Raw genomic sequence first — 57,671 nt, forward strand, 5'->3', positions numbered from 1 at the left:
AGGCTGAGGTCTGGTGTGGGGTTGGCGACCGGCCAGTCGGTGCCGGGAAGGTTCGCCCAGCCGCCGGTGAGTGTGCGGTACTGCACCGTGACGGTGCCGATGTTCTGTTTTCCGGCGATGTCGAACACCGCGGCTCCGGTGACCTGCTGGGGCTCGTCGAGGAAGAAGGTGATCGTGTTCGGGTTGACGCGGTTGGCTGCGCCGCCCGATCGCCAGTCGGAGAAGCCCGACACGTTACGCACGCCGTCGGTGAGCTGGAAGTTCGAGCCGTCCATGTGGGTGACGGTGTGGTGCACGCCGGGGCCGCGCAGGATGTCGGTGGCGGCGGCGGGGGTCACGGTGATGACGAGGTTCGCCGCGAACCCGCTCTTCGCGGAGGCGGGGACGGTCACCGTTCCGGGGGCGGCGAAGTCGGCGTCGGTGACGCGCGACCAGTCCCAGGTGACGGGTGCGTCGACGGTGGCCTCGGAGCCGGAGACGCCGCGGAGGACGGTACGGGGTGCGCGCATCTGGAGTTCTTTGACGAGCACGCCGGCGAAGGTCGTGTACGGGGCGTCGGCGCCGTCGGAGAGCGAGCCGATGAGGTAGCGGGCCTCGACGGGCACTTGCTCGCCGAAGTAGCCGATGCCGGTGCCGGTCACGGTGACGGTGCCGTCGGTGTTCCAGACGGCGGGGTCGGGCAGGTTCCAGGTGAGCGTCGTCATCTCGAACCGGGTGCCCCACCCGTAGACAGCGCGCAGCAGGGTCGGCAGCTGGGGTGCGGCGCCGGGCTGGATGATGACCGTGTCGGATGCGACGGTGGCGGTGAGGGGGTGGATCTTCCACTTCTGCACGGCGGCGCCGCTTGCGGTGTAGGTCTGCACCTCGGAGGCGTCGGCGGTCTTCCAGTTGTAGAGGTCGAGGGCCGCGGTGGCGCCGCCCGCATCCCGCTGCACGTTCTGCAGCGAGATCTCGCCGTTCCCGGCGTCGACGGCGGTCCACTGCGCGTAGGGGTCGGTGGCGGCGTCGTCGATGGTGCGCTCGGTGAGCTGCAGGTAGCGGAAGTCGCTTGCGGCGTTGTCGCGGCGCGAGAGCACGCGTCCGTCCTGGGTGGAGATGACGTAGGTGTCGGCCCGCGCGGTGACGGGGGAGAACACGACGGCCTGCTTCTGCGTGAGGGCGGCGACGCCGGAGATCGTGAACACGGCAGCGGGGGCGGGGTAGGTCGCTCCCGTCGGGCCGGTGGGCTGGGCGGCGGGGTTGCCGAGCTCGATGACCTTGCCGGGCGCGTACGACGACTCGATGAGGCGCAGCCGGCCTTCGCCGACGAGGGCGGATGCGGGTGCGACCCGCGCGGTGGACGCTGCCGGGGTGGCGGTGATGACCAACCCGGTGGTGACGGCGGTGACGATGGAGTGCGCGGGGGCGGTGACGGTGATCAGGCCGGTGGTAGGAACGGGCGTTGCCGGTGCGGCGACGAGCTCGCCCGCTGCGCTGGTGGTGTGCACGGTGGTGGCCGCGCCGGTGCGATCGGCGAAGGAGCGCACGTCGATCTCGAGGGCCGTCTCGGCGGCGGAGGTGTTGGCGAAGACGACTGTCGCGGTGTCGCCGGCGAGCGCGATGAGCGTGGTGTCGTCCGAGGACGCGAGCAGCGGGGTTCCGGCGGGGATGAAATCGGAGAAGTGCGCACGGACGGTGTTGGCTGCGGCGGGAAGCGAGTCGCCCGCGAGCGCCTGTGCGCCGGTGCGGGCGGTGGCGATGACGGATGCGGCGAGCTCGCTGGCCCGTCCGGAGTCGCTCGCCGTCGGGTCGATCGCTGCGGGATCGATCGAGGGCCACGCGGGGGCAGCGCCAGATGCGGCGGCGGGGTCGATGGCCACCGTGCGCGAGGGCGTCTCGGCGACGGAAGGCGCGGCCGCGGCGGCGGAGATGAGCGCGAGTGCGGCGGCCACGGCGGCCACGCTCCACGCGCGTCGGGTCGGGTGCTTCATGAGCTGTGAAGATCCTTTCGGCGGCCTCGGGACGGGCCGAGAAAAGATCTATCCGGGCGAGGGTCGCCGATGGTGTGCACTCGGTGAACCGGCTATGAACGCGGGTGCGCCGGGTCGGGAACGCGCGCGTGGAGCGCAGGGGACCTTGTTCGGTGCGCGTGCACGCGACTGACCGTCAGGCGGAGCTCTCCCACGGAGGCGCATCGTCGTTGTCGGGCGCGGACCGGTCGGCGTCGCGGACGGGGGCGGGTGACGCCTCTGGTGGCTCGGGTTCATCGGCGAACAACACGACGGGCGGCGAGGCGTGGTCGGTGTAGGTGTGTCCGAGTGGGGAGGTCCACGAGATCACGCCGTCATCGAGCAGCGAGACTCGCCAGGCCGTGAACTGTTTCATCGAGTGGTGACGCTGGCACAGTGCCTGCAGGTTGTCGACGGCCGTGGGGCCGCCCTTCGCCCAGTCGACGACGTGGTCGATCTCGCAGCGGATCGCCGGGGTGGTGCAGCCGGGGAAACGGCAGTGCTGGTCTCGCGCCTGCACCCATTGGCGGAGATCAGGCGGGGCGAGGCGCCGATCGCTGGCGAGCACCCGACCGTCGATCGGGTCGGTGAGGATGCGGCGCCACTCGGTGTTGCCGCCGGCCAGGCGTCTGGCGGTGTCGGCGTCGATCGGGGAACGCCCAGCGAGGTCGGCGGCGTCGTCGTCGGCGCCGATGAGCGACAGGGCGGGCACGACGACCTGGATCTGGGCGCGGATCGCGCCCAGTGTTCCCGCGTCGTCTCCGGGGAGGGCCGCATCCGCTCCGGGGTTGCCGGTGAGAAGGAGGTCGGCCATGAGATCGGCGCGCAGCTGGTCGGTGGTGCGTGTGTCGGAGGCGAGGGTGAGGTCGGCGGGGTCTGGTTCGCGCCCGGAGGCGCGCGCGTCGCGCACGCGTGCTGCTGCGTGCGCGCGGAGGTCGAGCAGGGCGCGGGCCATGCGGGTGGCGCGGTCGTAGGCGCCGTTGACGAGCACGCTGGGGGCATCGATGCCGAGGTGGCTCATGCCCTCGCCGAGCGGGGTGATCGACACCCCGCGTCGCTCCCGCGCCTCGAGGTGTCGCTCGGTGAAGGAGCGGGGATGCAGGCGCTGGGCGAGCATCTCGATGGCGCGCTTCGCCCGCCCGGGAGTCTGCGCTTCGCAGTGGGCGAGCGCGTGGGTCTCGAAGATCGCGCGCGTCTCGGCGGGGAGGATGGCGCCCGCATCCGTGATGGTGCGGACGTGGCCCATGTGGATGCGGCCCGACTCGAGTGCGGCGAGGGTGCGGGGGTAGTCGCAGGTGAGTTCGGCCGCCGCATCCATGCGCCGTTGGACGGCGCGGTCGGAGAGGCGCAGCGCGGCGCTGATCTCGGACGAAACGGCGCGCTCGGCCATGTCGCGGGCGCGCACCTGTGCGGGTGAGGATGCCGCGACCTCGCGTGCCAGTTCTCGCGCGTCGGCGAGTGCCCGCATCATGCGGGCTTGGGCCGCGGTGAGGGCCGCATCCGCTGCTTCGACGGCGTGCACGACCTCGGCGAACCGCGCGTTCTGCGCGTCGCTGAAGCCGATCACCTCGTCGCGTGCCATGAGTGCCACCCCTGGTTCGGACGCGCTCGCACGCGACCTGTGTTGCCGGGGCACTCGGCGGGAACAACAGCCGACGACCAGGTGATCTTCCACCTGTAAAGAGTCTGCCACCGACCTCAGACATCGAGCCGGGCGGCGTCTTCTCCGGCCGGAAGCAGCTGCTTCCGACGGGGAATGAGCATCGCACGGGCCTCGGCCATCGACCGTGCTCGGGTGGGGCTATCGGCGCACGACCATCGGTGTCTGCGTGACCGGGTCCGGGATCACGACAGCGTCGATGCCGAACACCGCACTCACGCGGTCCGCGGTGATGATCTCGGAGGGAGAGCCGGTGGCGATCACACGACCGTCCCTCATGAGGATGAGCGTGTCTGCGTAGCGCGCGGCCTGGTTGAGGTCATGCAGGACGGCCACCACCGTCTTGCCCTGCCGGTTGAGCTCTTTGAGGATGTCGAGAAGCTCGTACTGGTGGGCGATGTCGAGGAAGGTCGTCGGCTCGTCGAGCAGGAGAACGGGCGTCTGCTGCGCGAGCAGCAACGCGACCCACACCCGCTGGCGTTGCCCGCCGGACAGTTGATCGACGTAGCGCTCGGCGAGATCGGCCGTGTTCGTCGCGGCGAGGGCGTGACGAGTGGCTTCGTCGTCGGCCGAGGTCCAGCGCTGCAGCGCCGAGTGGTGGGGATACCGGCCGCGCGACACCAGATCGGCGACGCGCATGCCCTCCGGAGCGATCGCGTCCTGGGGTAGCAGCCCCATTCTCCGAGCGAGCTCTTTCGAGCCGTATTCGCGGAGTAGCCGTCCGTCGAACAGCACCTTTCCGGATTCGGGCGTCAGGACGCGTGCGAGCGTGCGCAGCACGGTGGACTTGCCTGAGGCGTTGGGTCCGAGAATGACGGTGAAGGATCCCGGATCGAGGGCCAGGTCCACGCCGTCCACCGCGATCTTGCCGTCGTAGGCGACAACGAGATCGCGTGCTTTGAGCGCCGGGGGCGGCGTGGACATGGCGTACCTCTCCGTCTCAGCCGAGCAGCTTCTCGACCTGGTCGATCACCAGGTTCGCGCCGATCACGCCGATGCCCACCATCCAGGTGTCGTCGTCGACCGAGAACGCCTTGTCGGCGGCGGGTGCGGGCAGCGCGCCCCAGAGGCCGGTGATCCGCGCCTCGGTGGTCGCGGACGGGTCGCCGCCGGGGCTCGTGTAGAACACCACGTCGCCGTCGATCTGCTCGTAGAGCTCGGGGCTGAGCTCCATCATCGAGTACTCGTTCCAGTCGCGGTCCGCGCCGAGGTCGAAGCCCATGTCGGTCAGCAGTGAGCCCGAGAACGTGCCGGGTCCGTAGAGACGGAAGTTGTCGGTGCGAAAGCGCGCGATCGATGCGGTCGTGCCGGACGCTCCGACCTTCTCGCCCACCTCGGCGGCGCGGTCTTCGACGCCCTGGATGAGTTCGTCCATCTCTGTGGACTGGTTCACTGCGGCGGCCGTCAGTTCAGCCTGCTCGGTCCAATTCGTGCCGGTGTCCTCGGAGAAGACGGTGGGTGCGATCGCGGACAGCTCTTGGTAGAGGGCCTCGTGGCGCACCTTCGATCCGATGATGAGGTCGGGGGCGAGGTTGGCGATCGCGTCGATGTCGGGCTCGGCGATGAAGCCGATCGGCTCGGTTCCGTCGAGCTCGTCGGCAAGATAGGCCGGGAACCCGCGGCCGGCGCCGATCTCGGGTGCACCGACGGGCGTGATCCCCAGCGCGACCAGGGCGTCGATCTGCGGCGAGTCGAGCACCACGATGCGCTCGGGGACCGACTCGAACTCCGTTTCACCCATCGCGTGCTCGACGGTGTAGCCACTCTGCCCGGCGGCAGATGTGGACTCGTCGGTCGACGGGGTGCTGGCGCACCCCGCGGCGATCATGGCGACGGCAGTGAGCGCGCCGAGAGCGGCGAGCGGGCGAAGGTGGGGGCGAGAGATGCTGTTCACGACACCACACCCTATTCAGGTTTGGTTAGGCTAACCAAATATGAGATTGAGATCCGTGGGCGGCGGGCGGCGGCAGGAAACGGGTGTGGTCTCTCGTCTACCGGGCGTGTTCGCGATGAGTCTGGCGCCCGTCGCACTCCTGTTCGCGTTGGCGCTGAGTCTCGCGGTCGGCGCGCGTTTCGTGCCGCTCGATGAGGTCGTGCTCTCGCTCTTCGGGCAGGGTGACCAGAACGTGCTCAACATCGTCGGGGAGCTGCGGGTCACCCGCACCGTGAACGCGGTGATCTGCGGTGTCGCGCTGGGAGCCGCCGGCGTACTGATGCAGGCTCTCACGCGGAACCCCATCGCCGATCCGGGCATGCTCGGAGTCAGCGCGGGTGCGTCCTTCGGCGTGGTCGGTGGGATGGCTGTGTTCGGAGCGCTGGGCGTCGGTGCGACGGTGTGGCTCGCGCTGGTCGGAGCGGCGCTCGCCGCATCCGTGATCTTCTGGTTCTCGGGCACCCGTTTCGCCGCCGGCTCGCCGGTGCGGCTCGTGCTCGCCGGTGTCGCCTTCTCGGCGATCCTCGCGGGCGGCTCGCAGGCCATCGTGCTGACAGACGAGACCGTGCTCGATGCGTTCCGCTTCTGGAGGGTGGGGTCGCTGACGGCCCGACCGGTCGAAGAGGCGTTGCCGCTGGTGGCGTTCATCGTGGTCGGGGTGCTTCTCGCCCTCGTGCTCGGACCGGCGTTGAACCTGTTGGCGCTCGGTGACGACAGCGCGACCGCGCTCGGGGTGCGTCCGGGCGTCGTGCGGGCGCTCGTGCTCGTCGCCGTCACGCTCCTCTGCGGCACCGCGACCGCGATCGCCGGTCCGATCTCGTTCGTGGGACTCGTGACCCCGCACCTGGTGCGTCGCATGGTCGGACCTGATCTGCGACTCGTGCTGCCGCTTTCGCTGTTCGCCGCACCCGTGATGCTGCTGCTGGCCGACACGCTGGGGCGGGTCGTCGGAGGAGGGGGCGAGGTGCAGGTGGGTATCGTCACCGCACTGATCGGCGGGCCGCTGCTGGTCGCCTTCGTCGTCGGCCGCCGTGGTGGGAAGCTCTCGTGAGCACGCGCGCCACCGCCCTCACTTCCGACGACCGCGTCGTGCGCGGCGCGCGATGGTCGCTGCGGTTCCGTCGCCGCACGCTTGCGGTGAGCAGCATCCTGACGGCCGTGCTGCTGGTGCTGCTGGTGGCGGCGCTGATGATCGGCGAGTATCCGGTCACGCCGGCGGCGTTGATCGACACGCTGCGTGGGCATCCGCCCGCGCGTCTCGATGAGTTCTTCGTGCTCGGACGGCGGCTGCCTCGCAGTCTTGTGGCGATCGTCGTGGGCGCCAGTCTGGCGGTCGCGGGGGCCGTGTTCCAGAGTCTCACCCGCAACCCGCTCGCGAGTCCCGACGTGATCGGCATCAGCAGCGGTGCATCGGTGGGCGCGGTGGTGGTGATGGTCGTGGCGCATGGCTCGCTCGCGCAGGCGGCGCTGGGAGCGGTTGTGGGCTCCCTGCTCGTTGCGGGAGTGATCGCGCTGCTCACCGCGCGGTCGGGTCTGCACGGCGTGCAGTTGATCCTCACGGGGATCGCTCTCTCTGCGACCGCGATGGCCGTGGTCGACTACGTTCTCACGCAGGTGTTCGTCGCCAGCGCGACGACCGCCCAGACGTGGCTGGTCGGTTCGCTCCAGGGTCGCGGGTGGGCAGACCTCGTGCCGGCTCTCGTCGCCCTCATCCTGATCGTTCCGCTGCTCGTGTGGGCCGCGCCCGGCGCGCGGATGATGGCTCTCGGCGACAGTGTCTCGACATCGCTCGGGGTGCGGACGGTGCGGGTGCGATGGATCCTGCTCGCCGCCGCGACACTGCTGGTGGCCGTCGCCGTTGCGACGGCCGGACCGATCTCGTTCATCGCCCTCATCGCTCCGCACATCGCGCGGCGGCTGGCGGGAGCTACCAGTTTCGTCGCCGCGGGTCTCATGGGTGCACTGTTGCTTCTCGCGAGTGATCTGCTGGCGCAGAACCTCTTCTCGGCACCCATCCCGGTGGGCGTCATTACGATCACCGTGGGTGGCGCGTTCTTCCTCTGGCTGTTGTGGCGAGAGGCGGCGCGGCGTGCCTGAACGGGCGGCGCGCGCTGGCACGCGTCCGCGGCGTGAGAGAGCCCGCGTGTTCGCGGCAGAGGTGGTCGGGGTGCAGGAGCTGACTCCACGGATGCGGCGGTTGACGATCGCCGCGTCGGAGTTCGCCGACTACGCGCCCACCGGCCCCGACGAGTATCTCGGGCTTCTCCTGCCTCGTGACGAGGGCGCCCCGCTCGTGCTGCCAGCGGACGACGAGGCGCAGAACATCCGTGCAGCGGTCGCCGCCATCCCATCGGACGAGCGGCCCGATCTGCGCTGGTACACGCTGCGCGCGCACCGTGCGGAGGCGGGCGAGATCGATGTGGATGTCGTCGTGCATGGAGACGAGGGGCCCGGCACGCGTTTCGCGAGACGCGCGCGGCCGGGGTCGGTGCTCGGAATCCGCGAGGGCTCTGCTCTATACGGGCCGCTGCCGCGGGTGCGCGCTCGGGTGCTCATCGGCGACGAGACGGCCATTCCGGCGATCGCCCGCATCCTCGAGCAGACCGATGCGCCCGAGACGCAAGTGTTCGTCGAGGTCGCCGACGCCGCAGAGAAGCAGGAGCTCGCGAGACCGGTCACCTGGATCGAGCGTGCGGGCGAGCGGCCGGGGGCCCGGCTGCAGCATGCCGTGCGCCGTGCCGAGCTGCCCCCGACGATCGACGATGCATGGGTCTGCGGGGAGAGATCGGCCGTGCAGGAGCTGCGCCGTCACTTCATCGATCGCGGTGTGTCGAAGGAACGCATCACGTTCTCGGGATACTGGCGCCTGGGTGAGGCGAGAGGCTGACCGCGTCATGCGCTGGGAGGAAACCGATGTTCGCCGTCGCGGCGGCCTTCGCGCTCACGGCGATGCTGGCGTCGGGTTGCACGGGAGACGGCGAGGCGGGAGCGTTCGCGGCGGAGTTCGGCGACGATGCCGCGGTCGCCTCGGTGGAGCTCACGAGCCACGACAATCAGCCGTTCACCGGTGGCGTGAGCGGGCAGGTCGTGGCGCGTGCGGGGCTCGCCGATCATGAGTTGTCGGCGCTCGCCGATCGGCTGAGCTCGTACACGCGGGAGAACGGCGAGCGGATGCGGGGGCTGGTGTCGCTGCTCGCGGACGATGTCGAGCTGATCGTCACCGGGCACTTCGAGACGGATGCGGCCGCCGTGGAAACGGCGCTCGCTCTCCGCGCCGATGAGCGCGTGGTGTCGGCGGAGATCGCGGAGTCGTTCATCGCCCTCGTCGGTGCCGACGTGGGCGCAGCGGTCGAGCTGATCCGTGGCCTGCCGGAGCTGGCGGCGACGGCTCCGCCCGAGTCTCGCTCGGAACTGTTCGTCCGCACCGAGGATCGCGCCGTGGATGTCGCAGACGCGCCGCAGCGGGTCGCGGGCGCGCTCGCCGCCTGGGACGCCCTCGTCGCCGAGGTGCCGCTGACGGGGATGAGACTGCGCGACGCTGCGCTCGTCGTGACGCTGGCGCAGGAAGCCGACTACGCGCGCGCTGCGGAGCGCGCCGCCAGCCTGTTCCCGGAGGCCGAGCCGCGGCTGGCGTTCGCGAGCGACATCATCCGGCTCGGCGAGGCGGATGGCGCACGTGCCCGCGACCTCGTCGGACGGCTCGATGACTCAGAGCTGGAGCGCATCGCGTACGTGGGGGAGTCAGGTTCGCGGCTACAGATCGCGGTGACGTCGAAGCATCACCTGGATGCGGTCGCCCGTTCGGTCACCGCCGCGCTGCCCGTGGGAACGACCGAAGCGTGGGTCGTGGTCGACGGTGACTCCGAGTCGAGGGTAGACCTCTTCGTGCCGTAGGCGGCTTACCGTGATCGGTCGCGCAGGGCGTGGTGATCGCCTTGGCGAACGCCGTCGTCTGGTAGGTGAACTGGTATGCCCAGTCGCCAAGTGACAAATGCTCATCGACGCCGATGACTTGGACATCGAGGTCGGGCGCACACCGCGCGAAGATGTACCGCGTCCGCGCCACGTGCGGGGTGAACGTGATTACGGCCACCTTATGCACTTCGTGCGTGCGCGCGTAGTCGACGAGCATGAGCGCCTCGCCCTTCGGGGCTAGAGCTTGTGCGTGGCACCGCGAGCTCTCCCGGAGCTCAAGCGAGAGTTGTGTCGTTGGAGGACCATAGCCTGGGGTCCGCTGGAGTCGATCGTCATGGGCGCTGCGCCGGATGAGGCGTAGGCGAAGTAGCCCCCGACGTGCGACAGTGAGGATGCCGCGAAGTAGGTGACGTCGAGATGGTCTGTGTCGGCCATCGAATAGAACTCATCGAAGGTCCCTGTCGTTTCGGAAGAGGCGTGTGTCTTCCAGCCCACTTCACCGACGCTGCACCGGACCTCCCATCGGTTGCACCAAGCTTCGAACGTGGCGAGTGCGGTGAGGACGTAGCTCGGCGTCGCGCCGTGCTGGTAGAAGTGTTGCGAGTACTCGACATTGTTCTCGGGGTCGCGGATCCACGGGCCTCCGGGTGCGATGGAAGCCAGAGTTGCAGAACGCCCGCCAAGAAAACCCTCCACCCACAACCGATGACGGTCCCCGGTTCTTCGTATGGCGTCAGTCGCGGCTTGTGTGCCGAGTTCGTACTCGGCAATGCCGATTGACGCGTGTGGCTCGTTGAAGAGGTCATACGCCTCGACCCACTGATCTCGACGGAATGCTTTGGCAAGGATCGTCCAGACGTGCTCGATCGCCGCTCGTGATATGCCCGCGCCGCAGGCGACCGCCCCTGCCGACGGTGTCGGCCCATCCCAGGGATACGTACACCCGTTGTGGAGGTCTATGACCGTGTGCATCCCAGCGTGGGCCGCCCTTGAGACCTCGGTGCGAATGAGAGCAATGTAAGCATCACTCTGAGGCCCTTCGATAGCATCGATGGGGGCCACGCCAGTTGGGATCGGGATCACTCGTTGCCAGGAGACCGCCAGTCTTACAATCTGGAATCCGCGGGCGGCAAGATAGTCGAAGGAAGCCTGTGAGTCCGGTCGTGTGTCCGCATCGCTTAGGTCCCGTTCCTGCTCGAGTGTGTAAATGTTGACGCCGTGAAGCCCTGATTGATCGTCATTCCAGCCCTCTCCCTGATGCCGAAGCGTCGTCTCATGGCTGGACAGGGTTGGGCAGATCAATGTGGTGATCGCAAGCGAGGCGATCAGGATCGCACAGATAGTTCGGAGCGATCGTCGCGTCATCCTTTAATCAGAGATCGAGTGGCTATGTGGCCGCTCGGAAGAGATGATGACTCAGGTGACTCGCCCTCCGCACCTAGCGGCTGGCGTTCAGTGCGCGGCGGTAGAGCACGGCGTAGCCATGGCCTTGACGAATCCGCCAGTCTGGTAGGCGAACTGATATGCCCAGTCGCCGAGGCTCAGATCCTCGTCTACTCCAACTACTTCGATGTCAAGATCCGGTGCACACCGTTCCATGATGTATCGCGCTCGCGAGACGTGCGGCGTGAACGTGACTACGATGACTGACTCAATGTCGTGGCTGGACGCGTACCGATTGAGTAACCGAGCTTCCCCCTTAGTCGTGAGCGGCGTCGGCTTCGAGCACTCGACATTCGGGGCCTCGCAGATTGGCATTCTGGAGGCCTTATAGTTGCTTTGCCCGCGTTCGCTCGCTACCGAGATCAGTACGGAACGAGCCCTCCCGTTCGAAAGGAGGGCAAGTGCCTCGTCTATGCGAGCATCGCTCGCCGGGCCCAGAACGAATACTAGATCCGCGGGGCGCGGTTCGTCCGTCGTGGGGAAAACGTACGCTGCCAGGCCGCCACCAAGGCAGAGCACTGCGAAGAGCAGCCCTGAGATGAGAAGTGTTGTTCGCATGCGCCGACGTCGTACGGACTCTGCGAGGTCGCGCGGCTTCACGTCTCCAAGCTATCTCTCTCTTATGAACAGCGCGTTTCTTGTGAATGGAAGCCGCCGACCGCCTCGCCAGGGTCATGGGCGCTCGCCCGACCCACTTGAGAGATACCGGGCTTGTGGAGGGGTTACGTCACGCCGCGGAAACGTTTGCGGGCTAGGCTAGGCCTGGTACGTCGCCTGGTGCGCGTCTGCGACGACAGAATTCCCTGTAGTGGTGGGACGTGGGTCGATGATTCCGCGGCGCTGGGTCGAGCGAGAGATTGCAGGTGTGGCTGGATGACGCTCTTGGCCAATCGCAGGCATGGAGAACCCGATCTGGCGCGGTCGATCCAGTCGTGGCGGGTTGCTGCGCGCATCATCATCGTCCTAGCGTTGATCCTTGAGATGCAGAGTCCGCGGCTCGTAGGCAACACGCGCATGAGCCTCGCGGTTTTTGTCTTGGGAGCCTGTGCCCTACTTGTATTTCGCGCGCGGAGGGTAATATTCAATCTCCGTTTACTCTTCTGTTGGCCGCTATTGGCGCTATTCGCATACTGCGTGTGGTGTCTGTTCAGTCTTATATGGTCGGCGACTCCCAGCGAGACGTTACTGCAAGCTGGGCTTTTGATCGTCGGCCTGTTGGTTGCGATATCGTATGCCGAGATCCCCCCTGTAGTATTCGTGCAAGAAGTTGTGCGGGTAGCCATAATTCTCGCCATCGTTTCGTGGCTGATGGTGCCCGTTCTTCCACACGTTGCCGTTCTCCCGGATATCACTTGGCGGCTCAATGGACCGATGCAGCACTCGCAGCGTCTCGCACTTGTTGCTGGCTTCGCCCTTCTGCTCGGCCTCGCAATGATGCTTAGGTCCGTCCCATTTCTCGCCTCTCGGCGTAGGGAGCTGGGCGCGCTGGTGCTGCTGGGGCTCACTCTGGCCGCTACACAGACGCGGGCGAACACGGCGTTTGTGCTCATCATCTGCGTGATACTTGTCTTCTTCCGTATTCCAGGGTGGACAAAGATCTTCGCTGTCCTGGCGGCCGGACTCATTATCTGGTACATCGTCGCGAATTTTGATGAATTGCTTGCGTCTGTTGGTCGCGACGGATCGAACACGATGACCCTCACAGGCCGAACCGTTATCTGGACCAATGCGATCTCAATGATCGAGGTTCATCCGGTGTTCGGTTACGGTTTTGCCAGCTTCTTCAGTCCGTTGACGGCGCATTTCTTCTCTTCGGGGTACGTTGCACCCCACGCGCACAATACGTGGATTAATGCGACTTTCGAGACTGGTTTGGTCGGATCTGCAATTCTTTCAGTGTTCTTGCTGGGTGCATTGCTCAGCGATCGTGGCTCGAAACTCAATTCGGGTTACGTGTGGCCGACCGTTCTTTTCGCGATGCTTTGTGGATTGATGGGTATCGTCTATGGCGGCAAGATTGGGACATTCTGGGTGCTTATCACTATCATGGTGGCACAAGCGACGCATCAGCGGCTCGCCCTTAAAAGAGGTGCCGCCTTTGACGCTTCAGAACTACTCCTGACGCCACGTCGACGGAAAGCTATGAGTAATAGCAGGATTCGTCGATAACGTAATGTTCTTAGCTCGAGCGACGACTACGCGTCACAGAGACTATGACAGCACTAGCGTTTAAGATAAAATCAACCGGATGATGGTGAGTTGACTGATCCGATTCGTACACGGTCGCGTATCTGCGGATGGCTGCCTCAATCGAGTACTCATCGGCGATCGTCCGAGCGATCGTGGCGTCGGCTCTGAGGAAGGCGGTGGCCAACTCCCGCGGGCTCTGAGCGATGGCTAGCTTGTTTCGCTCGGAGAAGTTCGTCGCGGCGAGGTCGCGCCAGTTATGACCTGTGACTGCTGCGGGGAGTTGAGATTCCGCTAGTGGCGTGAAGAGCGTAACTCCGGCCATGGCGGCCTCGACGAGATTCCTCCCGGTGCCCACAACTGCGTCCGCGACAGGCAGAAGTTCCGCCGCGTTCGTCGTCATGGCGGGGTCTGTGATTACGAAGTCCTCGCGCCCTCGCAGAGACATGATCTCTTCCAGCACTAGTTCGTCCTGAACGACACCAAGGATCACAGCGGAGACCGTAATGCCCTGCTCGCGCAGCAGCTTCGCGAGCTCGAACGTTTGCAGGATGGAACTGCGATAGTACGCGCCGATGCGGCAGATCCTGAGAATGATGGGTGCGTCGCCGACTTGGTTTCGCAATCGTAGTACGCGGTCTTCGCGAAACTCCGGAGTCGCTGTTCGCTGAGGAATCAAATGGAAACGGGACCGTCTCAGTGATCTCCTTTGCTCAAGATTCTGAAAGTTCTCCGCGCTGAAGCAGATCACGTCAGGAGCTTGTGGGAAGTACCTTCCCGGATTCGGTCCGCCAGGCTTGGTCAGGTATAGCTTGGCACCCGTCCAGAGTGCGCCCCAACGAGAGAAGAAGTAGGACTTATTATCGAATGCATGAATATGTGTGGGCTTGAAGGCCCTAATGTGGCTGATTACCTCTCGAAAGAATCTGTGCAATGATAGCGCGCTGAAGTCTATTCGTGACACGGGTACGCTCGCGGCTCGGAGCGGGGCTGAGTCCACGTCGCCGATCAGTAAGATCTCAACAACAGTGCTGGGGTGCGCCGCCGCGAACGCAGTTGCAATCTCCCTGACGCTATAGTAATGGCCCCCATTTCCTGTATTTGATGACGAGTACGCGGATACAACGTAAAGGATGCGGTTGTGTTCGCGCTCTGATGTGGAAGTGTGCTGCACTTTGATCGTCCTTCTTAGTTGTCGTCGGAGCGGCGTTTCATCAGCGTCCGCGCGACGGCTTTCCAGGAGGCTTGAATGTCGGTGCGGCGGAATAAGAAGAAGTCTGTCCACGGAACGCCGTACTTCCATGCCGCCGTCGTTGCGTAACCGACGTATAGGAGCAGTTGCCCAATAACCACGGCGAGCGCGCCGCCGGTGACGCCGAGGGGTTGTACGAGAAAATAGGCAAGTGCTGTCGTGATTGTCACGCTCATCGCGATCACTGGCGTGCCGAACAGAGGGCTTCCGGTCCCAGCGATAGTCGGGTAGATGATCTTGCTCGCCGCAGCGGGGGCAAGGCCGAAGGCGAGAAGCTGGAGGGCGGGGGCTGCTCCTCGGTAATCGGAACCGAGCAGTACTTGCACGACTATGGGCGCGGCGAAGTACAGAACAATGGCGAGCGCGAAAAAGAACCAGAATAGCCACGCGGATAGGCGAGCGCTGGCGGCGATGGTCTTCTTCTTATTGTCGGTTCGTGCGGCGTTGGAGAAGAGAACCATTCCTAGCGCTGTCGCCGCCTCGAGGAAGATTTCATTCACTCTGGACGCTGCATAGAACTGTCCCGCGGCGGCGTCGCCGACGCTTGCCTGAATGAAGAACATTGAGATTCGGGTACAGAGCGTGATGAGGAAGAGATTCATCGCAAACACGATTCCGTACCGAAGCATTGATGGCAGAAGTCTGAATCGCGTGCGAATCTGCCCCCCTTCCCGCAGTGCGAACCAGAGGGCGGAGGGAACTGCTATTAAGTAGCCGAGCGCCTGCGCCCAGAGTGCTGACATCAGGGTCATCAGTCCAGTCACCGCGAGAATTGCCGCAATCACCATAAGGGCAGTCTTTGGCGTGGTGTCTGTAGTTGTAAAAGCTCGAATACGACCCTGTCCAAGCGGGACGCCCTGGAGCAACATGATCAATATGGCCGCCGCGACGCTGATGCAAACAACGAATGCGAGACCGTTGACGTCGGCATCGGGTGCGTCGGGCGCAAGCAAAAGCCAGACGATGAGTGCGGAAACGCCCCCCAATAGCGGCCACAGGAGGAGGGTCGTCAGGGTCGCTTCCCGTGCCGTAATGATTCCTCGGCCGATGTTGTATGCGATGGACTGGCGTAGGCCGAGGCTTCCCAAGGTCGCCGCAAGGGTCACGCTTGTCGCTACGATGCCGAACCAGCCGAATTCAGACGGTGTCAGGAAGCGCGCGATGAGAATGAACGCGACGAACTGGGAGACTCGAATCAGACCCTTTCCGAACAGCACGGTGAATGCCTGTGCCGCCAGTTCCTTCACCTAGCGCCCTCCACATTCAAAGAATCCAATTGGGTTGAGGGAGTGGGTACGCCACTCGAGTCGACTCAACTCTGCCATCGCTCTGCCGCGCTGATGTGGGCGGGACGCACTCGTCCGTCGACCCTGACGTGCCGAACCTCGCATGGCATGTCGAAGCCGGTCTCGCGTTCAACCGTCGCGCGAACAGTCTCGATAAGCCAGAGGACGTCGTCTGAGGTCGCCCCGCCAATGTTATTGATGAAGTTGGCGTGCTGCGTCGACACGACGGCGCCGCCGCGACGCAGGCCCTTCAAGCCAGCCTCTTCGATCGCGCGGCCGGGCGGGCCGACAACGGCGTACATCTTCGGGTCAGACAGGAAGGTCGATCCGCAGTTGGGCTCATCTGACGGGAACTTGCGTGCGCGCTCGGCGCGGATCGAAGCCATTTCCTGTTCGATGAGCTCTCGGTCGCCACGTTCGAGTCGAAGCGTGGCGCCGACAATGACGCTGTCGTCGTCCTGAAAGATCGAGCGGCGATAAGCGAACCCCGCGTCATGTCCTTCGATGGTGCGCTCGCGCCCGTCGGAGTCGACGATCGACACCGTGGTGACGTTCTCTCCGATTCCACGGCGCTGTGTGCCGCCATTCATCGCGATGAGCCCACCGAGCGTTCCGGGGATCCCGACGACATGTTCAATGCCGCTGAGGCCGGCGGCTCCTGCCGCTGAAGCGAGGTCCGGGACGCTTACTGCTGCGCCGGCGGTGATAGTCGTGCCGCTGATTGTGAAGTTGCGCATCTCACCGCCCAGGCGGAGGACGACACCCGAGAATCCGGCGCTGTCGAAGAGAAGGTTGGAGGTCTCGCCGACGATGATGAGCGGTTCGGTGCGGTCCCTCATCAGTGCCAGCACTGCGGCAACTTCTTCGCTCGTGCGCGCGACGACGTACGCAGCAGCGGGGCCGCCGATCCTCCAACGTGTGAGGGCGTCGAGCGGCTCGTCAAATCGAACGCTCCCGGCGGTGATCTCCGCCAGGGCGAGTCTCAGCTCTGGCTGCAAGGCGCTCTGTCGAAGCTTAGGCATCGTCATCCCTCATGGATTGAGATGTCCGCACCGAGGGTCCTCAGCTTGTTCTCGAGGTTGTTGTAGCCGCGCAGCGCCATCTGGACGTTGTTGATGCGCGTCGGGCCCTCTGCGCACAGGCCGGCCAGGACGACGGCCATCGATCCGCGAAGATCAGTGGAGTTCGCTGTTCCGGCGCGGAAGGAGACCGGGCCTCGGGTCGTGATCTTTCCCCGCTCGGCATCTATGTGCTCTGCCGGAATCAGCTTGGCGAGCTCTGCTGCGAAAGCGATTCGCTCGGGATACCGGTAGTCGAAGATTCGAGATGTGCCTTCGGCGCGTAGCCCGAGCATGACGTAGAACGCCTGCATGTCCGAGATCACTCCCGGGTGCGATCCGCAGGCGAGCTCGAACGGCTGGATCGCCCCGGATCGCAAGCACTCGGTCGTAACGTGCACCGACCGTGAGTTGCGGAAGAGATCGATGCCGGACTGTTCGAGATGGATCAGCGGAACCTCCATCGCATCGAACGGTACGTCGTCGATCGTGAGCGCACCGCCGGAGATCGCCGCATAGACGATCCAGGTGAGCGCCTCGATGCGGTCGCTCATGACTGCCATGTGGGCGCCCGACAGTGGCCCCCCAGCACCGTCGATGACGACGTGGCTGGTTCCCGTGACGGTGATCCGAGCCCCCATGCGGCGAAGAAGCTCGATCAGGTCATGGACCTCGGGGGTGATGTAGGCGTTCTGGATGATCGTCTGACCGGTGGCGACACTCGCGCTGATCAGAGCGTTCTCGGTTCCGCCGACCGTCGTGATGGGGAAGTCGATGGATCCGCCCTGCAGGCCGGTCGGACCCTCGATCAGGATGTGATCCGCCAGTTCGGTGACCTTGCAGCCGAGCGCCTCCCACACCAAGATGTGCAGGTCGTAACCTCTGCTGCCGGCGTCACCGGGGCCGATCGGGCATCCGCCGGGGTAGGGGATGCGCGCGACCCCAGCACGCAGGATCTGACCCGCGGCGAGGAGGTACGTCGTCCGAATCGGCAGGTCATACTGGTCGCGTGTGAGCAAGGGGGCGGAAAGTCCGGACGCATCGATGCGGAGCGTCTCTGCGACGGGGTCGACATCGATTCGCGCGCCCAGATACTCGCAGAATCTGATCTTGTGGCCGACATCGACCAGCTTGGTCGGGAAGTTCGCGAGTTCTACGGGATCGTCCGAAAGCAGGCTGGCGGCCAGCAGGCGCGTGGCGGAGTTCTTTGCCCCGCTCACTCGCACGCGGCCGACCGGGGGGATCCCGCCGTTGATCAGTGCATACATGAAATGTCTCCTAGAGCTCGTCGTGTCGGGCTCGACGCGGGCGTCGCCAGTCGGTGTGCCGCGCGATCCGGTAGAACGCGTACGGATTGGTCGTGGCATAGCGCCAGATCAGACGCTTCGGGTCATCGAGGGTGCGGTAGAGCCACTCGAGGCCGACAGCCTGCATCCATCGGGGGGCGCGGGGGGCGTCGCCGGCCAGGAAGGCATACAGGCCACCGCATGTCTTGAGCCAGCCCACGCCGGGGAGCTGATCGCGCACCTCGACACACCAATGTTCCTGCCGAGGCTTCCCTAGAGCGACCCAAACCACATCAGCCTTCGACGCGAGAATCTCCTCGAGCACATCGGCTGTATCTTCAGGTCCGAAGTACCCGTGGTGGCGTCCGACGACGTCCAAGTCGGGGTACATCTCTCGCACGCGGGCAACGGCAGCAGCGTTCTGTTCTTCGGAAGCGCCGAGGAAGAAAAACCTCAAGCCCTCACGCGAGGCCGCCAGCGCCGCATCGTGGAAGAAATCAGTCGTCGCGATTCGGTCCGGGAGCCTGCGCCGGGTCAGGCGAGAAGCCAGCACGACGGGCATGCCGTCTGCATGGATGACGTCCGCGTTCTCCATCGTCTCCATGAACGCAGCGTCCTGGCCCGCCAGCGCGATCCCCTGGCCATTGGACGAGAAGACGAGCTTGGGCGCCCAGCTCGACCCGGCCGTCCGGGCGGCGCGGCAGTCTTCGACCATGCGTTCTGCCAGCGCTGCTCGGCTCACGCTGACGGTGTCGAACCCACCGATGCGAATGGTGGGGAGCTCGGAGACGGGGGATGTCTCAGGCATGTGCGAAGTACTCCTTGTACCAGTCGACGAACTCGTGCACGCCGCGCTCGACCGGGGTTGTCGGGACGTAGCCGGTCAATTCGTTCAGGAGTGTCGGATCCGCGTGAGTAGACCTCACGTCGCCCTGTTGCATCGGGAGCATCTCGCGCACAGCTTTCGTGCCCATTGCCGCTTCCACCGTTTCGATGAACGTTTCGAGAGCAATCGGATTGCCTCCGGCCAGGTTCACCGTGCGCCAAGGGGCGATCGGTGAAAGGGAGTCGTGCTGAGAAACGGGCTCGCCGACACGAGGGGGGACATCGCGAAGTCGAACGATCGACTCGACGAGGTCATCGATGTACGTGAAGTCACGTTCCATCTCACCGAAGCCATAGACCTGAATGGGCTCGTCGCGCTGGATCCGTTCGACGAATCTGAACAGTGCCATGTCGGGTCTTCCCCAGGGCCCGTACACAGTGAAGAAGCGGAAGCACGTTGTCGGGATCCCGTGCAGGTGTGCATAGGAGTGCGTCATCGACTCACAGCCACGCTTCGTCGCGGCGTAGAGCGACACCGGGTAGTCGGTCCGGTCCGTTTCGGTGAAGGGCTGCTTCTCGTTCCCGCCGTAGATCGAAGAAGTGGACGCGAACATGAAGTGCTGCGGGCGATGAACCCGAACCGCTTCGAGGACGTTGAAAGTTCCCGAGAGGTTGGACTGGATGTAAGCGCCGGGATTCTCGAGGCTATATCGCACCCCGGCCTGTGCCGCGAGATGGATGACCGTCGTCGGACGGTGTTCCTCCATGGCCTGGAGCAATGCTCCTTCGTCTTCAAGCATCGCCTCCACGGAGACGAAGCGGTCGTAGGAAGCGAGCAGTGCGGCTCGGTCGCGTTTCAACCGGACATCGTAATAGGGAGTGAACCCGTCGAATCCGACGACGGTCTCTCCGCGCTCCAGCAAGCGAGATGCGACATGGAAGCCGATGAACCCGGCGGAGCCTGTGACGAGGACCGTCAAGCCGTGACCTCCGGTGCCGTGAGGATGTCGCGGTTCTCGTCGCCGCGGCCGATGCTGCTGTAGGTGAAGCCAGCAGCTTCGAGTTCCTCGCGCCGATAGACGTTGCGCAGGTCGACGAACCCGTGTCCCGTCATCGCCGACTTCAGGCGGTCCAGGTCCAGCGTGCGGAACTCGTTCCACTCCGTCACGAGAACGACGCAGTCCGCGCCCTCCGCGACGTCATAGGGATCGGAGGCGAACTCAATCCCCTCGATCACCTTGCTCGCCTGGGCCATTCCCTCAGGATCGTAGGCGCGAACGCGTGCTCCACCATCCAGGAGACCCTGAGCGATCGAGATCGCCGGCGCATCGCGCATGTCGTCAGTGTTCGGCTTGAAGGTCAGGCCCAAAAGTCCGATGGTCCGCCCGCGGACATTGCCTCCGCACGCGGCGATGACTCGTCGCGCCATCGCCCGCTTGCGCTGATCGTTCACCGCGACGGTCGTTTCGATCAGGCGAAGCGGAGCGTCGTTGTCTTGGCCTGTCTTGACGAGGGCAAGGGTGTCTTTCGGGAAACAAGAGCCGCCGTAGCCAGGCCCGGCGTTCAGGAACTGCTTGCCGATCCGGTTGTCGAGGCCGATCCCCCGGGCAACGGCCTGAACGTCGGCGCCGACCTTCTCGCAGAGGTCTGCCACCTCGTTGATGAAGGTGATCTTCATGGCGAGGAACGCGTTGCCCGCGTACTTGATGAGCTCGGCCGTGCGCCGGCCGGTGAACATCAGCGGTGCGGTGTTGAGCGAGAGCGGACGATAAACCTCTTCCATGACAGCGATGGCGCGGTCGTCCTCCGTGCCGATCACCACGCGGTCGGGGCGCCGGAAGTCGTCGATGGCGGCACCCTCGCGAAGGAACTCAGGGTTGGAGACCACGGAGAAGTCAGCACCCGGGTTTGTTTCCCGCACGATGCGCTCGACCTCGTCACCCGTTCCGACCGGCACCGTCGACTTGGTGACGATGACCGTGTAGCCGCTCAGTGCCGCTGCGATCGACTTCGTGGCCGCGTACACATAGGAGAGGTCGGCGTGACCATCGCCGCGACGGGACGGGGTTCCGACCGCGATGAATACGACATCTGCCTGCGCGACGGCGGCGGTGAGATCGGTGGTGAACTCGATGCGACCCGCCATGTGGTTCGTTCGAACGAGATCTTCGAGTCCGGGCTCGAAGATCGGGATTTCGCCGTCGTTCAACCGCGCGACTTTACTCTCGTCCACATCGACACAGATGACCGAGTGGCCGAAATCGGCAAAACAGGCGCCGCTGACCAGGCCGACGTATCCCGAGCCGATCATCACAATTTTGAGGGACATGGTGGATTCGCTCTCTCGCAGGTATCAGTGCGCCGTCTCGCCGGGGGCGAGCGCGGCTTTGGCGGTCTTGGTGAGGATGACGAAGTCGCCGAGCAGTGACCAGTTCTCGACGTAGGAGAGGTCGAGACGCACGGTCTCTTCCCACGAGAGGCTGGAGCGGCCGCTCACCTGCCAGAGGCCGGTGATGCCCGGCTTCACGAGGAAGCGGCGGTGCACGTGCGTGGCGTACTGCTCGACCTCGTTCGGCAGCGGCGGGCGGGGGCCGACAAGCGACATCGAGCCGCCGATCACGTTGAACAGCTGCGGCAGCTCGTCGAGGCTGAACTTGCGCATGATGCGCCCGATGGGCGTGACGCGCGGGTCGTTCTTCATCTTGAACAGCACTTCGTTGCCCGAGTCGATGCCCTCTTCGCGCCGCTGGCGCTGCAGGTTCTCGAGCAACTCCTCGGCGTTGGTGACCATCGAACGGAACTTGAGCATCGTGAACTCGCGACCGCCGCGTCCGATGCGCGTCTGACGGAAGAGCACGGGGCCCTCCGACGACAGACGGATGCTCATGGCGAGGAAGGCGAGAACGGGACTGAGCAGGACCACGCCGATCGTGCTCGCGAGGATGTCGACCGTGCGCTTCAGGAAGAGCTGGCCCTTGCTGAAGCGCGGCGTCTCGACGTGGATCAGGGGGAGTCCGGCGACGGGGCGGGTGTGCAGGCGCGGGCCTGCGATATCGACGATGCTCGGCGCGAGCACCAGGTGCTGGCGGCCGGCTTGCAGCCCCCAGGAGATCTCTTTGACTTTCGTGGGCGGGAGCTCGTCGGTGCTGGTGACGGCGACCGTGTCGGCGCCGGCGCGCTCCATGGCGCGGTCCACCGCGTTCACGCTTCCCATCATCGGGATGTCGGTTCCCGGAACGAGAGCGCCGACCTTGCCCGTGGGCGTGCACGCGCCGACCACCTTGTAGCCGGCGCTCGGCGTGCGGGCGAGCTCACGAGCGATGTTCGCCACCGACTCGACCGAGCCGACCAGCAGCACGCGGGCCGCGTACTCGCCGACCGACCGCTGCGCGATCAGCCACTGCCGCCAGAGCCAGCGCACGACGAGGAGCACGAGGATGCCGAGCGGCAGGCTGATGAGCAGGAATCCTCGCGCAAGGTCGATCTGGAAGAGGAAGGCCACGATCGCGACTGCGCCGAACAGGCGCAGACTCGAATCCGCGACGCGCACGTATTCGGACGAGCCGGTGCCGAACACTCTGGGGCTACGGGAGTCGCTCCACGACAGAGCCCCCATCCACGCTATGACGAGAACCGCCGAGAAGACCCAATAAGACAGATCGCTCCAGCGGTGGTCCAGAGCGATGGTGACCTGAGCATTGCCGAGGCCGAACCATGCGATCTGGGTTCCAAAGACCACCCACACGACCGCGAGCAGGTCGCTGATCCACAGGCGCCGCTGATAACCGCGGCGCCAGTTCTTCGGCATCCGCTCGGAGGTCTGGATCGGGCCGGTTGTGAGGGCTTGGCGGGCCGCATCCGAGATGACGGGCTGCGGAGACGTTGCCGGAGTCTTGGGGAGCAGGAAATGGTCGGGAAGAGACGGTGACGCGTTCTTCGCTATCCGCGACTCCGTCGTCGCGTCGACCTCGAAATCGGTCGACACATCCTCCCCCTTCATCAGTCGTGCCTTGCTGACGGGCCGCACGTTATCAGGTGAATGTGACGGTGATGTGTCGGGTGATTCATCTGGATTCATGGGGCGCGTCTCTGCGTGCGATGTTACGGTGATCGGTTCGTTGGACACAGTCCACCGAATGGGGGACAAGCACATACTGTCCTGATCCCGCGCGGAATGGGGACGTGTTGCAATCTGCGGCGGGTGAGTAGTTCTGCGTTGCGCGGCGCTTCGGCGCGTTCCGTCTCGCTGCGCTCGCTCAACGACCGGTGGGCGGGAGGGCTTCGGCGAGGTGGGTGAGCTGAGTGGTGACCCACGCCGCGTACTGCTCGTCGGACCATCCGCGTGCGTGCGTGAAGTGGAGGTAGGTCGCCGGCCCCGTCAGGTGCCCCAGCACATCCGCCGCCACGTCGACGGACGCCTCCGGGATGCGGCCGCGAGAGGCGAACCACCCCGCGCTCAGTCGCATGTCGCGCTGGCGTCGCTCCTCGAGCTCGAGGTAGGCCGCGCGAGCTGCTGCATCCGCATCCGCCGCCGCCATCATCGCCTGCGCGATCGCCGCCGATCGCCGATTCGCCTCGGTGAGGAACGCGACATAGCGCTCGAGCGCGGTCTCGAACTCCGGCTCGGCCATGATCTCGGCGATGAGGGGACGCTCGGTGAGCGAGTGCGTCCCCTCGTCGCCGGCGAACGACGTCTCGAACGCGGCGATGAGCAGGGCGTGCTTGGGGCCGTGCAGCTGCACCGTCTGCGCCGAGACACCCGCCTCCGCGGCGATCGTCTTCATCGACGTGGCCGCGTAGCCGTCTCGGATGAACAGCCTGGCCGCGGCCGCCACGATGCCCGCCCTCGTCGCCGCCGCCTCGGCCTCGCGGCGGGGGGAGTGGTACGCGCGGGGCATCCTCAGACCGTACCGCCGCTCGCGGCCGGACGCGCAGCGAGGAACACCGCGCCAACGACGATCTGCGCCGCGCACGACGACAGCAGCGCGATCGTGACGGTCGCCACGTCGTCACTCGCCGACGCGAGTCCGCCCGCCACCGCGACGACCGCGGCCAGTGCCAGCAGCGCCCACCGCGCCGCACCCGTCGCGATCCCGGCGCGCACGGCCCCCACGGCGCCGACGATCAGCAGCACGAGCTGCACGATCCCGAGGGTGAGCGGCAGCCATCCCAGCGTCGCGTCCGCGCCGCTCGGCGCGCCATAGGTCATCACGTAGTAGACGAGCTGGTTCGCGAAGAACACGGCCCCGAAGCCGAGCAGCGCGAAGGTGCCCCGCACCCGGCTCCCCGTGATCCCGTTCGCCGCCATCGTGCCCAGGGCGAGGGGCAGCATCGCCGCGGCGAGGATCGCCGCGCTCGCCAGGAACAGCGTGGCGAACAACGGCAGGGTCGGGCCGGTCGGATCGGTGCGGAGTCCGACCTCGACCACTGTGGCCGCAGCCAGGATCGCGCCGCCCGCGGCGATCAGGCCGCCGCCCCATCGTGCCCACGCCCTCGCATCCGTCTCGGCGAAGGCGGGATGCTTCGTGGTCGCCCGCGTGGTTACTGTGCTCATGATCGGTCCTCCCCGGATCTGTTGGTGTGCATCAATATCCATTAGTGTGGCGAACATGTCAATTACGAATCGGTCCGCGCTGCTCTGCGCGATGCCCGCGGTGGGCCACGTCGACCCCATGCTCGTCGTGGGGCGGGAGCTGCTGCGGCGCGGGTGGCGCGTGCGGATGCTGACCGGCTCGCGCTACGCGGACCGGGTGCGGGCCGCGGGTGTGGACTTCGTCGCCCTCCCCGCCGAGGCGGACACCCTCGACTCCGTCGGCGCCACCGGGCGCAACCGCGGCATCGCGACGATCAACGCGGGCGTGGAGGAGGCCTTCGTGCGCCCGGCCCTGCCCGCCGCGCAGAAGCTCGACGCCCTCCTCGCGGAAGCGCCCGTCGACGTCGTCTTCCACGACATGACGTTCCTCGGCGTGCAGGGGCTGCTCGCGCGCCCCGCATCCGAACGCCCCCTCGTCGTCATGTGCGGTGTCGGCCCCGCCGGCTTCTCCAGCCGGGATTGCCCGCCCTACGGACTCGGTATCGTCCCGGCGCGCCAGCGAGCCGTCGGACGGATGCGGGATGCGGTGCTCAACCGCTCCGCCCGCTGGGTGCTGTCGGGCGCCCACCGGGCGCTCGACGACCTGCTCGCCCGGCTCGACGCCCCGGGACTCGACGGCGCCTTCTTCATGGACGTGCTCGCGCGCAGCGACCTGCTCGCGCAGTTCACCGTCGCCGAGTTCGAGTACCCGCGCAGCGACGCCCCCGCGCACCTCCGCTTCTACGGGCCGATGGCGGCGCCCGCCGCATCCAGCGGATCCGCGGGGGAACTCATCGACCGCCTCGACCCGGACGTGCCCGTCGTGCACGTGACACAGGGGACCGTCGCGAACACGGACTTCTCCGAGCTCATCGGCCCGTCACTGCAGGCCCTCGCCGACCGCCCGGTGCAGGTGGTGCTCACCGCCGGCGGCCGCGCCGCATCCGATCTGCCGCCGCTGCCGCGCAACGCGTTCGCCGCGGACTACCTGCCCTACGACCGCCTGCTGCCGCGCACGAACGTCTTCGTCACGAACGGCGGATACGGGGGCCTGCACCAGGCCATGCGCCACGGGGTGCCGATCGTCGTGGCCGGCGACAGCGAGGACAAGGTCGAGACCTCGGCTCGCGTGCAGTTCTCCGGTGCCGGCGTCAGCCTCGGCACCGGACGGCCGTCGCCGTCGCAGATCGCCCGTGCCGTCGACCGTGTGCTGGCGGATCCGCGGTACGCCGCCGCATCCCGTCGGATCGGCGAGCGGATCGCGATGGCGGGCGGTGCGCCGGCGCTCGTGGACGACGTGGAGGCCATGCTCTGGGCGTGAGGGGCGTTTCGTCTCACCTGCGGCTCGCTCAGCGACCGAGTCGTTGCGCGATCCAGGCGGCCGCGCGGGAAGGTGCGGACCGCGCGTGCATCGTGCCGGAGTGGTGCGTCGGCCACCAGTGCGAGGTGAGATCGACGCCCGCCCGCCGGTAGCTGCGCAGGAGCGCGCCGGTGAGGGGAGCAGGCGCTACCTCGTCGAAGGCCGCCGCGTCCACCCGCACCGGCGCGCGAAAGCCGCGCAATGCGGCAACCTCGTTCTCGCGGAAGGACGCGAGCAAGCGTGAGCGGAGTTCTCCTCCCGCGGTGCCGAGAATCGCCGCGGGCGCGATGCCGCCCCACGAGGAGCGGCGCGCGAGCTCGGTGAGCGAGAGACTGCCGAGGCTCGGCCACAGCGCCCGGGCACGCGCACTCAGCCCGTCGCCCGCATACAAGTGCGCAAGGTCGGCGTCGGCCGTGGCTGCGCCGCGCACCATGAGCCCGATCAATGCGGAGACGACGCCACTGCCGGGCGCCGTGATCGGCACTCGCAGCGCTGCGCCGATGCTGAGATCCATCCGGGTGACCGGCGCGAAAGCGCACGTTCCGACCAGGCGAGAACGTTCGTCGGGCTCGGGAGAGACGGACGCCCACAACGCGCCGACGGCGCCCTCCGAATGCCCCGCCGCGAGCCACGTGTCACCGAGGGGAGCCGAGAAGAGCGCGCGGGCGCGCACCATCGCGATCATGGACTCGGCGAGCGACGGCCCGATCAGATACGGGTGAATGCCGGGACCGCCGATCCCCTCGTAGTCCGGGCGGAGCACCGCGATCCCGCGCGCGAGCAGCGCGTCGCACAGGACATCGCCCTGCGACATCCGGCGCCACTCCGGATGCGTCGGATCCGCCGTGCTCGGCGCGGAACGGGGACCGCCGCCGGTCGTCATATGGCCGTAGACCACGATCGGGAAGCCGGTCGCCGGAGCCGGCAGGTGCGGAACATGCACGAGACCCGTCTGCTGCTGCAGCGACCCGTCGATGCCGGTGGCGGGGAAGGCAACGCGGCGGGTCGTGCCGTGGCGCATCACCAGCGCCCGCGGGGCAGGAGCTGCCGCAGGCGACGCGGGATGAAGCCGAGCAGACCGCCTCGGCGGGCATCCGCGTCGTCGATGATGCGCGCGAAGAACCGCGCGACCGGCACGAGCTGCGTGCGGTCGATGCGTTCGATCGTGTCGGCGTCGTCGTAGAGGTACAGCGGCCCCGAGATCAGGCTCACCGTCGGAACGCCGCTGACCAGAGTGAACGACGCATCGGTGGGAATGCCGTTCGCGAAGAACTCGAGCGCCGTCGCGTCCAACAGGGTCGTGCTGTGCATGCCGTTCTCGCGTACCGCGCGTGCGATCCGCAGGGCGAAGGCGGGGTTCACGTTCAGGAAGATTCCCCGCGGCTCGGTCTCGCCGGTGTCGGCGAACCCGCCGTCGGCGCCCTCCACGGCGCGCAGGCCGATGTGCTCGATGGTCGTGTTCAGAACGATGCGCCACGGCGCGCCGCGCGAGAGCACGAAACGTCGTGCGAACTCCTGATGCGCCTGATACCCGGTGAAATGCGTGTCGAACGTCACGAAGATCAGCGTCTTCTCCCGCGTCGCGGGGTCGCGCGCGGCGAAGTGCTCGGCCAACGCGATCACCTCCGCCGTGCCCGAGGCATCCTCCACCGCTCCCGGACCGACGGAGTCGTGATGGGACTGCACCATCACCGCATCCCCGGTGCGCCCGGGCAACACGCCGATCACGCTCCGCGAGGTCACCCTGCGACGCTCGACGGTGAGCGTCAGGGCTGCCTCGGACGGTGACGAATCGATCAGGTGCCGGAGCCGCCGCCCCTCGGCGCGCGTCACCCATACGCCCGGCAGGGAGAACAGTGTGCGGCGGTAGTACTCGTTGTGGTACCTGCGCGAGTCGGGGTAGTCGCGCAGAACTCCGATGAGGCCGACCGCGCCCGCCGCCGCCGCATCGCGCATCACCCGCGCGAGCGAGGTCACGTAAGGATTGCGGCCGGCGAGCACGTCGCGGCGCAGCATCCGCCGGTTCGGATCGTGGATGTAGCGCGCGAGAGGCAGAGTGTGCGCCAGTGTCATGTCGAACGTGAGATCGAACAGCACGATCGCGCCGCGCACGTCGTGTGCCGCCACCCGACCGGATCCGATGTCGACGACGCGGGCGACGAGGCGGTGGGAGGCGCTTCCGGTCCACTCGTGCGACACGAGGCCCGAATGCAGGATGGGCGCGCACGCGATCGTCTCACTGCCGAGCTCGAGTCGGCACTCGCTCGCCTCCCATCGGAAGGACGGAACGCGCAACTCCTGGGTCGCGAGGCCCGCGCGCTCGAAGCGGCCCCGAACGTAGTCGGCCGCCGCATCGCCGCCCGGGGTTCCCGTGGCGCGAGGAGCGAGGGCGACGAGACTTCGGATCGTGTCCATCATCGCCGATTCCGTCATCGTCATACGGACAACGGTATGTAGAGTCCGTCATTCGCAGAGATGACGCCCTGTATTCGTCACCCAGTGCGTTGCCCGTGAGAATATTCGTCGTATGCCCGGCTCGCTCAGCGAACTCGACCTCGCCATCGTCCACGCGCTGCAGATTGACGGCCGGGCGCCGTGGGCGCGGATCGCCGCCGCCGTCGGAGCAGACACCGGAACCGTGACCCGCCACTGGCAGGACCTGCGTGCGGGCGGGCTCGCCTGGACCACGATCTGGCCGACGCCTGAACGGTGGGCGCGAACGACCGATGTCGCGCTCGTCTTGATGGATGCGGATGCGGCAGCGCGCGACGCGATCGCTCTGATGCCCTGGGTGATCGCTCTCGATGAGACGTCTGCGGGCGTCCTGGCGGTCGTCGCCGAGTCGGGCGGACTCGAGGCGATCGGCGCGCGCGTGCGCACGATCTCCGGGCTCGGCGCCGGCATCCGGCGCGCCGACGTCGCCGCATCCATCGCGCAGGAGGACTCGACGTGGCGGTTGCAGGCTCTCTCGCGCGCTCAGCAGCGCCTGCTGGTCGCACCCGCAGGAGCGCGTCGCGACGTGCGCCCGCCGTCACCCGAGGTCACCGCGGAGATCGCGGCGGCGCTCGCCGATGATCCGCGGCTCGCGGTGCTGACTCTGGGCAGACGCTTGGGCGTGTCGGAGCCGACGATGCGTCGAACCCTCGATCGGGCGATCGCCGCCGGGGTTCTCCGCTTCGGCTGCGACCTCGCCATGTCGGCGGCGGGTCTCGGGCGTGCGGCCGTGCTGTGGGCACGCGCCCGAGACGTCGACGCCGCAGCGGATCGCGCGGGTCTGCTCGCCGAGACGCACCGGGCCGGCGTCGTCGTCGGTCCGTCGCCCGTGTTCGCGAGTGTGCGGATGCGGACCCTCACCGCCCTGCCGTCCATCGAGCATCGTTGGCAGGACGCCGCGGCCGTCGAGGTCGCCGACCGGTGGACCGTGCTGCGCACGTGGAAACGCAACGGCCATCTCCTCGACGGTGAGGGGCGTTCGATCAGACGGATTCCGGTCGAGTGGTGAGTGCCTCTCGCCGCAGTCGCGTATCCAGCGTGTAGCGCGAGAGCGGCACCAGGCTCACGGCGCACAGGAGTGCGGGGGCGAGGGAGACGCCGATGACGATCGCTGCTTTGGCCGCATCCGTCTGCGGGAGATCGATCTGCGTGGAGGCGACGTAGCCGCCGATGCTCATCGTCGCCCCGAGCAGCGCCGGGCCCAGCGCGTAGCCGAGGAGTTCGAATCCCGACCACACCCCGGCGATCATGCCGATCCGGTTCAGTCCGGAACGCTTCGCGTCGTCGGCGGCGATGTCCGGAAGCATGGCGAGAGGAAAGAGCTGGCCGCCCGCGTAGCCGACTCCGACGACAGCGGCGGCGGCGAGCAGGACCCCCTGCCCCATGCCCGCAGCGGCGAACAGTCCGATGAAGCCCGTGATCTGAACCACGGTGGCGGCCGCGAATCCGTTGCGCTTTCCGAGGCGCCGCCCGATCGCCGCCCACACCGGAGTCAGCAGGATGGCCGGGGCCACGAAGCACACGAAGCAGGTCGTCGCCAGGGAGGCGTCGCCGAACACATGTCGTGCGACGTAGATGACACCGCTGAGCACCATCCCCATGGCGATCGCCTGCAGGACGAAAGGGATGACGAGAAGCCGGGCATCCGGGTTTCCCAGCACGGCGGCGAGCTGTGTGCGCAGTCGCCCGCCGGCAGGCTCGCTGCGCACGCGGGCGGCGCCTCGGGTGCCCCACCACACGCCGACGGTGCCGACGAGGATCAGCGCCGACATCGCCCCCGCCATGATCCGGTAGCCGGCGAGTCCGCCCGCCGCCTCGACCAGTGCGGGCGCTGCGGCGCCGGAGACAAGGATCGCCAGGGTGAAGACGATCACGCGCCAGGTGACGAGGCGTGTCCGCTCGCCGTAGTCGTCGGTGATCTCCGCCGAGAGGGCGAGATAGGGCACCTGGAAGAACGCGTACGCCGTCGCCGATGCGACGAAGAGTGCGAGCGCCCAGAGCGCGCCGGCGACGGGGGGTGCGCTGGGGCCGAAGAACATGGCAGCGAACGTGAGCGCCAGGATCACGCCGGCTCGCAAGAGGAAAGGGCGGCGCCGGTCCGGGCGGGGGGACCGGTCGGACACGCGGCCGGCGATCGGGTTGAGGAAGAAGTCCCACGCCTTCGGGATGAACACGATGAGCCCGGCGATCGCGGCCTCGACCCCGAGAAGATCCGTGAGATAGGGCATGAGGATCAGTCCCGGCACAGTGCCGTACGTGCCGGAGGCGATACCGCCCAGCGCATATCCGAATCGAGTCCTCGCCCGCATCCTGATCATCCCCGGATGCTAAGCGGTTCCTTCGCCTCGGTCGGGTCGCAGCAGTGTTATTCGTCGTGGCGTGAGCGCATCATCCCCGTATTCGTCACGAGCGTGGCGCTTCGCTTCGCTGTGCTCGTGGGCGGCCTGCGGAGGCTGGGGAGAAGCGCTGCCCCGGGGAACGGGTCACGCCCGCAGGGCCCTGAAAAGGGCGCCTGCGGGCGTGAGGGAGGGTGGGTCAGTGACCGCTTCGGGTGCGGCGACGCCACCCGGCCAGGATGACGATTCCTGCGCCCAGCAGGAGCATCACCGCGGCCACGCCGCCGGCCGCCCACGGCACCTCACTACCCGTGATCGCCAGCGGGGGCGCGGGAGTGCGAGCGTGGAACGGGTCGTCGTCGGTGAAGACGATCGGTGAGCCGGTGCCGTCCTTCGCGATCACCGGGTTGCCGGAGTCGTCGAGCAGCGGCTCGCCGGTCGGCAGGCCCGTCGTGGGGTCCGGCTTGGGGACGACGAGCGTCCCGGTCACCGTGACCGTGTCGGCGTGCGTGTCGTTGCCCGGCATCTTCAGCGTCCCCTCCGCGAAGAAGGAGGCTCCCGGCGGGAAGAGCCCGGCCCACGCCCCGTCCTTCACGAACGAGTAGTCCGAGGGTCCGCCGAAGGCCGACAGATCGGCCGTCCAGTCGCTGCCGATGGCGGGCGCGTCTGAGGTGACGTCGACCAGCGTCAGGTTCGTCAGCCACGTCTTGCCCGTGTTGGTGACGACCCAGCGCACCTTCTGCGCCTTGTCGACCGGGTACGCGACCGCGGTCTGCGGGGTGTTGGCGTCCTGCGCCTCGTTCACCAGCGGCTTCGTCGGCGTGATCCAGCCGCCCGGACCGCCCACGAGCGGGTCGGGCTTCTGGCCGTCGTACTTGATCACCTGGATGCCGCCCGTGAACGCGTTGTACGGGTTGTCGTCGCCGACCGTCTTGCCCGAGAACGCGCCCTTCGCCGACACCGACGCGATGTCCTGGTGCGGATCGTCCGAGCCGTTCATGGTCAGCGTCGCGGTACCCACGATGACGTCGCCCACGGCCCAGGTCGTCGTGCCCGGTTCGAAGGTGGCGCCCCACGCCGCGCTCCAGGTTCCGGATGCGGCGTCCCACACCGCATCCGTCGACGAGAGGTCGGGGAAGTTCCACCGCAGCGACGTGATCGCGCCGCCCGCCGTCGTGAGATCGCTCAGGTCGACCTCGCGCAGCGGCTCGGGGCCCGTGTTCGTGACACGGATCACGATCGACCGGGTCTCGCCCGGGCGGTACGCCTCACCGGTGTCGACCGAGTCGGCCTCGTGCGCGATCGTGGCGGATCCCGCATCCCCGTCGCCCTTGGTGAGCTCCACGCTCGGGGTGACGTCGGTGGGGTTGTCGACGACCACGGCCACCGTGCTGTCGGCGCCGATCGTGAGCGTCGCGCCGTTGGCGGCGTCGACGCCGTCGATCTCGAGCGAGGGCGTGCCCCAGCTCGCGCCGTCCGGCAGGCCGCCGGTGGGAGCGCCCTCGGTCACGGTCACGACCGTGCCCGTCGGGAGCGCGGGGGAGGACCACGGGGTGCCGTTGGTGAGGTTCACCGTCTGGGCTCCGCCGGGCTGACCCGGGTAGCTGTAGGTGACGGGGAACACCGTGCCCGGAGCGAGCAGCGGCTCGCCCGGACCCGTGACGTCCTTCAGCAGCGAGAACTGCCCGTTGCTCGGCTCGGTCGGGTTCTCGAGCAGCACATGCACTTCGCCCGCCGCGCCGATCGTGAGCGTCGCCGGCTGACCGGGCGTCACGCCCGTGCCGCTGAACACCGGCGTCTGCCAGGTGACGTCTGCGGGTCCGGTCGGAGCGACCTCGCGCACCTGCACCACGGTGCCGACGCGCAGGTCCTGCGGACCGTCCACCGTCTGGCCGTCGGTCAGCTGCAGCGGCGCCCACGTGGTGCCGCCGTCGACGCTGTACTCGAGCGTGAAGGTGAAGTCGTCGGGCACCCGATCGGCGCCGGAGCCGGTGACGTCCTTCAGCACGTCGAAGCCGCCGGTCAGCACGGTGATGTCGTTCGTCAGGGTGAGGGCGGCGTTCGCCCCCTCGCCGACGACGATCTCGGCCGTGCCGTCGCCATCGGCGTCACCGGTGCTCCACGACGGGTTGCCCCAGTCGGCCCACACCGGGGAGCCGGTCTCGCCGGTCTCGGTGAGGGTGATGCGCGTGCCCACCGGGTAGGCGCCGGAGGAGTAGGCGAAGCCGTTCGCCGACGACAGCTGCACCGTGCCGGCCGCGGTCCCGTTGACGCCCACGGCGACCGTGAACGTCGTGGCGCCCAGCTCGCTCAGCGACACCGACGGGTCGTCGAGCGCCTTCGCGATCGAGAACGTGCCGGGCTGGCGGAGCGTGTTGGTCACCTCCACGGCGGTGGGAGCGGAACCCGTCCCGACCACGAGCGCATAGCCGTCCGCATCCGGGGTCTGGGTGCCGTACGTCGCGACGTACGAGGCGATCGAATCGTCGCCCGACTCGCTGACCCGCACCTTCGTGCCGATCGGAACCGTGATCGCGGGGGAGGTGGCGTCGGCCGCGAGGTCGACGGATGCCGGTGCGACCGCGTAGTCGAGACCGCGGAAGTCGCGCCCGGCCACATCGATCATGAACGTCTGCCCCGCCAGCGGCGCCGGGCTGCCCGCGGCGATGCGCTTGGTGACGGTGAACGTGACGTCGGCCACGAGGCCGGCATCGATCGTGTGATCGTTCTGCCCCGGTCCGCCCACGGCGACCGTGGCGACACCGGAGGAGTTCACGTTCGAGTCGGTCGACGGGTCGGATCCCTGCGCCTGTTCGGTGAACGACATCGCCGTCCACGGCACCTCGCCGAACGTCGGACCGCCGTCCCAGGTGCCGGTGGTGGGTGTCGCGAAGGTCACCGTGTAGGTGCGGTTCGGCACCAGGTTGGTGAAGTAGTACTCGCCACCGGGCCCCGTCACGACCGGTGCCACCGGGTTGCCGTCGGCATCGGTGACCGGGTTGCCCGACGCATCCGTCAGCGACACCGTCACGCCTGCGACGGCGGGCTCGTCCGCATCCTGAATGCCGTCCTGGTCGGCGTCGAACCACACGCGGTTGCCGATCTCGACCGGAGCGAGCCGCGCCAGCACCGCCACGCCGCCGAGGCCGCCCGCCTTGGCGAAGCCGACACCCTCCACGACGTTGGCCTGCCTCATGCTGCCGTCGGAGGCGCGCGACCACCCGAGGCCGGACGTGCCGTCCTGCAACTCGTATGGCGGGTTGCCCGAGAGGTTCGGGACGTCGACGATCGTGCGCATCGTGAGACCCAGACCGGGAACGGCGGCCGTGGCCCCCGACATGATCTCCTGCTGCGCATCGGTGGCGCCTGCGCCGTGACCCATCGCGTAGTCCTGCACGAACTCGCCACCGCCCGGACCCTGGTCGTTGCCGGCACCGGCCGAGACGGGGCCCGCCCAGGCGGCCGTGCGCCCGCCGACGGTGCCGTCGGACTCGAGGACGAACGCACCCGTGCCGTCGGGGGCGGCCACGAGAGCGTCACCCGCCGAGTAGGTGCGGTAGGTGGCCGGGTCGGACTCGGCCGGGTCGGGACGGTAGTTGTTCTGACCGTTCTGAGCGCCGAACCGGTCGCTGAAACCCAGCTCCATCTCGCCGTAGGCGTTGAAGCTCATCGACGCGAAGATCGGCTGCGGGAAGGTGATCGCGTCACCGCTGGTCGCGATAAGGCTCGCATCCCACTCGTCCTGCCACACGTTCCAGTGCGTGGCGTTGGGACCGCCGTTGCCGTCGCCGAACGCAGAGCCGCGCGCGTAATCCAGCGGTGCCGCGAGTACCGGCGTCCAGGTTCCCGCCGAGGCGGCGGGCGAGGTGTAGGCCAGCGCGTTCAGTCCGGAGCGGTCCGTGCCCGCATCCGGGCTCGTGACACCGCCGACATAGACGAGTCCACGGTGCACGCTGACCGCCCAGGGATGCCAGCTCGATCCCGCCGCCGCGGGCGAGGGCAACGGGATCGTCGTGACGTCCGACGCCGCCGGGGCGCCGCCGCCCGCCGGAAGCGCGATCGACAGGAGCGTGTTCTCGTGCACGTTCACGACGAACAGGCGGCCCAGCTCCGCCGAGTAGGCGATGCCGCCGATGCCCGTCTTGCCCATAAGGCCGTAGACCTCGTGGTCGTACGTGGCGACGTCGGGGTCGGAGACGAGACCCCTCGCGGCGTTCTGATCAGCCGCATCCGCCGTCGGAGCCACGCCGAGAGCCGCGTTGAGGTCGGCGGCGCCGACGTCGATGCCGAGCTGCTCGAGGTCTGCCAGGAGGGTGGTCTGTCCGGTCGCGCGATCCGTCGCGTACACGCCGCCGAGCCCGCCCTCGCCGAGGCCGGCGAACCGGCGCAGCACGGCGGACGAGTAGACGACGTCGTTCTTCGCGTCGTACGCGAGGCCCCAGATCGCGCCGGTGCCGGTCCCGGCGGCGGTCGTGTCGTCGATCTTGGCGAGCGAGGCGGAAGAGCTCGCCCACCAATCGACGCTCACGATGCCGTTGTAGTCGGTGCTGCCGCGGCCCGAGGGGTCCCCGCCGATCTGTGCCGCCACCGCGACCTGCGGTGCAGGCTGGATGTAGTCCTCGGGCACGAGGGCGGCGAAGTCCACATCCGTGGCTCCCAGCTGCACGAACTGCACGCTGGTGCCGTTGCCAGCGCCGTGGGCGCCGGGGAAGTACCCCTCCGACAGCTGTGCGGGGGAGAGGGCGAACTCGACGCGGATGCTGTCTGTCGCGGCCCCCGAGACCGCCAGTGTGTACGCGCCCGATGCGTCGGTCGTGGCGGTGGCCACGACCGTGCCGTCGCGATCGACCGCGGTGACGCCCACGCCGGCGAGAGGCAGGTCGTTGGCCAGGCCGCTGCCGGCCGAGTTGCCGGTGTCGTACACGCCGTTGGCGGCGAAGTCGCGGAACGCGAGGCCGCTGACGGTGCCGGAGGTCGAGCCGGCCGCCGACGCGGCGCTCGCGCCGGCCAACGTGCACAGTGCCGCCACGACGGCCACCGCGGTGGTGCCCGCGGTGAGCCGCACGGCGGCGGAACGGGGGGAGGGTGATCGCATCGCGAGCCTTTCACACAGGACGGAATCCGGCGTCGCGCGTTCGGGGAACGCGTCGGCACCGGGCAGACGCACGCCGGGTACACGCCGTCCGGCTCGCAGTCTGCCGGGGCGCCGGCCGCATCCTTCGGGTCGCTCGGCAAGATCACCCGGCCCGTCACCTGGGGTATCCGCGATGCGTCGCTGGCGCTGTCGATCGGGTGAGGGCGGGTGAGGGAGGCGGCGGATGCGGTGTGCCGGGTTCACCCCGGGGTTAACCCGGGTCGGGCGCGCCCGAACTCCTGCAGAACGGGCGCGTCGGGGCCGGGCGGGCGGGCCCGGGCGGATTGTGCAGGAGTTCGGGCGCGCGCGACTGGCCTGCCGTGCGGACGGAGGGTGCGCGGGCGGCCTCGCCCGACGCGCGCGTGAGGGCCGTGTCGGATGAGGGCGGCGTCAGCGCGCGTCGAAGGGCACGTCGTAGAAGCCGACGGACTCCAGCATCCTCACCGCGCCGCGGCGCTCGTGGGCACCGACCTTGGCATAGAGCGTCTTCAGCTGCGTCTTCAGCGTGTTGACCGACACATGCAGGGATGCGGCGAGTTCCGCGTTGGTCGCATGGCTGCTCGTGCGAAGCGCGTAGGCGACCTCGCGCTCGCGGCGGGTGAGCAGCAGGGGCGGCGTCGCCGCGCGCACGGAGGCGCGCGCACCAGCGTCGGCACGCACAAGGATCTGCGCGAATCGCTCTTGGAGCGCGGACCTGCGCACGAGCGCCGCCGCCACCGGTGCCACCTCCCGCAGCGGGAGCAGGGGCGAGACGAAGGCCTCCCGCGGGTCGGTCCACACACTCAGCGCGTCTTCAAGCGATGCCCGCGCCGCATCCCGTCTTCCGAGCCGCTCGAACACCAGCGCACGCGTGAGCAGAACGCGACCGAGCGTCCGGTGCGAGTGGTGCGCGGCGCTTCGCATGCACGGTGCCGTGGCGCGCAGCGCGGCCGACAGGTCGCCCAGGTGGAGGTAGGCGCCCGCGCGCAGCCCGTCGAGGCACACGCAGTGATCCATCGTCGAGGACTCACCGTCGAGCATCGCGAGCGCGCGCGACGGCTCTCCGCGCAGCACGAGCGCATCGGCGTGCGCGCCGAGGGCGAAGCCGCGCAGCGCGGGCGGGGCGCTGCCGGCGGCGACCGTCGAGGTCACCTGACGCGAGTGCGCGATGGCGGTGGCGCTGTCGCCGTCGAGCAACGCCGCGACCGCCGACACCGCCCACGACGAGAGCAGCCAGCGCACATCCGACGCCGAGTTCCGCATCTCTTCCGCCACGGCCTGCAGCTCCGCCGCATCCCCCCGCGCCTCCGCGCGCAGGGCGTGCGCGAGCAGCAGGTGGTACGCGGTCTCGGAGCGCGGCCATCCGTAGCGATCGGCGAGGGCCGAGGTGCTGACGATCACCTCGGCCGCTGCCGCATGCTCGCCGCTCATCGCCAGGGCGAGCGCGGCGATCCCCTGCGCGCGGTAGGCCGACGCCACGCGGCCGTGCTCGTGCGCCATGCGCGCCGCTACGTCGGCGAAGCGGTGCGCGCGCCGGGTTTCGCCCACCGCCAGGAGGCCGTCGGCGATCGCGCTGTACACGTCCGGCAGCAGCGAGGGCGCCGTCTGCACGCGCAGCTCGTCGGCCTCGGCGGCGAGCTTGGCGGCGGTCTCGGCGGCGCGGCCGTGGCGACCGCTCCCGAGAAGGGCGACCACCGTACCGGCGGAGACGACGAAGCGCGCCCCGGGGATGCCGGGCGGCAGAGCGGACGCCGCAAAGAGCGCCTCGCGATCGGATGCCGTCAGGATCGGCTCCCCCGGCAGCGGAGACAGAAGCGCGCGCACCGCCGCCTCGTACGCGGAGACGGGCTGCGCTCGGGTCGCCGCATCCGGTGTCATGGCTGTCTCGAATCGTCTGGCCGTCGGAGGAGGAGGGGTCGACGAGTCCAGTGGGGTGGGGCGTCGCTGCCCCACCCCACTGCCCCCAGTCCGGAGCGAATCTTGGGCCGGTGCGTCGGGTTCATCCGGCGACGCGAACCTATCTCCGCGCCACGTGGGCGGATGCGTCTGGCGCCGCGTTTTCACCCGCCGATTCGCCCGGAACCCGCCGAGGGTCGCGACAGCTGCACGACGGGTGGGGCGGGTGGGAGCACGAGGGCCTCATGGGGCGTCCGATACGCGATCGGTCGTGCGGACGTCGTGGGGCGGGTTGTGGACGGGTCGAGAGACGAGGGCAAGGTTGGTTAGGCTGTGCTTACCTGCTCGTCGCGGCGCGGCGGCCGGTTCCCGAACGCACCACCCGAAAGGCGGCCGCATGCCCGCTCGTCCCCGTTCCCTCGCAGCCCTCGCGCTCGCCGCCGTCGCGGCCCTCGGCCTGGCCGGCTGCTCGGCCGCATCCGCCGAGCCCGCCGCATCCACTCCGGCCGCAGCCTCCACCCACGAGGTCACGCACGCCCGCGGCACGACCGAGGTGCCCGCCGACCCGCAGCGGGTCGTGACGCTCGAGCCGCTCGAGCTCGACACGGCCGTCGCCCTCGGCATCACTCCCGTGGGAGCGGCCGTCGCGAGCAACGTCTCGGGCATCCCCGCCTACCTCGACGCCTCGGGCGTGGAGCCGGTCGGCACCGTGCCGGAGCCCGACCTGGAGGCGATCGCCGCCCTCAAGCCCGACCTCATCCTCGGCACCGAGGCGCGTCACTCGAAGCTGTACGACCAGCTCAGCGCCATCGCGCCGACCGTCTTCATCGCGACGCAGGCCGACCCGTGGCGCGACAACGCGCTGCTCATCGGCGACGCGCTGGGACACAAGGACGAGGTCAAGACGCTCCTGGGCGACGTCGACGCGCGCTGCGACGAGATCGGCAAGGAGCACGCCGTCGACGGCCAGACCGCGCAGCTGATCCGTCCCCGCGACGAGACGACGCTGAGCCTGTACGGCCCCACATCCTTCGCGGGCAGCCTGCTCGAGTGCGTCGGCTTCACCATCCCCGACCAGGACTGGGCCGACGGCATCCAGGCCGACATCTCGCCGGAGAACATCCTGCAGGCGGAGGCCGACCACGTGTTCGTGACCGCCACCGACGTCGCCGACACCTCGCTCATCCCCGCCGCCATCGCGCAGAACGCCGCGGAGTTCCCCGACGTCACGCTCGTCGACACCAGCTACTGGGTCTCCGGCGTCGGTCCCAAGGGCGCGATGAAGGTGCTCGACGACATCGAGAAGTACCTCTCGAACGTTCGGTGACCCTCACCCTCGCAGCCCGCTCACGGCGGCACGCACGGCCTCGGAGCCTGCGCGTCGCCGTGGGCGCGTCCGCGCTCGTGGGCGCTCTCGTCGCCGCCGTCCTGCTGTCGCTGGCGCTCGGGGCGAACCCCCTCTCGCCCCGCGTCGTCGTCGACACCCTCGCCGGCGGCGGCACCCCCGAGTCGCAGTACATCGTGTGGCAGCTGCGTGTGCCGCGCACCCTCGCCGGCCTCGCCGCGGGGGCGGCTCTCGGCGTGGCGGGGGCTCTGATCCAGGCCTTCACGCGCAACCCGCTCGCCGATCCCGGCATCCTCGGCGTCAACGCGGGGGCGGCGTTCGCCGTCGCGCTCGGCGTCGCGTTCCTCGGGATGCGCGATCCCGCATCCTTCGTCTGGCTCGCCTTCGCCGGGGCTCTCGTCGTGACGCTCGGCGTGTACCTCATCGGATCGTCGGGGCGCGGGGGCGCCGACCCGATCCGCCTCACCCTGGCCGGCGTCGCGCTGGGCGCCGTGTTCTCGGGGCTCGTCACCGGGATGACGCTCAGCAATCCCGACGCCTTCGACGCCATGCGCAGCTGGCACGCCGGGAGCCTGCTCGGCGCCGGAGCCGACGCGCTCGTCGCGATCGTCCCCTTCATCGGGGTGGGACTGGTCATCGCGTTCGCCGTCGCGCCGGGGCTCAACGCACTGGCGCTCGGTGACGACGTGGCCCGGTCCCACGGAGCGAACGTGCGCCGCATCCGTGTCTTCGTGGTCATCGCCGTCACCCTCCTCGCGGGCGCGGCCACGGCGCTCGTCGGACCGATCGCGTTCGTCGGGCTCATGGTGCCCCACGTCGCACGGTGGGTGTTCGGCGTCGACCAACGCGTCATCCTGGGGGTCTCGGTCGTGCTCGCACCCGTGGTCGTGCTCGCCGCCGATGTGCTCGGGCGCGTGCTCATCGCCCCCGCCGAGATGTCCGCCGGCATCGTCACCGCCTTCGTCGGCGCCCCCGTGCTCATCGCTCTGGCGATGCGCCGTCGCGTGAGCGGCCTCGGATGAGTGCGCTCACGGGTACCGGCTACCGCCGGTTCGAGGCCGGATTCGGCGGATACCGCATCCGCCTGCGCGCGCGGAGCGTGGTCGTGGGGATCGCGCTCGCCGCGGCCGTGATCGCGCTCGCCGTCGTCTCGCTCGGTCTCGGCTCGTACGCGCTCGATCCAGCACAGGTGCTCACCGCGTTCGCGGGCGGCGGGACAGAACTGGACCGCACCGTCGTGCTCGAGTGGCGGCTGCCGCGCACACTCGCGGCCGTCGCCCTGGGGGCGCTGCTCGCCGTCAGCGGCGCGCTCTTCCAGACCGTCACGCGCAATCCGCTCGCGAGCCCCGACATCCTGGGCCTGTCCAACGGCGCGTTCGCCGGCATGCTGCTCACCCTGACCCTCGTCTCGAGCAGCTGGCCCGCACTGACCATCGGTGCCGTCGTCGGCGGTGTGAGCGTCGCGCTCGTGATCGGCGCGCTCGCCCGACGCGGCGGTGTGCAGGGCTTCCGGCTCATCGTGATCGGCATCGGCATCTCGGCCATGCTCGCCTCGCTCAACACGTGGATGCTGCTGCAGGTCGAGCTCGAGACCGCGATGTTCGCGTCCGCCTGGGGAGCCGGCTCGCTGAACGGCATCACCGCCGCGCCGCTCGGCGGCGCGCTCGCCTGCGCCGTGCCTCTGCTCGTCGGCGCCGCGGTGCTCGTGCCCCGCCTGCGCCAGCTCGACCTCGGCGACGACGTCGCCGCGGCGACCGGGGCGCGCCCCGCCCTCGTGCGCAGCGCGGCACTTCTGCTGGGTGTCGGCCTCGTCTCGATCGCCACCGCCGTGGTCGGCCCCATCGCCTTCATCGCGCTCGCGGCGCCGCAGATCGCGCGTCGTCTCGCGCGCACGCCGTACCTCTCACTGACCCTCGCCGCCCTCGTCGGCGCGCTGCTGCTGCTCGCCTCCGACGTGATCGCGCAGCATCTGCTTCCCGTCGTGCTGCCCGCCGGTGTCGTCACCGTCACACTGGGCGGCATCTACCTCGTCGTCACGATCATCCAGGAGATCCGTCGCCGTGCCTGAGTCCCCGCATCCGTCCGACCCTCGCCTCACAGCCGACAGGGTGAGCCTCGCGTACGACCGCCGGACGGTGGTGTCCGATCTCACCGTGAGCATTCCCGACGGCTCGTTCACGGTGATCATCGGCCCCAACGCGTGCGGCAAGTCGACGCTGCTGCGGGGGCTGTCGCGCCTGCTCGCGCCGCAGTCCGGAAGCGTCGTGCTCGACGGGCGCGCGATCTCCGCCTATCCCGCGAAAGAGGTCGCCCGACGGTTGGGACTCCTCCCGCAGACCGCGATCGCCCCGGAGGGGATCACGGTCGCCGACCTCGTCGCCCGCGGGCGCTACCCGCACCAGGGCCTCATCCGGCGCTGGTCGGATGCGGACGAGCGCGCGGTCGACGAGGCGCTCGACGCGACAGGCACCCGAGAGCTCGCGCCGCGCCCGGTCGACGAGCTCTCGGGCGGGCAGCGACAGCGCGTCTGGGTCGCGATGGTGCTCGCGCAGCAGACCGACCTGCTGCTGCTCGACGAGCCCACCACCTTCCTCGACATCGCGCATCAGGTGGAGCTCATGGAGCTCTTCGGGCGGCTGAACCGCGCGGGGCGCACGATCGTCGCCGTGCTGCACGATCTGAACCACGCCGCCCGCTACGCCAGCCACATCGTCGCCATGCGCGACGGCGCCATCGTCGCCGAGGGGACGCCCGCCGAGGTCGTGACCAGCGAGCGGGTCGAGCAGGTCTTCGGCCTGCCCAACATGGTGATCGCCGACCCGGTGACCGGCGGACCCCTCGTCGTGCCGCTCGGGGGCGCATGATGCGGCCCTGGGAGTACAGCGCCTTCGCCGTGACCGTGGCCGAGGCGCGCGCGATCACGCCGGCGTGGCGGCGGCTCACGCTCCGAGCGCCCAAGCTCCGAGACTTCGCCCCGTGGGGCCTGGATCAGCGGATCAAGCTCGTGCTGCCGCTGCCGCTGCCGGACGGGGGCCTCGCCGACTTCGGTCTCATGGCGGAGCCCACCCCGCATCCGTCCCAGTGGTACGCCCGTTGGAAGGCGCTGCCCGAGGCCGAGCGCAACGTGCTGCGGACGTACACGCCGTCGGCGATCCGACCGGAGCAGGGCGAGATCGACGTGGATGTGCTGCTGCACGAGCCGCCCGGTCCCGCATCCGCGTGGGCTGCGCGAGTGGCGCCAGGGGAGCGCCTGTGGATCACCGGACCCGACCGGCGCAATGGCTGGACCGGCTACGGTCTGCACTGGCAGCCGCCTCCCGGGGCCATGCGGTGGCTGCTGGCGGGTGACGAGACCGCCTTCCCGGCGATCGCCAACATCCTGCGCACCCTGCCCGAGGGCGGCCGCGCGGACGTGCTGCTGGAGGCGGCGGACGTGCGCGACGACATCGTGAGCGCCGAGGCGCCGGCCGGCGCGCATGTGCGGCTCGTGCCGCGCGCGGCGGTCGCGGGAGACGCGCTCGAGGCGGCCGTGCGGGAGGCGGCGGTGGCGGACGCCGAGTACGTGTGGCTGGCAGGCGAGGCGGGTGCTGTCACCCGCATCCGTCGCCACCTCACCGCCGAGCGCGGGGTGCCGAAGGATCGTGTCTCGTTCCTCGGGTACTGGAAGCTCGGGGGCCCGCTCGTCGGGTAGGTGCTGCGTCGAGGGGACCCCTCTCGGGTGCCCGAGTTGCGTCGCATGTGCGCAGATGCGACACGTTTGCACAGGTGCGCCAGGCAATGACTGTGGCGGATGCGGAGAAGTGTGGCCCGTCGGGTCCGGGGCGGTCGGGCAGCCATGCGACGACGTCTGCACGATGGGTGGTGCGGGTGATATCCCGTGTGGATGTTGAGGCATGCCGTGCGTGATCGGTCGTGCAGACGTCGGGGATAGGACGGCGCGGTGAAGCGCAGGGGGACAGCGGGTGGACTGAGCAGTTCTACGCGGTGCCTCGCCGCCGGTGACGGATGCGGAGCAACTCGCTCGTAGTGTCGGAAGACACCCCGCGCGCACTTCTCTTCCTACACGCGCGCCCGGGATCGAGAGGCTCCAATGACTGATACACCCCTTTCCGGCGTGCTCGCGCGCGCCCCTCGACGGCGCGCATGGCGGCGCGTCGCGGCCGGCGTCACGACGGCAGCTCTGGCCGCATCCGCCGCGCTCGCGGCGACTCCGGCATACGCCGCCGGACTCGCCCCCGAGGTGACGGCCACCATCGCCGTCGGCTCGACGCCGACCGCGCTCACCATCTCGGCCGACGGGTCCCGCGTGTACACCGCGAGCTACGGCTCGCAGGGCGTGTCGATCATCGACACCGCTGAGCAGAAGCTGCAGACCACCATCGCCGGTGGCGCAGCGATGATGGGCATCGTCGTCACCCCCGATCGCACTCGCGCCTACACCGCCGACTGGAGCGGCGGCGCCATCAAGGTCTTCGACCTCGTCGACAACACGCTGATCAGCAACGTCACCGGCTACACGGGCTACAGCCCCCGTGGTATCGCCATCTCGCCCGACGGTTCACGGGTGTACACGGCCAACGGCGGCTCGGTCTCGGTCATCGACACCGCGACGAACGCGCAGATCGGCACGGTTCCGACGCTCACCGGCTCCCTGCCCTGGGGCGTCACCGTCTCTCCCGACGGCAAGCGGCTGTACGTCGTGAACCACGAGTCCGAGGACCTCTCCGTCGTCGATCTCGCCTCGCAGCAGGAGATCGCGCGGATCCCTGTCGGAGACGGCCCCCGCCGCGTCGCGATCTCCCCCGACAACACCCGCGCCTACGTCACCAACGGCGGCACCGACACCCTGAGCGTCATCGACACCGTCGCGTTGACGAAGACCGCGGACCTCACCGTGGGCCGGCTGCCCTACGGCGTCGCGGTGACGCCGGACGGGGCGCACGTGCTCGTGGCCAGCTACGTCGCGTCGACCGTGACCGTCATCGACACCGCCGACACCGACACGAGAGCCACCGTCTTCGTCGGCTCCGGCCCCTACGAGCTCGCCGTGTCGCCTGACAGCACGACCGCGTACGTCGGGAGTCAGAACACCAGCACCGTGTCCGTCATCTCGCTCGTCGCACGGCCCGAGATCTCGCCCGCGACCCAGATGCTGAACGCTACCGTCGGCAGGGCGATGCCCGCATCCTCCGCGTTGACGGCGGAGAACTTCGACGGCACGGTGACGTACACGATCGCCCCGGCCGTACCCCAGGGACTGACCTTCAACGGCTCCACGGGCGTTCTGAGCGGCACGCCGACGACGGCGCAGGCGGCGACGGAATACACGATCACGGGAACGGATGGCGACGCCACGGCGACGGCGACGATCTCGCTGGCCGTCAAGCCCGCCCTCGCGCTGGCCACGGCCATCGTCCAGGCGACGCGCGGGACGGCCATCGACGCGACGCCGGCCCCCACCGCATCCGGCTTCCCGGGCTCCGTAGCCTACTCGGTCGAGCCGGCGCTGCCGAACGGCCTGACGCTGGACGCCGCCACCGGCGTGATCTCCGGAACGCCGCGTGAGGCGATCGAGCGCACCGTGTTCACGCTCATCGCGAGCGACGGCACGTTCACGGCGTCGCAGCAGTTCGGGATCGTGGTGGCGGGGCTCTCTCCGTCCGATCAGCCGCTCGCCGCCGTGCACGGGCAGGCCATCGAGCCGACCTCGGCGCTGACGGCGACAGGCTTCTCGGGGCCGGTCACCTACGCCGTGAGCCCCACGCTGCCCGCCGGGCTGTCGATCGACGCGAGCACCGGCGTGATCAGCGGAACCCCGACGGGCGACGCGATCGACAAGACGACCTTCACCATCACCGCCACCGGCGCCGAGGCGGGCACCGCGACGTCCGCGGTCAAGATCCGTATCGACGCCGTCGCGCCCTCGGCCCCCGGCACGGTGAACGTGGTGCCGGGCGCCTTCCAGGCGTTCGTCTCGTGGCCCGCATCCGAGGACGACGGCGGCGCGGGACCCGTCAGCTACACCGTCACCGCTGTGCCGAGCGGCCAGAGCTGCACGACCACCGAGACCTCGTGTGTGATCACGGGTCTTCCGGCCGGAGCGATGACCTTCTCGGTCGTGGCGTCCACGTCGGTCGGATCCGCCGAGCCGGCGGTGTCCGCATCCGCATCCGTGCTCTCCAGTGCGGCGCCCGAGACGGTGCCCGCGGCGACCGCAGGCACGAGCGTGCGCTTCGTGGACGCGTCGGGCAACCTCGTGAGCTCGGTCACGCCGGGGCAGAAGGTCACCGTCGAGGCTTCCGGCTTCCTCGGGGGATCGAACGTGCAGGCCTTCGCGTACTCCACGCCCACCCTGCTGGGTGCGGCGGTGACGGATGCCGACGGCACCGTTTCGTTCCCGGTCACGGTTCCCACGGACCTCGCTCCCGGTGAGCACACCCTGGTGGCCATCGGCTTCGCCCCGGACGGGTCCACCGCCGTCGCGACCTCGGCGCTCGTCGTGGCCGCGCCCGGTGCGCCGGTGACCGCTTCGCTTCCCGCGACGGGTGTGAATCCGCTGCCCTGGGCTCTGCTGGCCTCGGGCCTGCTCGCTGTGGGGGCGCTGGTGCTGCTGGTCTCCCGGACGCGCCGCCGCGCCTGAGTCGTGCGGAACAGGCGGGGCGGGTCCTTCGGGGCCCGCCCCGCTTCGTCGTGCCCGGGCGGAGTGCCCGAGTTGCCTCGCAGGTGCCGTTCGCCGGGGGAGGGTGCCGCGCGGGCGGCGTTGCCGGGGCGCCCGAACTCCTGCACATGCGGCGCGGGCCGGGCCGTCGGGGGTGTGCGGGCTCGATATGCAGGAGTGCGGGCCCGGCCCGCCCGCTCCTCGCCGGGACCGGATGCGGCCGGGTCAGGGAAGCGCGCGAACGGTGTCACCGGCCCAGAGCCACAGGGCGTCGGACGCCGCGGCGAAGGCGGCGGGGCCGGCTGGAGCGTCCGCGAGGCAGGTGTCCCCCACGAGGACGCCCGCGCAGGACGGGCCCGTGCGCGCGGTGCGCGCGCCGTCGGCTGTCGCGATGACGGCGACCGCGCGTTCCGCGACGGGCTGCCACGCGCCGCCGTCCCACTGCTGTGCGGTGCCCTCGCACACGAGGGTCAGCGCGCCCGCGTCGCCCTGCGCGCCCCAGGGCTCGGGGCACGGCGCCTCGACGCGGCCCGACGGCGTCACGATCGCGGCGGGGGCCGCGGGATCGATGTAGGTCGCCGCGGCCAGAGTCGCCGCATCCTGTTCCCAGAAGCGTCCCTGTGTGAAGGTGCGCAGCCCCTGCGTCTCGCAGGCGGCACCCATGCGCGCGACGATGCGCGCTTCCGTTCCGACGAACGCCTCGACGTGCAGGATCTCGCCGATGCCGAGATAGCGCGGCGTGACGTCGCTCCAGGTCTGGCCGCCGTCGGTGGACCGCTCCAGCAGGGGTGCGGTCGTCCCGCAGTCGCCGGCGGATGCGCGCCACAGGGCCTGTTCACCCACGGCGAGGAACCGCTCCGCGGCGCCGGGCGCCGCAACCGGCGCGAGCGGTGCAGCCGAGGCCGACGCGGCGGGGGTCGGCGAGGCCGACGGCGAAGCGGAGGGCGCGGGTGACGGTGTGGTCGTGCGAAGCGGGCGCGTCTCGGGCGGGGTGCGCGGCGTCAGCGCGAACACCGCGAGCGCGATGGCGGCGACCGCCAGCGCGGAAACGAGAACCCCCGTCAGCGCGCGGCTGACGGGGGTGGAGCGATGAATCGGGCGACGACGTGAGGACATCGCACGAACGCCTCTCTGTTCAGGAGCCCTTCACGAGCTCGTCGAGGCCGGCGTCGTCCTCCGGCGCCCGCTTGCGTGAGTTCTTCGCCTTCGCGGGAGCCGGCTCCGGAGCCGTGCCGTACGTCCCGTAGCCGCCGTATCCGTATCCGTAGCCGTACCCGTACGCATCCGGTCCGCGGGTGGGGACCATGCTCATGACGATCCCGCCGACCTTCGCATCGACCGTCTCGAGAGCCGTGAGTGCCGCGGTGAGCTGACCCGTCGTCGTGCGACCGGCGGCGACGACGAGGATCGCCGCCGTCGTCTCGCGCGACAGGATCGCCGCATCCGTCACCGGCAGCAGCGGGGGCGCATCGAGAAGCACCACGTCGAAGTCGCGGCTGATCGCCTCGAGCAGCTGTGCCATCTGACGCGAACCGAGCAGCTCGCTGGGGTTCGGCGGCACCTTGCCCGCGGGCAGGACGAACAGGGGGCGCTTGCCCCAGGGGAGCATCACGTCGCCGACCTTCGCGCGACCGATCAGCACATCCGTGAGACCCGCGCCGCCCTCGATCCCGAGGTACTCGGCGACTTTGGGCTTGCGCAGATCGGTGTCGATGAGAGCGACGCGCTTCCCGGCATCCGCGAGCGCGATCGCCAGGTTCACCGTCGTCGTGGACTTGCCCTCGCTCGGGATGGAGGAGGTGATCACGAAGGAGTGACCGCCGTCCATCTCGATGAACTGCAGGTTGGTGCGCAGGGCCCGGAAGGACTCCGAGCGCGTGTTGTACGGGTCGGCCTGGATGATGATCGGCCGCTCCGCCGCCTTCGCATCGAACGGGATCGCGCCGAGGATCGGGCGGTCGGTGATCTGGTTGACATCGCGGATGGTGCGGATGCGGGTGTCGAGCACCGTCCGCAGCACGGCGATACCGATGCCGACGGCGAGGCCGATGAGCGCACCGAGCGCGAGGTTCAGAGGGACGTTCGGGCTGACGGGAACGTTCGTGGGGACCGCCGTGCTCGCCGTCGTGAGGCGCACCGGGCTCTCGCCTCCGGTGGACGGCTCGATCTCCTCGACCGCGAGCGGCAGCTGGGCAGCGACGGCATTGGCGATGTCGGCGGCCTTGACCGGGTCGGCATCGGTCACCGCGATCGTGATGAAGGTGGTGTTCAGCACGCTGCTGACACTCACGTTCCTGGCGAGGGCACCGGCGCTCATGTCGAGCCCGAGGTCGCGGATCACGGGATCGAGCACGAGCTGCTTGGTCGCCACGTTGACATAGGTCGCCACGCGCTGCTGGGTGAAGTTCGATCCCTGCGAGATCTCCTGCACGCTGCCGCTGGACTGGGTCGAGACGACCACCGAGGCCTGCGACTCATAGAGGGGCGTGCGGGTCAGCGAGTATCCGGCGGCCGCCCCCAGCCCGACGAGAGTTGCGACGACGATGATCAGCCAGTTCTTCCGCAGAACCCGGATGTAGTCGCTGAGTTCCATGGTGCCTCTCAGATCGGGAGTATCGCGCACCATCCTGCCACAGGCCTTATTTCGGGCCGGTGAACGATAACGCTCATCGGACTTCCCGGATGTCGGCGGCGCCGGGGGAAACTACTCAGCCGCACACTCCTGCCGGCCGCGTCGAGGCTAGGTTCGTCACGGCGGTCTCCTGGGGGAGCCGCCTGTCTGGGGAAGGACGTGCGATGTCTCTCGCTAATGCTGCCGCATGGGCGGCCACGGCGACACAAGGTCTGCCGTGGGTGTGGGGCGCGCTGGGCGTGCTCGGATTCGCCACGCTGGTGACCATCGTCGTGCGCGGGCGTCGCGAACGAGAGTGATCGCGCCCACCTCCGACCGATGGATCCGCCGTGCCCGCCGCGTCGGATCGGTGACCGTCTCCCCGGGGGCGCGGGCGGCCGCATCCGAAGAGCGCGCGCTCTCGCGCATCATGGTCGGCGCGACCGCCCTGGTGGCGGGTCTGGGTGCGGTGCTCGCCAGCGTGCAGGCCGTGCTCGTGCTCGGAGTGGTCTCCGACGACATGCGCCAGCTCGCCCCCGATCCGTTCTCCGAGATCGTGCTGCGGTGGGCGTACAACTTCACCGCCGTCGCGATCGTGGTCGGCGGGGCGTTCCTGCTGGGTCCGGAACGTCGCGGCACGCGCGCGCGGTCCGCCATCGTGCTCTCGCTCGGAGTCGTCGCAGCCCTCATTCGATCCCTCTTGCAGGTGCTCAGCGGCGTGGTGGATACAGCATCGGAAGGCGCCCTGCGCGTGGTCGGCCTGGAGACGGCGATGACCTTCCTGTTGGCGCTGCTCGCGCTCGGCAGCGGACTCCAGTTCGCGGACGTCTGGCGTCGCGCGCGCGAGGCGGATCTGACGCGCATCGAGGCGCAGGAGCGGGCGCTGACCCTCATGGACGATGTCCGCGCCGAGGAACTGCGCGTGCGCAAGGACGTGGCCGCCACGATCCACGGCTCCGTGCAGGGCACCTTCGTCGTGCTGGAGGCGGAGCTGCGCGACATCGCTGCCGCCGCTCCGATGCCGCAGCGCATCGTGGCGGTGGCCGACACGCTCGCCCGCCTGCGCGAGCACGAGCTGCGTGCCCTGAGCGAACGGCTGTACCCCGTCGATCTCGACCGGGGGCTGGCGCCCGCCGTGCGTGCGCTCGCGGCGCGTACTCCCGCGCACGTGGAGATCATCGACGACGCGTCGCCGCTGCTCGCCGTGCTGGGTGCGCGCATCGACAAGCGGATGCGGGTCGTCGTGGTGCGGGTGCTGGAGGAGGGGCAGACCAACGCGCTGCGCCACGGCGGTGCGCGCCGCATCCGTCTCGCCGCACGCGTGATGCGCGGAGTGCTGCTGCTCGAGGTCGTCAGCGACGGCGCCTCGCCCGCCGCAGACGTCCGGCTGTCGGGACTCGCCCGCCTGCACCAGCAGCTCGACGTCGTCGGGGGCGCGCTCGAGCTCGCCGCCGGGGCGACCGGCGGCGCGGTTCTGCGCGCGCGACTGCCCCTGATCTGAGCGGTGCGACACCCTATCCGATGGTGTGGGAAGGATGCGCGGCGTCTTCCCAGATGGGAAGACGCTATGCGATCCCTAAGCTGAGCATGTGCGTCGTCGCATCGGCGCCGGTGATCCTATGGGGGAATCATGGTTCGTTCACGCCTGCTCGCCATCGCGCCTCTCGCCGTTGTCGCGGCGCTCGCTCTCACGGCCTGCTCGGCCGCGGACGGAGACAAGGGCGATGACCGCCCCGAGTCGCCGCTGTCGGCCTACCTCTCCTCGATCTGGGGCGGCGATCTGTCCACCGAGGAGCAGGAGGCGCGCTTCACCGAGCAGCAGAAGAAGTCCGAGGAGCTCGTGGCGCAGTGCATGTCGGAGGAAGGCTTCGACTACACGCCCAACATCCAATCGGTGTCCTTCAGCAGCAGCAGCGACGTCGAGTGGAAGCCGGACGACCGCGACTGGGTGACCCAGTACGGCTACGGAATGATCAACTACCCCGGCCGCGACGAGACGCCCACGGACCAGGAGCAGTACGTCGACCCGAACCAGGACTACGTCTCGAGCCTGTCGGAGTCGGAGCAGACCGCGTTCTACGAGGCGCTGTACGGTCCGTCCCCCACGGAGGAGGAGCTGAACGAGGACGGCTCCTACGAGTACGACTGGACGAAGGCCGGATGTCAGGGCTGGGCGCAGCACGAGTCCGGCGCCAACCCGATGATGGACGAGGAATTCCAGGGCATCAACGACGCCATCAACGACTTCTACACGAAGATGGCCGACGACCCGGGCTTCGCGAAGATCGACGCCGAGTGGGCGTCCTGCATGGCCGACGCCGGCCAGTCCGGCTTCGCCAAGCAGGGCGATGCGCAGACGAGCATGTCCGACAAGCTGAACGAGTACTACAGCGGACAGACCGCGTACGTCGAGGACGACCCGAAGCTCAAGGAGCTCGGTGAAGAGGAGATCACCCTCGCCCTCGCCGACCTCGATTGCCGCGAGAAGACGAACTACCGAGACGCCTACGAGAAGGTGCAGTTCGCGCTCGAGGAGCAGTTCATCGCCGACAACAAGGCCGACCTCGACGCCCTCAAGGCGGCCGCCGAGCAGGCGAGCTGACCGAGGTGGCGCGAAAGGACCTCGATCCCGCCGCCGACGACGCCTCGGAGGACTCCGCGCTCACGCGCGAGCTACTCGGCGAGGACGCGGCTGCAGCCGCGACCGACGCGGAGGATGCGGGAGCTCCCCGTGGGCGCTTCGCCGCCCTGCGCGGGTGGGGGCGCGTGTTCCGCGGCAACCGCCCGCTGTGGATCACCTCCGCCGTCGCGGTGGCGAGCCTCGTGATCGGACTGCTCGTGGGGACGTTCGTCGTCTCGCCGGTGGAGGCCGCATCCCGCGCCGACGCGCCGGAGCCCGGACTCATCACGGTTCCGGTGGAGTTCGGCGAGCTCAGCAACGATGTGACGATCCGCGCCGACGTCGGCTACGCGGATGCGGTGGAGGTGACCATCGACACGGCCACCCTGTCGGGGCCCGCCGTCGTCACCGGTCAGGTGCCCGAGGTGGGCACCGAGCTGAACGCGCTGTCGATCGCGCTGGAGGTCGCGGGGCGTCCCGTGATCGTGCTGCCCGGCGACCTGCCCGCGTATCGGAGCCTGCGCTTCGGCGTCTCGGGGCCCGATGTCGTGCAGCTCAAGAACGCGCTGCGCAGCGTCGGCATCGACGGCGGAGACCCCGCCTCGAATGTGTTCGACGCCCAGACATCCGCCGGCATCACGGCGCTGTACGCCGCCGTCGGCTACCCGGCGCCCTCCGGGGATGAGGGGGCCGCCCAGGCCGTGAGCGCCGCCGAAGCCGGCGTGCGCTCGGCCCAGCAGGCGGTCGCCGCGGCGCAGGCAGAGCTGCGCAAGGCGCAGTCGGGAGCCGATCCTGTCGCGATCAAGCAGGCGGACAACGAGGTGGCGGCGGCGCAGCGCGCGGTGAACGATGCGATCGCCAAGGGGAACGCATCCGAGATCGCCGCGGCGCAGGATCAGCTCGCGCTGACTCAGCTGCAGCGTCAGCAGTTGGATGCGCCCGCGGACACCTCCGCGCAGCGCGCGGCCATCGACGCCGCGAACGTTCAGGTGCAGCAGGCGCAGCAGGATCTGCAGCGTGCTCGCGAGGATTCGATGGCCTTCCTGCCTTCGTCCGAGGTGCTGTACCTGACGGGCCTGCCGCGCCGTGTCGATACGGTCAACGTCACCCGCGGCGCGGTGCTGCAGGGCGCCGCGATGACGGTCTCCGGCGCCACCGTGCGCCTCACCGGGTCCGCGGGCGAAGCGGATGCGGCCCTGTTGCAGGTGGGCGGCGAGGCGAGCTTCGAACTGCCCGATGGAACACCCCACCGCGCTGTCATCACCGCTCTCGCTCCCAGCACCAGCAAGGACTCGTCGGGGCGCTGGTCGATCGAGCTGGAGCCCGACCCGCTGTCGCCCGAGCAGATCCAGCAGATGCAGGGATCCAACGTGCGTGTCGCGATCCCCGTGGGCGCCACCGAGGGCGAGGTCCTCTCGGTGCCGGTCGCCGCCCTGACGGCGGGGCCCGGCGGCGAAGCGCGGGTCGAGGTCGTCGAAGGCGACCCCCGCGACCCCGACGCGAAGACCCGCCTGGTCACCGTGAAGACGGGCCTCGCCGCCAGCGGCGCGGTGGAGATCTCGCCGCTCGAGGGCGCCGTCGGCGAGGGCGACCTGGTCGTGGTCGGGCGATGACTCAGACCACGGCCGTGACGGATGCGGCCGGGATCGACTCGGGCTCGGCGGCGCCGCTCGTGCAGCTGCGCGATGTCACCCGGTCCTTCCCCGGCCCTCCGGAGGTGCAGGCGCTGAAGGGGATCAACCTGACGGTCGAGCGGGGCGACTACGTCTCCATCGTCGGTCCCAGCGGTTCCGGCAAGTCCACGATGCTGAGCATCCTGGGCCTGCTCGACCGACCGAGCGTCGGGGAGTACCACCTCGACGGCGTGCTCACCGCATCCCTCGACGAGGACAGCAGAGCCGCCGTCCGGGCGCGCCGGATCGGGTTCGTGTTCCAGGCCTTCCACCTCATGTCGCGACGCACCGTGCTCGACAACGTGCTGATGCCGATGCTCTACAGCGGCGTTCCCCGCGATGAGCGCGAGGACCGTGCGCGTATGGCGCTCGACCGGGTGGGACTGGGCGGACGCACCGGCTTCCTGCCGGGGCTGCTCTCCGGCGGTGAGCGCCAGCGCGTGGCCGTGGCGCGCGCGGTCGTCAGTCGGCCCAGCCTGCTGCTCGCCGACGAGCCCACGGGCAACCTCGACCGCCGCACCTCCGACGAGGTCATGGACCTCTTCGACGAGCTCCGCGCCGACGGTCTCACCCTCATCGTCATCACGCACGACGACGCCGTCGCCGCGCGGGCGAGTCGCCGCGTGCGGATCGCCGACGGCCGCCTGAGCGAGGTGGCATGAGACGCCGCCGTGCCGCCGCCCGGGAGCGCGTCGACCTCGGCGCGCTGGTGCCGCCCACGCCCCGTGCCGACCGCTTCACGTCGCAGGACCTCGTCGCCGAGGCGACCGCCGACATCGGTTCGCGCCCCGCGCGGCTCATCATGACCATCGCAGGCACCGTGCTCGGCATCGGCGCACTCGTCGCGACCCTCGGGTTCGCGCAGACGGCCGCGGGTCAGATCGCCCGCCAGTTCGATCAGGCGGCGGCCACACGTGTGGAGATCACGCCGGCCGAGGCACGCACGCAGTCCGGCGCCTCCGTCGCCACCGCGCGCCTGCCCTGGGACGGCGCCGAGCGCGTCGAGCGGCTCGCGGGCGTGGTCGCCGCAGCGACCCTCGCCGAGGTGACGCTTCCGGCGGGCTCCGCGATCACCGCGGTGCCCGTGTACGACCCCTCTGCCGCATCCTCGGCACCCGCTCCGGTCGTCGCCGCATCCTCGGGTCTGCTCGATGCACTGGGCGGACGGGTCGTCGAGGGGCGCATGTTCGACGACGGGCACGATGTGCGCGGCGACCGCGTCGCGGTGCTCGGGGCGCGGGAGGCCGACCGGCTCGCCATCAATCGCGTCGACAGTCAGCCCTCGATCTTCATCGACGGGCTGGCGTATGCCGTCATCGGCATCGTCGACTCCTTCGAGCGGCGCGCGGACCTGCAGGACGCGGTGATCATCCCGGTCGGCACCGCGCGCGCCGACTTCTCACTGGCGGCTCCCGGCAGCATCCAGGCGCGCGTCGACGTGGGGGCGGGGCCGCAGATCGGCGAGCAGGCCCCGCTCGCCCTGGCCCCCGACGCACCGGACCAGATCAAGGTGGCCGCTCCCAGCGGACGCAGTGATCTGAGCCAGAACGTGCAGGCGGACGTGAACGTCGTCTTCATCGCGCTCGGTGTCATCGTGCTCCTCGCGGGAGGGCTCGGCATCGCCAACGTCACCCTGCTTTCGGTGATGGAGCGCACGCCCGAGATCGGACTGCGGCGGGCGCTGGGCGCGACCCCGCGGCAGATCGCGGGACAGTTCATCGCGGAGTCCGCGATCATCGGAATGCTCGGCGGGATCATGGGCTCGGCGGTGGCGGTGCTCTCGGTGGTCCTGGTCTCGGTGATCGCGGGGTGGAGTCCGGTGATCAACCCGCTGGTCGCCGTCGGTGGAGCCTTCCTCGGCGCCGTCGTGGGGCTCGCCGCAGGCTGGTTGCCTGCGCGTCGCGCCGCGCGCATCGAGCCCATCGCAGCGCTCCGCGGATGATCCGGGCTGCCCGGGCGGCGCGCGTTGAGCGCCGCATCCGGGCCGCGAGCCCGATCCGGGTGTCGGTCGAGAGCGCCTGCGCCGTTCCCTGACCCGGGTGGGTGGGGCGTCGGGCGTGCCCGAACTCCTGCAGATGGGGCGGTTCGGGGCTGGATGCGGCTGCGGGTGGCGGTTTTGCAGGAGTTCGGGCTGCCGGGGGTGGGTGGCAGGCGGCGGCAGGTGGCCCGGGTCCGACCGGGGTGGCGCGCGGCATCCGACCCCGGGTGGGTGCGGCGTCGGGCAGCCCGAACTCCTGCAGATGGGGCGGTTCGGGGCTGGATGCGGCTGCGGGTGGCGGTTTTGCAGGAGTTCGGGCTGCCGGGGGGTGGGCACGAAACCGGGGCGACACACGCGCGGCGTAGCCTCCGGACATGCCCGCAGACACCTACCTCGCCCAGGTCGGCAGCCAGCAGATCACGCTGCCGATCATCCCCGTCTCCGACGACCTGTCCATCGCGCTGATGATGGTGATCGATCACGGGGTGCGTTTCGCCGAGACCGCCGGGCGCGAGCTGGCCGAGCACTTCGCGGATGCGGGCGTCGATGTCGTCGTGGCACCCGCCACGCTCGGGATCCCCGTCGCGATCGAGGTCACTCGCGCGCTCGGCCTCGACGACTACGTGATCCTGCAGAAGACCCGCAAGGTACACCTCGGCGACGCGCTGGAGGAATCCGTGCACGCCATCACCAGCACGACCGGCGCGGCGCTGCTCCTGGATCGCGCGCGCCTTTCGGCGGTCGCGGGCAAGCGGGTGCTGTTCGTCGATGACGTGATCTCCAGCGGCTCCTCGTCGGGCGCCGCGCTGCGCCTGCTCGAGCGGGCGGGTGCCGAGATCGTCGGTATCGGTGCGCTCCTGGCCGAGGGGGAGGGGTGGCCTGCGGCGCTCGCGCCATACGAGGACCGCGTCGCGGTGCTCGGCCGCATCCCGGTGTTCCCGCGCACGTGAGCGTCGTCGACACCGTCATCGACGACGCCCTCGTCGTCACGATGGATGCGGCGCGGCGCGTCGCCCGGGGATGGATCGCGATCCGCGACGGCGTCGTCGACGCCGTGGGCGAGGGGCCCGCGCCGGCGGCGCGCGAACGGATCGACGCGCGCGGCGGCATCGTCCACCCCGGGTTCGTCAGCGCGCACACGCACTCCATGGATGCGGCCGCGGCCGGCTCGCTGGTTGCGTCCGTGCCGTTCTTCGACTGGTTGTTCGGAACGTACTACCGCACCGTCCTCGCCCTCACCCCGTCGGATGCGGCGCATGCGGTGCGCAGCCTCGCGACGGATGCGGCGCGCGCGGGCATCACGACGGTGCTCGACTGCTGGGGCGTCGGCGACGTCGGCACGCGACGCGCGGACGAGGCCTTCGCGGCGAGCGCGAGGGCCGCGCGGGCGTCCGGGATCCGGTGGGTCCTGGCGCCGATGGTCTCCGACCGCCTCCCCGCGCAGTGGACCCCGTGGCTCGACGCCGCCGAACGTGCCGGCGGTTTCCGACGTGACGCTCTCGTCGCCCCCACCGAGACGGCGCTGCGCTTCGCCGCGTCGGCGCTGGACGCCGGATCGGGGCGGGTGTCGGTGTTCGCCTGCACGGAACTGCCCGAGATGGCCTCCGACGCGCTGCTCGTGGGGTTGGGTGCTCTCGACGCGCCCGGCATGACCACCCACCTGTGCGCGTCGGACGCGGGCGCGGCCGGCATCCCCGATGCCGCGGGAAGGCCCGAGCGGGCGGTCGCCCGTCTTCAGCGGCTGGGAGTGCTGGGTCCGAGCCTGGTCGGAGCCCACCTCAGCGCGACGGATCCGGACGACAGGGAGTTGCTGGCGGCTCACGGATGCGGCGGCGTCCACTGCGCGGCCTCATCCATGTATTCCGGTGCCCACCGCAGCGCACTGGGGGAGCTGCGGGAGTCCGGCATCGTGGTGGGCCTCGGTCTCGACAATCGCAGCCTCAACACGCCCGCGGACATGGTCGCCGAGATGCGACACGCGCTCGCCTTCGACCGGGCGGCCGGGACGGGCGCCGGGCGGGTCACCGCAGCCGAGCTGCTGGCTCACGCCACGATCGACGCGGCCCGGGTGCTGGGCATGTCGGACGTCATCGGCTCTCTCGAGCCGGGCAAGCGCGCCGATCTGGTCGTTCGCGCCGCCTCCGGCGGTCCGGCGATGTCGCCGGAGGCGCGGATCGTCCTGGCCTCCCGCGCGGACGACGTGCGGCTGGTGCTCGTGGACGGCGAGGCGGTGTTCGCGAGGTGACCCGTCGCGCCCGGACCCTCGAAGGCCCGGGCGCGATGCCTCAGAGCTCGACGGTCTCGTTCTCGCCTTCGACGCGGTGGCCGGTGAGGGCGGCGACGGCGCGGACGATCTTGCCGCCCGGCGCCGTCCAGTACTCCGCGCTGTCGGCGTGGAAGCGCAGGAGACCCGCGGCAGGGTCCGCCGGGCCGCCCTCGAACCAGGCGTCGACAGCGGGGCTCCACAGCTGCTCGAGCTTCGCCCGGTCATCGACCATCGCGGCCGTCCCCGACAACGACACCCACGTGTCGTCGCTGCTGAGCGACACATTCACGCGGGACTCGCGCGCGACGTTGACGGCGGCGGAGGTCGCCGTGCCGACGATGAACCACAGGTCGCCGTCGAACTCCGCCTCCTGCACGGTGAGCGGGTGGGCCACGAGCTTGCCGTCGGCCTCGGTGGTGGTGACCATGGCGAACCGGAACTTCTTGATCAGGCCGGCGAGCTCTTCGTGTGCGTTCTCGGACATGTCCGTCTCCTCCTCTGCGGATGCGTGTCGCCATCGTCGCCCGCCCTTCCCCGTCCGGTCGAGCGCCCCCCGTCCGGTGTGCGGATGTGCTACGCCGCGCCGCATCGCGTTGAGCGGATGCGGCGCGGGCGCGTTTGGTGCAGAATCCAGATGACGCGTACCCGACGCGCCGAGCCGACGAGCGATGAACTGATCGACGTCCCGATGGGAGCCGATATCTCCGAGTCCGAATCCTCCGCCGCACCGTCGATCGACGAGGCGCCGGCCGCGGCCGCGCCCGCATCCGGTGTCGGCCTGCCCGTTCCCGTCACCGCGGTCCCCGCGGACGCCGCGAAGGGCGCGCTCGTGCAGGACTGGACCGCGCAGGTCACCTCCGTGGCCATCGTGCACCTCGACGTCGAGGGCCGGGTCGTGGGGTGGAATCCCGGTGCCG

At 69.3% G+C, this 57,671-nt stretch carries 45 protein-coding genes (2 of these 45 running past the window's edge); 22 read left to right on the forward strand and 23 right to left on the reverse strand.

Translation table 11 applies throughout. The features are described 5' to 3' along the window. From EHF32_RS15310 to EHF32_RS15325, 4 genes are all read right to left on the reverse strand, one after another. Positions 1-1,970 carry the 5' portion of an RICIN domain-containing protein gene (locus EHF32_RS15310; protein ID WP_137418988.1) on the reverse strand. 127 nt of this gene lie to the left of the window's left edge, so 1,970 of the gene's 2,097 nt are visible here — the first part of the coding sequence; the start codon lies at positions 1,968-1,970; the stop codon falls past the left edge of the window. A 175-nt stretch (positions 1,971-2,145) separates the two neighbouring features. Beyond that, positions 2,146-3,570, reverse strand: a complete 1,425-nt coding sequence (locus tag EHF32_RS15315; protein ID WP_137418989.1) for an HNH endonuclease signature motif containing protein — start codon at positions 3,568-3,570, stop codon at positions 2,146-2,148. A 219-nt stretch (positions 3,571-3,789) separates the two neighbouring features. After that, entirely contained in the window at positions 3,790-4,572 is a 783-nt protein-coding gene (locus tag EHF32_RS15320) for an ABC transporter ATP-binding protein (protein WP_137418990.1), read from the reverse strand. 16 nt (positions 4,573-4,588) lie between these two features. After that, complete coding sequence (locus EHF32_RS15325) at positions 4,589-5,542, reverse strand: ABC transporter substrate-binding protein (RefSeq protein WP_238343743.1); 954 nt, start codon at positions 5,540-5,542, stop codon at positions 4,589-4,591. Between the two features lie 85 nt (positions 5,543-5,627). Here EHF32_RS15325 and EHF32_RS15330 point away from each other — a divergent pair, with 85 nt between their 5' ends. Genes EHF32_RS15330 through EHF32_RS15345 form a run of 4 tightly spaced genes read left to right on the forward strand, consistent with a single transcriptional unit; the run spans position 5,628 to position 9,475 of the window. Then, on the forward strand, positions 5,628-6,632 hold the full coding sequence (locus EHF32_RS15330) for a FecCD family ABC transporter permease (protein ID WP_238343744.1): 1,005 nt from the start codon (positions 5,628-5,630) through the stop codon (positions 6,630-6,632). Then, complete coding sequence (locus EHF32_RS15335) at positions 6,629-7,678, forward strand: FecCD family ABC transporter permease (RefSeq protein ID WP_137418992.1); 1,050 nt, start codon at positions 6,629-6,631, stop codon at positions 7,676-7,678. The genes EHF32_RS15330 and EHF32_RS15335 overlap by 4 nt, the downstream gene beginning before the upstream one ends. Positions 7,679-7,724: 46 nt before the next feature. Then, a complete protein-coding gene (locus tag EHF32_RS15340) occupies positions 7,725-8,468 on the forward strand; it encodes a siderophore-interacting protein (protein ID WP_238343745.1) in 744 nt (247 codons plus the stop codon). Positions 8,469-8,494: 26 nt separating this feature from the next. Further along, positions 8,495-9,475 (forward strand): hypothetical protein, encoded by a 981-nt coding sequence (locus EHF32_RS15345; protein ID WP_137418993.1) that lies wholly within the window; start codon positions 8,495-8,497, stop codon positions 9,473-9,475. Between the two features lie 258 nt (positions 9,476-9,733). Here EHF32_RS15345 and EHF32_RS15350 read toward each other — a convergent pair whose 3' ends face one another. Next, on the reverse strand, positions 9,734-10,861 hold the full coding sequence (locus EHF32_RS15350) for a glycoside hydrolase family 5 protein (RefSeq protein WP_137418994.1): 1,128 nt from the start codon (positions 10,859-10,861) through the stop codon (positions 9,734-9,736). Positions 10,862-12,139: 1,278 nt separating this feature from the next. Here EHF32_RS15350 and EHF32_RS15360 point away from each other — a divergent pair. Continuing rightward, positions 12,140-13,108, forward strand: a complete 969-nt coding sequence (locus EHF32_RS15360; protein ID WP_161594143.1) for an O-antigen ligase family protein — start codon at positions 12,140-12,142, stop codon at positions 13,106-13,108. A 10-nt stretch (positions 13,109-13,118) separates the two neighbouring features. Here EHF32_RS15360 and EHF32_RS15365 read toward each other — a convergent pair whose 3' ends face one another. From EHF32_RS15365 to EHF32_RS15410, 10 genes are all read right to left on the reverse strand, one after another. Beyond that, on the reverse strand, positions 13,119-13,877 hold the full coding sequence (locus EHF32_RS15365) for a glycosyltransferase family 4 protein (protein WP_137418997.1): 759 nt from the start codon (positions 13,875-13,877) through the stop codon (positions 13,119-13,121). Positions 13,878-14,314: 437 nt separating this feature from the next. Beyond that, positions 14,315-15,625, reverse strand: a complete 1,311-nt coding sequence (locus EHF32_RS15370) for an oligosaccharide flippase family protein (protein WP_137418998.1) — start codon at positions 15,623-15,625, stop codon at positions 14,315-14,317. A 65-nt stretch (positions 15,626-15,690) separates the two neighbouring features. Then, positions 15,691-16,692 carry a UDP-N-acetylmuramate dehydrogenase gene (murB, locus tag EHF32_RS15375; RefSeq protein ID WP_137418999.1) on the reverse strand — a complete coding sequence of 334 codons (1,002 nt, stop codon included), beginning with the start codon at positions 16,690-16,692 and terminating at the stop codon, positions 15,691-15,693. Continuing rightward, positions 16,689-17,990, reverse strand: coding sequence for a UDP-N-acetylglucosamine 1-carboxyvinyltransferase (locus EHF32_RS15380; RefSeq protein ID WP_137419000.1), 1,302 nt, complete (start codon positions 17,988-17,990; stop codon positions 16,689-16,691). Before EHF32_RS15380 ends, murB begins: the two co-directional genes overlap by 4 nt. Positions 17,991-18,000: 10 nt before the next feature. Further along, positions 18,001-18,816: a WecB/TagA/CpsF family glycosyltransferase gene (locus tag EHF32_RS15385; protein WP_202876827.1), complete on the reverse strand. Its 816-nt coding sequence runs from the start codon at positions 18,814-18,816 to the stop codon at positions 18,001-18,003. After that, on the reverse strand, positions 18,809-19,813 hold the full coding sequence (locus tag EHF32_RS15390; protein ID WP_137419001.1) for an NAD-dependent epimerase/dehydratase family protein: 1,005 nt from the start codon (positions 19,811-19,813) through the stop codon (positions 18,809-18,811). The genes EHF32_RS15385 and EHF32_RS15390 overlap by 8 nt, the downstream gene beginning before the upstream one ends. Beyond that, positions 19,810-21,162 (reverse strand): UDP-glucose dehydrogenase family protein, encoded by a 1,353-nt coding sequence (locus EHF32_RS15395; RefSeq protein WP_137419002.1) that lies wholly within the window; start codon positions 21,160-21,162, stop codon positions 19,810-19,812. Before EHF32_RS15395 ends, EHF32_RS15390 begins: the two co-directional genes overlap by 4 nt. Positions 21,163-21,186: 24 nt before the next feature. Next, positions 21,187-22,641: a sugar transferase gene (locus tag EHF32_RS15400; RefSeq protein ID WP_443189877.1), complete on the reverse strand. Its 1,455-nt coding sequence runs from the start codon at positions 22,639-22,641 to the stop codon at positions 21,187-21,189. 448 nt (positions 22,642-23,089) lie between these two features. Then, complete coding sequence (locus EHF32_RS15405; RefSeq protein WP_137419004.1) at positions 23,090-23,731, reverse strand: TetR/AcrR family transcriptional regulator; 642 nt, start codon at positions 23,729-23,731, stop codon at positions 23,090-23,092. A 2-nt stretch (positions 23,732-23,733) separates the two neighbouring features. Further along, positions 23,734-24,387: a hypothetical protein gene (locus tag EHF32_RS15410; RefSeq protein WP_137419005.1), complete on the reverse strand. Its 654-nt coding sequence runs from the start codon at positions 24,385-24,387 to the stop codon at positions 23,734-23,736. Between the two features lie 55 nt (positions 24,388-24,442). Here EHF32_RS15410 and EHF32_RS15415 point away from each other — a divergent pair, with 55 nt between their 5' ends. After that, entirely contained in the window at positions 24,443-25,726 is a 1,284-nt protein-coding gene (locus EHF32_RS15415; protein ID WP_161594144.1) for a glycosyltransferase, read from the forward strand. Between the two features lie 28 nt (positions 25,727-25,754). On the opposite strand, the gene EHF32_RS15420 is transcribed toward EHF32_RS15415, so the two are convergent. Together EHF32_RS15420 and EHF32_RS15425 are read right to left on the reverse strand one after the other, a co-directional pair. Next, positions 25,755-26,786 carry a lipase gene (locus EHF32_RS15420; RefSeq protein ID WP_137419007.1) on the reverse strand — a complete coding sequence of 344 codons (1,032 nt, stop codon included), beginning with the start codon at positions 26,784-26,786 and terminating at the stop codon, positions 25,755-25,757. Continuing rightward, positions 26,786-28,204: a M28 family metallopeptidase gene (locus EHF32_RS15425; protein WP_137419008.1), complete on the reverse strand. Its 1,419-nt coding sequence runs from the start codon at positions 28,202-28,204 to the stop codon at positions 26,786-26,788. The genes EHF32_RS15420 and EHF32_RS15425 overlap by 1 nt, the downstream gene beginning before the upstream one ends. An 88-nt stretch (positions 28,205-28,292) precedes the next feature. Here EHF32_RS15425 and EHF32_RS15430 point away from each other — a divergent pair, with 88 nt between their 5' ends. Continuing rightward, positions 28,293-29,267 (forward strand): AsnC family transcriptional regulator, encoded by a 975-nt coding sequence (locus tag EHF32_RS15430; protein WP_137419009.1) that lies wholly within the window; start codon positions 28,293-28,295, stop codon positions 29,265-29,267. Here the strand turns inward: EHF32_RS15430 and EHF32_RS15435 are convergent. The 3 genes from EHF32_RS15435 to EHF32_RS15445 all read right to left on the reverse strand — a co-directional run bounded on the left by EHF32_RS15435 (position 29,242) and on the right by EHF32_RS15445 (position 37,585). After that, a complete protein-coding gene (locus EHF32_RS15435; protein WP_137419010.1) occupies positions 29,242-30,576 on the reverse strand; it encodes an MFS transporter in 1,335 nt (444 codons plus the stop codon). The two genes, EHF32_RS15430 and EHF32_RS15435, sit on opposite strands and share 26 nt — an antisense overlap. A 217-nt stretch (positions 30,577-30,793) precedes the next feature. Then, positions 30,794-35,689 (reverse strand): SdrD B-like domain-containing protein, encoded by a 4,896-nt coding sequence (locus EHF32_RS15440; RefSeq protein WP_137419011.1) that lies wholly within the window; start codon positions 35,687-35,689, stop codon positions 30,794-30,796. A 429-nt stretch (positions 35,690-36,118) separates the two neighbouring features. Then, positions 36,119-37,585: a helix-turn-helix domain-containing protein gene (locus EHF32_RS15445; protein ID WP_137419012.1), complete on the reverse strand. Its 1,467-nt coding sequence runs from the start codon at positions 37,583-37,585 to the stop codon at positions 36,119-36,121. Between the two features lie 415 nt (positions 37,586-38,000). Between EHF32_RS15445 and EHF32_RS15450 the strand changes: the two genes are divergently transcribed. The 6 genes from EHF32_RS15450 to EHF32_RS15475 all read left to right on the forward strand — a co-directional run bounded on the left by EHF32_RS15450 (position 38,001) and on the right by EHF32_RS15475 (position 45,588). Continuing rightward, positions 38,001-38,930 (forward strand): ABC transporter substrate-binding protein, encoded by a 930-nt coding sequence (locus tag EHF32_RS15450; RefSeq protein ID WP_137419013.1) that lies wholly within the window; start codon positions 38,001-38,003, stop codon positions 38,928-38,930. Beyond that, positions 38,927-39,970 (forward strand): FecCD family ABC transporter permease, encoded by a 1,044-nt coding sequence (locus EHF32_RS15455; RefSeq protein ID WP_192900660.1) that lies wholly within the window; start codon positions 38,927-38,929, stop codon positions 39,968-39,970. The genes EHF32_RS15450 and EHF32_RS15455 overlap by 4 nt, the downstream gene beginning before the upstream one ends. Further along, on the forward strand, positions 39,967-41,016 hold the full coding sequence (locus EHF32_RS15460; protein ID WP_137419014.1) for a FecCD family ABC transporter permease: 1,050 nt from the start codon (positions 39,967-39,969) through the stop codon (positions 41,014-41,016). The genes EHF32_RS15455 and EHF32_RS15460 overlap by 4 nt, the downstream gene beginning before the upstream one ends. Further along, positions 41,009-41,812, forward strand: coding sequence for an ABC transporter ATP-binding protein (locus EHF32_RS15465; protein ID WP_137419015.1), 804 nt, complete (start codon positions 41,009-41,011; stop codon positions 41,810-41,812). The genes EHF32_RS15460 and EHF32_RS15465 overlap by 8 nt, the downstream gene beginning before the upstream one ends. Further along, positions 41,809-42,639, forward strand: a complete 831-nt coding sequence (locus EHF32_RS15470; RefSeq protein ID WP_137419016.1) for a siderophore-interacting protein — start codon at positions 41,809-41,811, stop codon at positions 42,637-42,639. Before EHF32_RS15465 ends, EHF32_RS15470 begins: the two co-directional genes overlap by 4 nt. Before the next feature lie 399 nt (positions 42,640-43,038). Continuing rightward, positions 43,039-45,588: a YncE family protein gene (locus EHF32_RS15475; protein WP_137419017.1), complete on the forward strand. Its 2,550-nt coding sequence runs from the start codon at positions 43,039-43,041 to the stop codon at positions 45,586-45,588. A gap of 243 nt (positions 45,589-45,831) precedes the next feature. On the opposite strand, the gene EHF32_RS15480 is transcribed toward EHF32_RS15475, so the two are convergent. Together EHF32_RS15480 and EHF32_RS15485 are read right to left on the reverse strand one after the other, a co-directional pair. After that, a complete protein-coding gene (locus tag EHF32_RS15480) occupies positions 45,832-46,722 on the reverse strand; it encodes a hypothetical protein (RefSeq protein WP_137419018.1) in 891 nt (296 codons plus the stop codon). A 19-nt stretch (positions 46,723-46,741) separates the two neighbouring features. Next, positions 46,742-48,199 (reverse strand): polysaccharide biosynthesis tyrosine autokinase, encoded by a 1,458-nt coding sequence (locus tag EHF32_RS15485; protein ID WP_137419019.1) that lies wholly within the window; start codon positions 48,197-48,199, stop codon positions 46,742-46,744. Positions 48,200-48,402: 203 nt separating this feature from the next. On the opposite strand from EHF32_RS15485, the gene EHF32_RS16205 reads away from it, so the two are divergent. The 8 genes from EHF32_RS16205 to EHF32_RS15520 all read left to right on the forward strand — a co-directional run bounded on the left by EHF32_RS16205 (position 48,403) and on the right by EHF32_RS15520 (position 56,733). Next, on the forward strand, positions 48,403-48,537 hold the full coding sequence (locus EHF32_RS16205) for a hypothetical protein (RefSeq protein WP_272949052.1): 135 nt from the start codon (positions 48,403-48,405) through the stop codon (positions 48,535-48,537). Further along, positions 48,534-49,718: a hypothetical protein gene (locus EHF32_RS15490; RefSeq protein ID WP_137419020.1), complete on the forward strand. Its 1,185-nt coding sequence runs from the start codon at positions 48,534-48,536 to the stop codon at positions 49,716-49,718. Before EHF32_RS16205 ends, EHF32_RS15490 begins: the two co-directional genes overlap by 4 nt. A gap of 129 nt (positions 49,719-49,847) precedes the next feature. Then, on the forward strand, positions 49,848-50,819 hold the full coding sequence (locus tag EHF32_RS15495) for a hypothetical protein (RefSeq protein WP_137419021.1): 972 nt from the start codon (positions 49,848-49,850) through the stop codon (positions 50,817-50,819). 5 nt (positions 50,820-50,824) lie between these two features. Further along, complete coding sequence (locus EHF32_RS15500) at positions 50,825-52,450, forward strand: DUF1090 domain-containing protein (RefSeq protein WP_238343746.1); 1,626 nt, start codon at positions 50,825-50,827, stop codon at positions 52,448-52,450. Then, the gene (locus EHF32_RS15505) at positions 52,447-53,172 is read left to right on the forward strand and encodes an ABC transporter ATP-binding protein (RefSeq protein ID WP_137419022.1); all 726 of its coding nucleotides are present in this window, start codon (positions 52,447-52,449) and stop codon (positions 53,170-53,172) included. The genes EHF32_RS15500 and EHF32_RS15505 overlap by 4 nt, the downstream gene beginning before the upstream one ends. Further along, positions 53,169-54,452 carry an ABC transporter permease gene (locus tag EHF32_RS15510; RefSeq protein ID WP_137419023.1) on the forward strand — a complete coding sequence of 428 codons (1,284 nt, stop codon included), beginning with the start codon at positions 53,169-53,171 and terminating at the stop codon, positions 54,450-54,452. The genes EHF32_RS15505 and EHF32_RS15510 overlap by 4 nt, the downstream gene beginning before the upstream one ends. A 410-nt stretch (positions 54,453-54,862) precedes the next feature. Then, positions 54,863-55,438 carry a phosphoribosyltransferase family protein gene (locus EHF32_RS15515; RefSeq protein ID WP_137419024.1) on the forward strand — a complete coding sequence of 192 codons (576 nt, stop codon included), beginning with the start codon at positions 54,863-54,865 and terminating at the stop codon, positions 55,436-55,438. After that, on the forward strand, positions 55,435-56,733 hold the full coding sequence (locus EHF32_RS15520) for an amidohydrolase family protein (RefSeq protein ID WP_137419025.1): 1,299 nt from the start codon (positions 55,435-55,437) through the stop codon (positions 56,731-56,733). Before EHF32_RS15515 ends, EHF32_RS15520 begins: the two co-directional genes overlap by 4 nt. A 40-nt stretch (positions 56,734-56,773) precedes the next feature. Here EHF32_RS15520 and EHF32_RS15525 read toward each other — a convergent pair whose 3' ends face one another. Then, positions 56,774-57,238: a pyridoxamine 5'-phosphate oxidase family protein gene (locus EHF32_RS15525; protein ID WP_137419026.1), complete on the reverse strand. Its 465-nt coding sequence runs from the start codon at positions 57,236-57,238 to the stop codon at positions 56,774-56,776. Between the two features lie 150 nt (positions 57,239-57,388). Here EHF32_RS15525 and EHF32_RS15530 point away from each other — a divergent pair, with 150 nt between their 5' ends. After that, positions 57,389-57,671, forward strand: the 5' portion of a protein-coding gene (locus tag EHF32_RS15530) for a PAS domain-containing sensor histidine kinase (RefSeq protein ID WP_137419027.1). The gene runs 1,037 nt beyond the window's last position; 283 of the gene's 1,320 nt are visible here — the first part of the coding sequence; the start codon lies at positions 57,389-57,391; the stop codon falls past the right edge of the window.

The sequence above is a fragment of the Microbacterium sp. RG1 genome (genome assembly GCF_005347485.1).
GTDB lineage: Bacteria > Actinomycetota > Actinomycetes > Actinomycetales > Microbacteriaceae > Microbacterium > Microbacterium binotii_A.

Excerpts from the sequence above, each read along its gene's own strand:
- EHF32_RS15315 (WP_137418989.1), bottom strand. The coding sequence starts at position 3,570 with ATGGCACGCGACGAGGTGATCGGCTTCAGCGACGCGCAGAACGCGCGG.
- EHF32_RS15320 (WP_137418990.1), bottom strand. The coding sequence starts at position 4,572 with ATGTCCACGCCGCCCCCGGCGCTCAAAGCACGCGATCTCGTTGTCGCC.
- EHF32_RS15345 (WP_137418993.1), top strand. The coding sequence starts at position 8,495 with ATGTTCGCCGTCGCGGCGGCCTTCGCGCTCACGGCGATGCTGGCGTCG.
- EHF32_RS15350 (WP_137418994.1), bottom strand. The coding sequence starts at position 10,861 with ATGACGCGACGATCGCTCCGAACTATCTGTGCGATCCTGATCGCCTCG.
- murB (WP_137418999.1), bottom strand. The coding sequence starts at position 16,692 with ATGACGATGCCTAAGCTTCGACAGAGCGCCTTGCAGCCAGAGCTGAGA.
- EHF32_RS15380 (WP_137419000.1), bottom strand. The coding sequence starts at position 17,990 with ATGTATGCACTGATCAACGGCGGGATCCCCCCGGTCGGCCGCGTGCGA.
- EHF32_RS15385 (WP_202876827.1), bottom strand. The coding sequence starts at position 18,816 with ATGCCTGAGACATCCCCCGTCTCCGAGCTCCCCACCATTCGCATCGGT.
- EHF32_RS15395 (WP_137419002.1), bottom strand. The coding sequence starts at position 21,162 with ATGTCCCTCAAAATTGTGATGATCGGCTCGGGATACGTCGGCCTGGTC.
- EHF32_RS15400 (WP_443189877.1), bottom strand. The coding sequence starts at position 22,641 with ATGCCGAAGAACTGGCGCCGCGGTTATCAGCGGCGCCTGTGGATCAGC.
- EHF32_RS15405 (WP_137419004.1), bottom strand. The coding sequence starts at position 23,731 with ATGCCCCGCGCGTACCACTCCCCCCGCCGCGAGGCCGAGGCGGCGGCG.
- EHF32_RS15410 (WP_137419005.1), bottom strand. The coding sequence starts at position 24,387 with ATGAGCACAGTAACCACGCGGGCGACCACGAAGCATCCCGCCTTCGCC.
- EHF32_RS15415 (WP_161594144.1), top strand. The coding sequence starts at position 24,443 with ATGTCAATTACGAATCGGTCCGCGCTGCTCTGCGCGATGCCCGCGGTG.
- EHF32_RS15420 (WP_137419007.1), bottom strand. The coding sequence starts at position 26,786 with ATGCGCCACGGCACGACCCGCCGCGTTGCCTTCCCCGCCACCGGCATC.
- EHF32_RS15425 (WP_137419008.1), bottom strand. The coding sequence starts at position 28,204 with ATGACGATGACGGAATCGGCGATGATGGACACGATCCGAAGTCTCGTC.
- EHF32_RS15430 (WP_137419009.1), top strand. The coding sequence starts at position 28,293 with ATGCCCGGCTCGCTCAGCGAACTCGACCTCGCCATCGTCCACGCGCTG.
- EHF32_RS15435 (WP_137419010.1), bottom strand. The coding sequence starts at position 30,576 with ATGATCAGGATGCGGGCGAGGACTCGATTCGGATATGCGCTGGGCGGT.
- EHF32_RS15440 (WP_137419011.1), bottom strand. The coding sequence starts at position 35,689 with ATGCGATCACCCTCCCCCCGTTCCGCCGCCGTGCGGCTCACCGCGGGC.
- EHF32_RS15445 (WP_137419012.1), bottom strand. The coding sequence starts at position 37,585 with ATGACACCGGATGCGGCGACCCGAGCGCAGCCCGTCTCCGCGTACGAG.
- EHF32_RS15450 (WP_137419013.1), top strand. The coding sequence starts at position 38,001 with ATGCCCGCTCGTCCCCGTTCCCTCGCAGCCCTCGCGCTCGCCGCCGTC.
- EHF32_RS15460 (WP_137419014.1), top strand. The coding sequence starts at position 39,967 with ATGAGTGCGCTCACGGGTACCGGCTACCGCCGGTTCGAGGCCGGATTC.
- EHF32_RS15470 (WP_137419016.1), top strand. The coding sequence starts at position 41,809 with ATGATGCGGCCCTGGGAGTACAGCGCCTTCGCCGTGACCGTGGCCGAG.
- EHF32_RS15475 (WP_137419017.1), top strand. The coding sequence starts at position 43,039 with ATGACTGATACACCCCTTTCCGGCGTGCTCGCGCGCGCCCCTCGACGG.
- EHF32_RS15480 (WP_137419018.1), bottom strand. The coding sequence starts at position 46,722 with ATGTCCTCACGTCGTCGCCCGATTCATCGCTCCACCCCCGTCAGCCGC.
- EHF32_RS15485 (WP_137419019.1), bottom strand. The coding sequence starts at position 48,199 with ATGGAACTCAGCGACTACATCCGGGTTCTGCGGAAGAACTGGCTGATC.
- EHF32_RS16205 (WP_272949052.1), top strand. The coding sequence starts at position 48,403 with ATGTCTCTCGCTAATGCTGCCGCATGGGCGGCCACGGCGACACAAGGT.
- EHF32_RS15495 (WP_137419021.1), top strand. The coding sequence starts at position 49,848 with ATGGTTCGTTCACGCCTGCTCGCCATCGCGCCTCTCGCCGTTGTCGCG.
- EHF32_RS15505 (WP_137419022.1), top strand. The coding sequence starts at position 52,447 with ATGACTCAGACCACGGCCGTGACGGATGCGGCCGGGATCGACTCGGGC.
- EHF32_RS15510 (WP_137419023.1), top strand. The coding sequence starts at position 53,169 with ATGAGACGCCGCCGTGCCGCCGCCCGGGAGCGCGTCGACCTCGGCGCG.
- EHF32_RS15515 (WP_137419024.1), top strand. The coding sequence starts at position 54,863 with ATGCCCGCAGACACCTACCTCGCCCAGGTCGGCAGCCAGCAGATCACG.
- EHF32_RS15525 (WP_137419026.1), bottom strand. The coding sequence starts at position 57,238 with ATGTCCGAGAACGCACACGAAGAGCTCGCCGGCCTGATCAAGAAGTTC.